The following is a 57527-nucleotide window of genomic DNA, read 5'->3' as shown; positions in this document are numbered from 1 at the left end:
AGCGCAGGTGCAGTGTCTGTCGGAGATCTTCGAGCGCGCGGTCAAACGCGAAATTCTCGAAGGCGAGATGGCTTTGCCCGACGTGCCGCAGGAAGTGCTGGAGAAGTACCCAAGCATTCTCGCCGGGATCAAAGGGCTGGAAGAGCAGGGCTTCCCGGTGCTGGTCAAGGATGCGTCGCTGGGCGGTGAATTCCCGGTGATGTGCGTGACCCTGATGAACCCGCGCACCGGTGGTGTGTTCGCCTCGTTCGGCGCGCATCCAAGCCTGGAAGTGGCGCTGGAGCGCAGCCTGACCGAATTGCTGCAGGGCCGCAGCTTCGAAGGCTTGAACGATCTGCCGCAGCCGACTTTCTCGGGCCAGGCAGTGACCGAACCGAACAACTTCGTCGAACACTTCATCGACTCCAGCGGTGTGGTGTCGTGGCGCTTCTTCAGCGCCAAGTCTGACTTCGAATTCGTAGAATGGGACTTCTCAGGTCAAGGCGAAAACTCCAACGCCGAAGAAGCCGCAACCCTGTTCGGCATCCTTGAAGACATGGGCAAAGAAGCCTACATGGCGGTCTACGACGACCTCGGCGCCAATGCCTGCCGGATCCTGGTGCCGGACTACTCGGAAATCTATCCGGTGGACGACCTGATCTGGGACAACACCAACAAGGCCCTGCAATTTCGCGCCGACATCCTCAACCTGCACAGTCTGAGCAAGGTCGGCCTGCGCAACCTCGCTCAAGGCCTGGAAAACAGCGAGCTGGATGATTACACCGACATCACCACGCTGATCGGCATCGAGTTCGACGACAACACGCCGTGGGGCAAGCTGACCATTCTGGAACTGCGCCTGCTGATCTACCTCGCCCTGCAGAAATTCGAGCAGGCCAAGGATCTGGTCGAAGCCTTCCTGCAGTACAACGACAACACCGTCGAGCGCGGCCTGTTCTATCAGGCGGTGAACGTGTGTCTGGAAATGGAGCTGGACGAAGACCTGGAACTGGCCGACTACGAGGCCAACTTCCGCCGCATGTTCGGCGACGAGCGCATGGACGCGGCGATTGGTTCGGTCAACGGCAGTGTGCGTTTCTACGGCCTGACGCCGACCAGCATGAAGCTCGAAGGGCTGGACCGTCACCTGCGTCTGATCGACAGCTATAAGAAGCTGCACGCGGCACGGGCTAATGCGATGGCGTTGAATCGCTGATAGCGGATGGTCACTTTTGCTGAGTAAACCTGTAGTGAGGGGATTTATCCCCGATGGCGCGCGAAGCGGGCCCGGCTTTCAACCGATCAAGAAGCGGCCTGCTGCGCAGTCCATCGGGGATAAATCCCCTCGCCACGGGTGAGTGTTCTGGGGACATGGAGATACAAGGATGGAAGAGAAGGTCGTGAAGTCGAAGCTGGTCAACTTTCTGGTGGCTGACGTCGAGGTGGATTACGAAGGTGTCGGCGATTTCTACGATGTTGCCGGCAGTGGCAATGTCAGCGCGTTGGCCGGTGTGCTGGAGGGGTTCAAAGAGGTGTACGGCGGGCTGTGGGTCGGCGGCAAAATGACCCTGACCAATACCGCTGTGTACCTGAATGCCAACGCCATGAACCGCATGGTTCAGGACGGCACACTGGACATCAGAGTGCCGCTGGGGATGATCCGCAAGGTCACGCTTGAAGGTGGCTTCATCACCAAAATCGTCTGCCTGGATACGGATGCTGGCAGCATTCTGTTCCGTTGTTATGGGGCGAAGGACATCGTTGCACTGATCGAAAAGTCGATCCAGCCACGGGTTTCGACGTCGGTGCTCAAGCGAGGAGCCTGATTCGATCGTCAGGCCGTTCGCCAATCTCACCCGCAGCGAAAAAACTGTGCGAGCCAGCCGCTAATTCTGAGTCCACTGCACAACCCCATGTGGGAGCGAGCCTGCTCGCGAAGAGGGCGTGTCAGTCGCTATCGCCTTGGCTGACAGATCGCATTCGCGAGCAGGCTCGCTCCCACGTTGGATCTCTGGCAGCCGCCAATCCTGAATCCACCCAATAACCCTGTAGGAGCTGGCTTGCCAGCGATGGGGCCGTGTCAGCCAACATCATTATCGGCGCCCTCAGCGTTTGCACTGCGCCTGCACAACCTGGCAGGTGTTCGGCGTACCTCCGGAGCGGCTCGCATAACGCATGCAGTTATTCAGTGATTTCTTGCGCGCCATGCTCAAGGTATCGCCCCAGGCCAGACCCCCTTCGCCGGAAGTGGGTACGGCTTTGGCGTAGCAGTTCGAACCGTTGGTGGCGTAGCGCTTGCTTGAACATCCCGCGGTCAGCGCCAGGGTGGTGGCGAGCAGGGTGAGCAGCAGCCATGAGGTGCATCGGCGTACGTTTGTTGCAGTCATCACGGTTCCCCGCTGGGTCAGGCGCATTGATTGCCTGTCTGTCAGGCGTTGGGCATTATCCAGCAATCGACATAAGGAAGCGTCCCCAATGCGTGCACCCACACTACACCTGATGTGCGGCAAGATCGCCTCGGGCAAATCCACACTGGCCCAATCACTGGCTGAGCAGCACGGCGCGCTTGTGCTCAGTGAAGATCAGTGGTTGTCGCGGCTGTATCCGGAGCAGATCAAATCCGTGGCGGATTACGTTCGATGTGCGCGGCAGATTCGTGGGGTGCTGGGGCCGTTGGTGATCGATGTGCTGACGGCCGGGGTGAGTGTGGTGCTGGATTTTCCGGCCAATACCGTGGCGGATCGGCAGTGGCTGCGAGGGCTGGCGGATACTGCAAAAGTGCCGCACTGCCTGCACTATCTCGCGGTGGATGACGATACTTGCCGCACCCGGCTGCATGCACGCAACGCGCTGGCCGAACATGAGTTTGCGGCGTCGGATGCAGAGTTTGATTTGATCTCCAGCTACTTTCAGGTGCCGGAATCGGGCGAGGAGCTGGAGATTGTCATGCACCGAAATCGCTAGCAGGCTAGCTCCCACTTTGAATCTCTGGCAGCCGCCAATCCTGAGCTCACCGCAAAAAACTATGGGAGCTGGCTTGCCAGCGATAGGGCCGTGTCAGTCGCCATCACTTTGGCAGGCTCGCCCCAATCGCCAGCAGGCCAGTTCCCACAATGATCTCTACCGCCTGATCCACGGAGAGACTCGTGGTGTCGAGCTGAAGGATCGGCTGCGTCCAGGCTTCACATTCGTGATTCACAACAGAAGACCAGCTCGGGGGAGTCAGTCCCGTTATGTCTGATTGCCGATGCTCAACCCGGCGACGATGCTCAAGTCGGTCTGAGCAAATCACTTCGATGTTGAGCAACGGCTCCCGAGCGAGCCGCGATGTCGGCCCACGTCGCGTGCAGAAGTGGATGAAGAACTCGACTTACAAAGCCCACATCCGGACCAGTGCAAATTTCAGATCCACACTGACGCATGTCTGGCCATCCACCCATTCATCTTCGCGAAGGCGCCGTCCGGTATTGGTTTCGCGCTCGCCTTTGGCGATGACCAGGACGAACAGGCGGGTCGGACATTCGAAAGAGCGCAACCGGTCAACATCGGCCCGCACCGACCAATCGCCTTCCAGGCACTTGGCCTGCGAGACATCGCCCAGACATTTGATTTCGGCGACCATCCTTGCCGCGCCGTTGTCGTCCAATGAGTACAGGTCTGCCTTGCGTCGGTCGCCTATCGGCAGATCCGTCCAGATCTCGACCTCATCTTCGAACCAGGCTTGCAGACTGATCTGTGCCTGAATCCAATGCTCGCGGCAACTGTTGAGTTGCAGCACTTGCTCAAGATTCTTTTCCATCCCGCGAAAGGCGCGCTCGAATAAACCGAGCCATTGAGTGGTGTCCATTTCACATTTCCTGTGTCAGTCCATTTGGGGGGAGGGATTATGGACGGAATCTCCTTCAACCGAAAACTCCACATTCATCACCGAACCCTGTAGGAGTGAGCCTGCTCGCGATAGCGGTATATCTCTGACATTTACGTTGTCTGACACACCGCTATCGCGAGCAGGCTCACTCCTACAGTGGCTCTCCGGCAGATACGGACAAAAAACGCAGCCCACGGCCCAATCGCGCAGGCATTTGCGTGCGCAGTCGTTCTGTCATATTCAGTATCAGTTGATTGCAGATAGTAGCCAGCCCAACGCTAATTCCAATGAGGCTGCACTGTGTTCCAACGTCTTGTGTGTTCGCTGTCCGTTCTGAGCCTGTCCATCGCCGCTGCCCACGCTGCCGAGCCCGTCGCGCTCGACACGCCGCGCCTGAAAAGCATCGACAACTTCCGTGACGTCGCCGGCCTCACCACCGCCTATACCACGGCCCATGACGGCACGATGCGTGGCGGCGTGTTCTACCGTTCCAACGCGATCACGCCGTCGGCGGCGGATCTGGCGACGCTCAACAGCCTGGGCATCAAAGCCGTCTACGACCTGCGCACCCCGAGCGAAATCGCCGCCACGCCGGACACGATGCTGACCGGCGCGACCTACCAGAACATCGACATCATCGGCAGCACCACCTCGGGTGCGAACATCACCACCGTGTCGTTCAAAAGCGCGGCCGACGCCATTGCCATGATGGAACAGACCAACCGTGCCTTCGTCAGCGACGCCGGGATGCGCGGTCAGTTCGGCAAGCTGTTCAACGAACTGGCCACCACCGACGGTGCGCAGCTGTTCCACTGCACCGCCGGCAAGGACCGCACCGGCTGGACCGCCGCTGTGTTGCAGAGCATCGCCGGGGTCGATAACGCGACCATCATGGCCAACTATCTGGCGACCAATGACTACACTGCCGCCCGCGTCGCCGCGACTCTTAAAGCAATGCCGCCAAGCATGGCCTCGGTCTACGCGCCGTTGCTCGGCGTGCAGGCAAGCTATCTGCAGGCCGGGCTCGATGAAGTCACCGCCGAATACGGCAGCATGGACAACTACCTCAAACAAGGCCTCGGTCTGTCGCAGGCAACTATCTACGTGCTGCGCGGCAAACTGGTTGAGTACAACAGTCTGCCGGGTCAGGCCGGGTTGATTGGCAACGCCGCTGCCGGTGCCGAATTGTTGCGCGAGTTGCAGAACACCAGCCTGTCCGGCACCTACAGCGCCTACAACTACTACCTGCAATCGGCGATCGACGCCGGCACTCTCGGCGGTGTTGAATCCCAGGTCGGCGGTCAGGTTCACGCTGACGCCGCCAGCTACCTGCTGCGGCAGAATGCGCTGATCGAGCAAGCCGCCGCGCCTTACGCCAGCGGCACCGATCTGAAAGTCGGCCAATACCGGTTGTGGACCACAGCGCTCGCCGGATACCTCGGCACCGACGGCTCGTCCCACGCCGAGAGCAGCAACGAACACAGCCAGGGCCTGATGGTCGGCATCACCCAGCGCTTCTCCGAACAACTCAGCGCGCGCGGCGGTTTCGGCTACAGCAAAGGCACCGTCGGCGGCGCGGGTGGCGAGGCCGATACCGACTTCACCTTCTTCAACCTCGGCGCGCGCTACGGCTTCACCAGCCTGGAACGCGGCTTGTTCGTCGACGCCAACGCCAGCGCCGGCTACGTCGATTACGACAGCAAGCGCGAACTGGGCGGCGGCCTCGGCACCGCCAAGGGCGACACCCACGGCAACCTCACCGGCGCGACGCTGGCGCTGGGTTACCGCGCACCGGTCAACGGCATGATCCTCGAACCAAGCCTCGGCCTGCGCCTCAGCCACCTAGACCTCGAAGGCTTCAAAGAGAAGGGCAGCGAACTGTCCCTCGACGTCGACGACAACACCGCCACCCGCCGCAGCGCCGTCGCCAACCTCAACGTGGCGTTCGCCCCGGTCACGATGGGCGCCTGGCAACTGGTGCCGGGCGTACAAGTCGGCTACGAACGCACCCTGGGCAACAACGACGTCAACAGCCAGAGCCATCTGCTGGGCCTCGACATCGAACAGCGCGCCGCCTTCGACAACCGCGACCAGTTCAGCGGCGGCGTCAACCTGATGGCCAGCCTCGGCGCCGTCAGCGTCGGCGCGGAAGTCGGTGCCAGCGGCGGTGGTGACAGCCACGGTTTCACTGGCAGCCTGAAGGCCAGTTACGCGTTCTAAAGAAGGGGAGGACTAACAAGTCAGGGATGACCTCAATCCTCAAGGCACCCCAAAAACAGAAGGTGCCCCCCGAACCTGTGGCGAGGGAGCTTGCTCCCGCTGGGCCGCGAAGCGGCCCTGAAAACAAGCCTTGTCAAACACACCCAACCAGCTCGCCGACCTGACCATTCAGTTCCGCAATCCCCCCATACCGCTCCCCAACAAACCCCACAAACTCCCCTGCAGGCATCGGCTTCGCAAACAACCACCCCTGCCCGAAATCCACGCCACGACTGCGCAAATAATCCAGCTGCGCCTCCGTCTCAATCCCTTCAGCCACCAGCTTCAAGCGCAAACTCTTGGCCATGTCGATGATGTGCGCGGTCACCGAACTCGCCTCCGGATCACGCCCGATAGTGTCGACAAACGACTTATCGATCTTCAACACATCCAGCGGCAGCTGCTGCAAATGCTGCAGGCTGGAAAACCCGGTGCCGAAATCATCGATGGCCGCCAGATGCCCCAATTCGCGTGCCTGATTCACTGTCTGCCGCGCCGATTCGATCTGCACAAAACCGCGCTCCGTGGCCTCCAGCCAGATCTGGCTCGGCCACACATCAGCCTTGCTCATGGCCGACTTGAGCCGTGGCAGGAAACGCCCGCTGCTGATATCCGCCGCCGCCAGATTGATCGCCACATGCAGGCTGCGTTCTTTCACCAGCAGCGGCCCGAGATCCTGCATGACGTGATCGATCACCTGATCAGTGATCGGCAGAATCAGCCCACTCTGCTCAGCCAGCGGAATGAACAGATCGGGCCGCACCAGGCTGCCGTCCGGATGCCGCCAGCGCACCAGCGCTTCGGCCCCGACACAGGCGCCATCGCTCAAATCAATGATCGGCTGATAGTGCACGATGAACTCACGATTACGCACCGCCAGTTCCAGCTCGGCCAGTGGCGACAACCGCTTGCGCGTACGCCGCACAATCACCAGCGCAAGCATCCCGGCAATCAACCCGCCGATCGGCAGCAACAGCATCTCCCGGCGCACCAGACCTTGCAGCAACTCATGACGCGACACCGCCGCAATCGCCACCCAGTCACCGCTGTGCACCAACGTATACAGATAACCGTCCTCCAGCGCCGAAGCGGGGCCCAGGTGCACCCGACTCATGAAGCGCTCCGCCCCCGGCCGCGACACGCCGACCAGTTGCCCGGCAGCGGTGCCGACCATCAAATGCACATCGTCCTCAACCAACACCTGCAAAAACTGCTCAGGGTCGACCAGCACATTGAACGCCGCATACTGCAGCGCCATCATCGGCTTGGCCGGCACGATCCGCGCCTGCACGCCGAGCGACACGCGCACCCCGTCAGCGGTGACAAAATCTTCCTTCCACGGCGTCACCCGATGGCCCACCGGCCCCCAAGAGCCACAGGCATACACCTCTTCCTCGACATAGCCGATCGACTTCACCGCAAACGTGTTGATCGTCAGTAGACGCATCTCGTCGATGCTCTCCGGCGTGCACGGCGCAAGGCTCGACGCGGCGACGCTCTTCAGCACTCCGGCGGCTTCTTGGAAAGTATTGTTGGCGCGGCTGGACGCCACGCTGGCCAGCGATTCGAGACGTTGCTGCGCCGCTGCCAGGTTCAACACCCAGGCGACGTAACCCATCAAAAGTACTGGAAGCAAGACACACGGAAGGCCCAGGAGAATGCTCCCCCAGACAATGCGTTTTTTGTTCATTTGACGCCACCTTGGCCCACGGCCCGTGACGTGCGGCTGCACGGCTGTTAATCAGCGACCACAGATTAGCGCTGGCGCCATCGACCGATCTTGCCGCAGATCAATACTCCTGACGCCTACGCCTGTCAGCGTCGCGGGCGCGCGCCCGAGCGCAAATCCGCCGGACTCACCCCATACGCCTGCTGAAAATACTGACAAAACCGCCCGACATTACTGAAGCCAAAGCGCAGCGCCACCTCCGTCACCGACGCCGAATGCCGCTGCCCCAGCGCCTCGAAAGCCCGCTCCAATCGCACCTGCCGCTGATACGCCACAATCGACATCCCGACAAACCGCCGAAACCCATCCTGCAATGCGCGCTGACTGACATTGCTCAACCGCGCCAACTCCACGCCGCTCACCAACTGCTCCGGATGCGCCTGAATAAACTCCACCGCCAACTTCACATGCCGCGGCGCCACCCTCGGCGCGGGCTGGCGCAACGCCTCGGTAAAATTGTGCGGCCACGCCTCCAGCACCGCATCAATCAACATTTCACGCAACCGCGAGGGCATCAGCGTGCCGCTGTTGAGCAACAGATCAAACTCCGTCCCCGTCGCCAGATCAATCAACGCCTTGATCCCCTGAAACGCCGCCGTGTGCAGATCCACCACCGGCTCAAACACAATCTTCTGCACAATCGGTCGCCCCAACAACGCCGCCAACCGCTCCGTCAGCTGCCCACGATTCACAGAAATCCCGTGCTGCGCATGATTGTCGAGAAACCGCATCGAACGGATATCCGCCTTATCAATCGCCAACCCCACTTGGGCCACGCCGACGGACTCGGTGCGGTGGTTGAACACAATCTTGCCGGCCGTGGGGATCACAAACGTGATCTCAGCCTGCGGGTCGGGGAAGGTGACGGTGAAATCGCCGTGGTAATGCATGCGCCGGAAACTGACGCCGTCGTGTCTGCCGTAGACGCCGCCGATGATGATGTTGGAGGGGAGTGGCGGAGAGTCGGCGTAGCGATTGCCGAAGAGCCGGGAGAAGAGGGCGCCGAAGTCTTCGGAGTGGAGGTTTTCGGAGCGGAGGATGATTTTTTGGCGGGGGCTTGGGGACACCTTGGGGGGGCACCTTGGGTTGGGGGGCTCTTGGGTAAGGGAATCAGGAAGGCGGAGGGGAGGTTAGCAGGTTGGGGGTGACAGGTTTGTGACGGAGGGGAATCACTGGAGATAGGTCCCCTTTAGTCCAATAGCTGCCTCTCATTTCGGCAGCAATGGGCAGGTGAAGACTGCATCTTATGACTGAGTATTGGTGCAATTCAGGGGGGGCATTTCTTCATTGAGAGCCTTAGTCGCTGCCATTCATTCCAGCAGTCCTCGGCAACTAAATCCCGGAAATCACGTTCGCTCTCCATATCCAGGGCGACATCGAATGAACTGCAACACACTTCGCGTGATCACGGATTTAGAGTGCCTCGGACTCTGTAAGTGGGGAGCCTTTGTTCGTTTCGGCGCTTTGCAAAACCACCGAAAGCGCCGGAATGAATACAACGCAAAGCTGTTCCGTCATCTGTTGCTTGCCTCAATTGTGCGAGAAGGCCGAAAGATTACGCTGGTTGCTTAATCACGACTATTGGCCAAGAGCATCCATCGCCTGATGCCAGTTTTGGGTCGATTGCGGCCTCGAGCTGCAGGTAGATAGATTGTATTTACGTTAAATTGCCGACACAAAAAAAGCCCACTTTGCGGGCTTTTTTCGTACGCGGGGTAAAGTGCTAGTTACTTGTTCCGCATTAGCACATACGCTTCACCGCCGTTGCGGTCATGCTGAAGAATAAAGTTGTTGTCCTGGATACGCACCTTCGATGGCACACGATCTGATACCGGCGTTTGCGAGTAAGTCTGCGCAGCACTTAGCAGTTGGCGGGTCAGGCTGTCGTCGGGTTGCTTCGGAGTGGTAACGACGCATTCCTTTTCGGAAAGTTGCACGGCGAGGTTTTTGTCTGCGGTGAAACCGATGCGCGTGAAGCCCATGTCCTGGAGGTCGTTGATGCCGAACCGCTTGGCCGCTTCAGCAGAGCCGGCGAATGAGGGGGCGGTCTTCAGACAGATGTCGACGAAGGCTTCGATGGCCTTGGAGGTGACAGGCGTCGATACGGTTGGCGTTGCAGTGGTGCAGCTGGCGAGGATTAACAGGCTGGACAAGGCGAGTGTGCGGAATAAAGTATTGGACATGAGGCGGGGATCCTTCCATTTAAAATTCGGAGTGCAGGCGTGGGCTGAGCGGCGCCGGAACGGACCGCCTGCGAATGGTAAATTAAAATGGAATACGGGGTTTACGACTTTGTGAACCCCTACGTTTGCTGGCAGTGCGCTCGCGACGTGAACCGGTGTGCACCTGGGCCAGCCTGACGACGGTCGGAAAATTCGCTTACCAACAGATTGCATAACAGCGACAGGCAATAGCCTCTCGATTTCGGTACTAGCATCGGCCACTCCATCCAAGTGCATACGATGAAAGAGATTCCCGACAACATCAACTTTTCAGGCTTGACGGCCCGTCGGCTAGAGCCAAATGACCGTGAGATCATTTGTGTGCGCCGCGAAACGATGTTCCTTGAGGCGGGAGGAGACCCGTCGGAGTTGCGGGTGATGACTGAGCACTTCCGGCCCTGGTTGCACCAACGCCTATCCGATGGCTGCTACTACGGTTTTGCGCTGCTGGACACAGGGCAGCCTGTGGCGGCGATAGGTCTGATGAATATTGACTGGCCACCTCATCCGTCCCATCCGACCTTAGACCAGCGCGGCTATGTGCTAAACGTTTTCGTCGAACCCGCTTACTGGCGCCGAGGCCTGGCTTCAGCCCTGATGAAGTTGGCTGAAGCCGAGTTTGCCCAGCGCGGAATGAGTTTTGCCGTGCTACACGCGACCAAGGCCGGCAAGCCGGTGTATGAAGGACTGGGCTGGGCGGCCACCTCTGAGATGGCGAAAACCGTTTCGTGATTTGACGGTCTCTCTCAGGAACCCGGTCGCCGTTTCCAGCCGTTGATGAAAGGCTGCTGCGGGTCGATTTTGGTCAGTCGTGACAGGCAGATAATGGCCGGTTGCTGCCTGTCGCGACCGGCCGAAAACGACCCTTCATAGACGTTGTCAGTGCACTGAGCATCTAGTAAAAAGGTCATCTCCAGTTCCAGGGACTGAAACGAATTTATGATTACTGGCTATGGTCAACGCGTTTGTAATCGATGCGGCGAGTCAATTACTGCTTACTGTCCATCAATTGAAACGCTAGCGATCATCGGGGTATTCCACGAAAAGGGTCATCAGGCAGTAGTAGATGAAATAGTCCGCCGAGAAAATATTGATCCGGATGTTGTCTGGGAGTATTTCCACCATCGGATGAAACCCCTGTGCGAGCAAAAGCTTGCCCACTGCTCATTCTGCGGAGGGCAGTTGAGGACTTGGCGTGCGCGTCAATGCATGCACTGTTTTAGAGACTGGCACTGACGCACAGCGATTATCGAGCTGAGTCTTCATGTTCTTAACCGCATTCTGACGATTTCTGACTGACCGCTTCTGGCCAACAGCGGTCGCTTGCCGATGTCCGCTTCTGGCCGATTTTTGTCTGTCGCCACCGTCAGCTTTGGGTCGAAAGTCTTCGTTCGGTAACCACATCGGAACCTCGCTACTCCCCGCAGGATCGGGTGATAGCGTGGAGATGTGAATCGACTGAGTCGTTGCGTGTTTAACAGATCGCCATCCTGGAAGCGGCTACTTTAGTGGAGATGGAAGTGGACATTGACTGTCTATTAAAAAAAAGGCAACTGAACGTGCAAGAGCAAAATGCTCTTGTGGCCCATACACTCATGGTAACCGCCAAAGCTTGGCTGGCCAGAGGGGTCCCTCTCGCCTTAAAAAACTATGGCGAGTCGAAAGGCGTTAGATGGTCAGAAACCGTCGTACTCGACCTTGAAGTTGACTTTCCCGGAATGCCACGCCTTTATGGTCTTTTGCTCACTCACGCAGAGCGGTTCATAGAGTTTGAAATTGATACCGATAGCACTCATAGGTACGTGGAATCGGTGAGTCAATGGGAGGATGTTTCTGCTAATCAGGACTACGCGTCCCGAAAGCGCGGCACTGGAAAGGGCTTCGCAGCAATTGCTCTCCAGGTGAGGCGCGAACTTCTATGCGGCGTTTAGGTGTGAATCACTGAAGCTGAGACTCCATTGTTGATCGTAAGCCGCATTCAATGAGTGGCAGCTTTCGGCCAAAAGCTGTCGCTGAGAACGCTTCTTTAGTGCCAGGAAATAGTAGAAGGCTAGTGGTTAGGCTATTCGCTTTTAGAGAGCACTCTCGCTACCCTGCGAAGCTGCCAAGACATATGAGAAGGGATTTACCTCGATGGATGCTCATTCTGTAATCGCTAGAAATTCTTCTGACTGCGAGGAATACGACGACTATTCGTTTATAGGGCGATTACACGAAGAATCAATCTGGGCTCACGATGACTACTGGATGCTGGAGTGGGCGCTATATCAACTCGCAATGGGCAAAAGCCCCTCCCAAGAGCTCTCTAGGCGGATTTTCCGCATATTCAGTTACACCTTTCTGTTATTGGGCTGCCACTTAGATCGTCGAGACAGCTTCAGGATTGAAAACCTCAAAAGTAAGGAGGTTTACGATCTTCGTGAAAGAATGCAGCTGGTTTTTGAAGGTTTTTTCGCTGGTAGAATGCCGGCAACCAGCATTTTTTCCGACCCCAATCCTCTGCTCGTCTCCAACCATCAAAGTTGACTGTTTCGGGGCGGTTTCAGCCGGTCGAGACAGGCTGAAATCGGCCAGAAGCTGCCTCCCAGAAAGCTAACGCTAAGTGGTCACTCGTCAAACAAGGTCCAGCCATGGCAAATGCCGGCAAAGTCTTTTGCCGTAAAAAATAATGTCAGTTCCTTTGGGTCAAATTCTTTGTAAAGCCAATGCCCAGAAATCGGTCCTCTCGTTATCACGTATTCCAAGCGGTATTTTTGAACAGGTCCAAAACTGAAGGAGCGTGAATTCAACTCAAACCTGTCACCTCTGTTGAGCGCCCATAGCTTTTCAACAAGGCAGTCATCAAGCACCACCTCTCCCGCTACCTCAACGAGATACTTTGAATGAAGTTTCTGTTGAAGCCTAACGCTTCTGGCCATACATCAACCTACCTATGAGCAGTCCGAGCATCGGCACAATAATACTGGAACATGATGATGTCCGCTTTGGGTTGAAAAAAGTTAGCCTTGGGCGTCCGCTATCGGAAAGAGCGGACGTTTTGAGTCGAGAAATCAAATTCATCCCCTTTTTCGTCCGCATTGGTACGATCTGTTTACCGTGCCGTTACCCTTCAGCGAGCGTCGAACTTGTCGATAACGTGTTCGGCGACTCACGCGGACTTCAGCGCTTTCCCGCCCGGCGTTCCCTTGATCCTCTATCGTTAAATGGAATTCCTATGCATCACCGCATCCATGCCGCTTACCATCAAGCGAAATTTAGCCGTAGCCCTTGTGCCTGGTTGTTTATCGACGGCGTACCTATCGAGGAGTGGCTGAACTGTCACCTCGAATACCCGAGTCTGGAACTCCACGGTCTTTCATTGATGTGGCTGCTGGACGAGGAAGAAGACGCGCTCGCCAAACGGCGTTTCGAGCCTGCAGAGGACGGCACATCGACGCCGGTTCCGCTGCTGGTCTGTGGCGATGACATGGACTTCGATTGCTTTGTGCTGATGACCGAACAGGTGATTGACGGAGAGATTCTGCATTGGCGACGTTTTGGGGTGAGCGTGTCCGACGGCCTGGAAGTCGGTATTACCACTCGATGGGACGCCGAGAGTCGCCCTGTCAGTTTTTCCCTTGGGGAGTTTCGCGAAGCGCTGGAGGAGTTTTACAGGCTGATGAAAGCCTGAACAAAAAAGGGGACAGGTTGCTGCCAGGCATCAGGAGGCGTTCGCAACGGCCGCTTCTTGGCGACAGTCTGGAGTTCGACTTAATCCGCTTTCGGTCCTTGGCTACCGCTCATGAAGTAGTGTCCCAATAGAAATGGATGTACTCATCTTCATATTCCGCGAACAGTGAAACGATGAACTCCGTTTTCATTGAATACATCAACAACGCGCCGATGAAACCGTTCGGCTCATGCAGCGGTTGTTTGATCGGAGCGATCAAGTCCCGTGCCTGATCCGCGACCATCTGATTAAAAACCGCTTCCGAAATTGCCTCAAACCTGGCGTCGGAAACGTAGCCCGAGAAGTAGCTTTCTCTTTCTGGGTGCCAATCTACGCATTCGGCATGAAGCCAGAATTTCAATCCGTTTTCCCTTTGCTGTTTGGGCGCGCGGGTTATGCGAATGGTCTCTTCAGAGTCGGGGTATTGAAAGGCGACTGCTGGATAGGTGACGTAATAGAGACCGCGACAACCACTGCGCGCGCTCCAATAAGTCATTTCTTCCTTAGAGAGTTGATCAAAATCGCTTCTGTTGAACATGGAAAACCTGATGCGTAAATGGGAACGAGTTTATTTTTAAGAAAACGGGTCCGTTTTTGTAGGGATCTGCCTTAGGGGGAAGGCGACAGATTGAAGGTCGATAAACGCCAACGTTTAATATACATCTGCAGACACTCTCCCAGGCTACACATCCTTGCGCCATTGCCTACAGCTACGCCAGAATCCGCCGGCTTGTGCGCCTTGGGGGTGGGTTCTATTGTAGTTCGGTCGCTGAATGTTCAGTGATCGGGTTTAGCAGCTCGCCAATTTTCAAGGCACGCAGGTTTCGCCATGACGTTATGGTGGCTTTGCGTGGGGCACTTCGGTGCGCCGGGATCCTTGAGCCTGGTCTGCTAACCCGCGTAAAGCCGCCACCTCTTCGTTTAGCAGCGATGACTGACGGCTCCATTTCTCAAGGAGCTTCACCATGAAAAAACCAACACCGAACCCGCCCGAAACCGACTCAATCTCCCCCTACGAATCCATCGATTCCAGAAAACTCCACGAAGCCGCCGACCGCGCGCTCGACCATTATCTCTGTCCGCCCGGTTCCACGCCGCTGCCACGTAAAAAACGCGGGATGTATGCCGTGACGGCGGACAACAAAACCGAAGAGCTGCTGGTCGATGCCAGTGAAACACTCGCTTCGGCCAAAACCCTCGCGCAGAACGTCGCCAGCCTGTTGCCGGTGTCACAGCGTCACGCGCTGGCGGGGATTGCTCAATTGATCATGCTCGGGGAGTTGGCGGTGAACCGGGCGTTGGATGATCTGGAATTGCCGGGTTGATGCGGAGCAGGGCTGACAGCTGTAACCATGGCACATGCGCGGTTTCTGTTGCCTGATGTTCCGCTATCGCCAGCAGGCTGGCTCCCACAGGGTTTTGTGTTGGTCATTGACTGCTCGCCAACGCAGCAAGCTCCTTTCTTCGAGTAGTACTGGATGCAACGCGAGCTATCAAAAGAGCATGTGTCCAGCTCGAAGTAGTTGAGAGCAGCCAGCTCTTTCTCGACCCATTCGCGCCTTGAGGGTTTCTATTCCGGTGATACGATCGTGGCGTGCCACTCACGCCACAGAGCAGAATCGGTCACCATGAAACCCAGTTTCGAGAAAATCCCCACCGAAGCCACTGTCTCCTGGACGCTGCTTAACCGGCGCCTGCCAGAGGCGATTCCGTTTGAATGGCATCACCATCCCGAGTACGAGCTGACGCTGACATTGAACAGCCTTGGCCATCGGTACATCGGCAATGACGTCGCGCCTTACGATGACGGCGATCTGATTCTGGTTGGGCCGAATGTGCCGCATAGCTGGTCGTCGGCGGAGCGGGTCGACCCTGGTCAACCGCATGTGGCGTTGGTGATCTGGTTTTCGGCGGCGTGGGCGGAGTCGCTGGTGACGTTGTTTCCGGAGCTGGGTTCGCTACGGCAATTGCTCGCGGCGGCGCAGCAGGCGTTGAGTTTCGGTGCGGCAGCGTCGCGGGAGATTCGCCCGCTGATCGAGGCGATGGTCGAGCAGGAGCCGTCCGAGCGTTTGATCGCGTTGCTAATGGTGTTGAACAAACTGACGCGGGACGTTGATGCTAGGCGAATCCTGTCGGCGCCGGTCTCGCCGGTTGGCAGCCAGATTGCCGAAGACCCGCGTATCCATCGGGTTCTCGATTACGTTCACGGTCACTACACCCAGGCCATCAGCGTTCCGGCGTTGGCTGAGATGGCGTGCGTCAGTGTGTCGGCATTCCATCGGATGTTCCGCCGTCATACGCACTGCACGGCGCTGGACTACATCGTGCGCCTGAGAGTCGGACACGCCTGTGCGTTGTTGATGCAAGGGCATACGACAGTTTCGCTGATCGCCGAGGAAGTGGGTTATTCGTCGCTGGCGCTGTTCAATCGCCAGTTCAAGGCTCTGAAGGGGCTGACCCCTTCGGAGTTTCGTCGTCAGCACGGTCATCACTTTCAGTAAGCAGCGCGCCGCTACAACGCCACAATCGTATTACTCGACGCGGCAAATCAGGCTGCCGCCGCCGAAGTCGAAAATGCTTCCATACCTGCACCCACAACAAGGTCTGCAGGTCCCACGATGAGCAAATACCAGGCATTCGAGAGCGCAACGCTTCCGGAGAATTACCGCGACAGTATCGTCAAAATGAAACGCACCTTGCGCGCGCAGATTGGCGATGTGCAGGGGCTGTTTGCCGAGGTCAGTGAGTTTATTGCCGGCGAGATTGCGTCGATCAAACAGCAGGAAGCGCAGACGGGTTCCGGTTGGCCGGTGCTGGAGTTCGCTGAGATCGCCGCCGGTAAAGTGACTGCCGAGCGTTTGGCCTTGATCAAGCGTCGGGGTTGCGTGGTGATCCGCAATCACTTCCCCCGCGAGCAGGTGCTGCAGTGGGACCAGGGCTTGCTGGATTACCTCGACAGGAACCGGTTCGATGCGGTTTACCGTGGGCCGCTCGACCAGTTTTTCGGCAATCTGGAGGCGTCGCGGCCGGAGATTTTTCCGATCTACTGGTCGGCGTCGCAGATGCAGCTGCGCCAGGATCAGCGGATGGGCACGGCGCAGGCGTTTCTCAATCGATTGTGGAAGACGCATTCGCACGGTCAGGACTGGTTCAATCCTGACATCAACGCGCTGTATCCGGATCGGGTGCGCCGGCGTCCGCCGGGCACACACTCAAAAGGCCTTGGGCCGCACACCGATTCCGGGGCGCTGGAGCGCTGGCTGCATCCGGCGTATCTGAAAGTCTTCGACAAAATCTACAGCAACGACTTTGCGGCCTACGACCCGTGGGATGCGGCGTTTCGTACCGAGGTGGATGAATACGCCTACAGGGACACGGTCAAGTGCTCGGCGTTTCGCACGTTTCAGGGCTGGACTGCGCTGTCGGATATGCAGGCTGATCAAGGCGTGCTGCACACCTTGCCGATCCCCAAGGCGATGGCCTACCTGCTGCTGCGGCCGCTGCTCGATGATGTGCCAGATGACGAATTGTGTGGAGTGGCGCCGGGCAAGGTGCTGCCTGTGTCGGCGCACTGGCATCCGCTATTGGTGGAGGGGCTAAGTCCGATTCCGGATGTGCAGGCCGGCGATTCGGTGTGGTGGCATTGCGATGTGATCCATAGCGTCGCGCCAGTGCAGAACCAGCAGGGCTGGGGCAACGTGATGTACGTGCCGGCAACGCCGATGTGTCCGAAGAATCTGCGCTATGCGCGGGATGTGTTCAGAGCGTTTGAGCAGGGGGCTTCGCCGGATGATTTTCCGCGTGAGGATTATGAGCGGTCGTGGGTGGAGCGTTTTGGTGTGGAGAGTCTGAATTCGCTGGGGCGTGCGGGGCTTGGGCTGGAGTAGGTATTTGGAAATTGAGGCCGATTCGCGGACCCTCGGGACGGTGCGATGTTTCGCTAAACCTTTCGCCATGGGTGTTGTGTTGTCTGGTTGCTGGCGGTGGTCTCGGGTAGTTTGTTGGCTGAGCTGGCGCTTTCGCGAGCAGTTACTTCAGGTTATTCCTTGCTTCGGTGCTATCTAAAAACACTAAGGTTTTTTAAACATCAGCTCTGTCATTTTCGTGGTTGGAATGATCAATGACTTTGTGTAATAGACTTTGTATCCGTACGCCGTAATGCGTACCTTGCAGGGTATGAAAGCTTTATTGGCTAGAAGCGGTCGGACGGCTTCGTAATCATTCAGATCGAGTTGCGTCCCATCGGGTCTTGTATTGTAAAAAACAAGTTCTGAAGTGAAAGTGTAATTTGGTCTGGTTTGGCTGCTCGCATTCACCAGACCTTCAGTCTTTACATTGATTGAATGCTCGGACGAAAAATCCATATCGCCGTCTAACGAGCAGATCAATGTCGGTGTAAGCTGATTGGCGCTTTCGTAGTCGTTGAAGGCATTGGGCAAGTCCACTGTTGAAGTGAATTTCACAGCAAAAAGATTATTCGGGCCTAATTCAAAGGAAGACAAGGTAAGGTCTGCGGGCGGGATGTTGGCTGTTTTTACACAGCCAGCGCAGAGAAGTAATGTCAGGTAGATGAAGCCGCGATATTGATTCATTGACCGAAAACCATTGATGTAATCAAAAATCAGATCGAGCGCTGATTTTGCAAAAGAGGAGGTCGGAGTTATCTGATTTGAAACAGGCGGGAGATCGCGGTCATGGCCTTGTCTCCGTCAGCTTCATAGAGATCGAACAGGCGCGTTTGGTCGCTCAGATGATGAAGTCGAAAATGGTTATAGAACGCTTGGCCCAAGCGCTGATTATCGAATGTTCCACGTTCCCAAAGAGATAAAAACTCTTGGTACGCAACGCGCTCAATTTCCAATCTCGGCATGCTTTCCATATACACATCCATTTATTTCAGCGATGACCAAATCCTACTGATGCCGGACAGATGCGGCAATGCGCGTTTTGGGGCGATTTTTAATCATCCGATCTGGCTTTGGAGTTTTTACACACTCTGGACCGAAAGGCGCCCGTTCCGAATGACTGCTGCCGGCCAAAAGCGGACGGAATGGTGTTTATGTAGTATTTGCCTCTCCCTCTCCCTTCTAGATCAGGTACCTGCTGTCTAGCCACCACTCCACGTCTTCAGCAAGATCTGTAACACGCCCGTTTGCTATTGGGAAAACGACTGAGCGTACTGCCGCACGACCAGTATACCGATATAGGAAGGCTTAACTCACTCGATCTTTATGGAACCTACTGAAGTCAAATACTTCAATGACTTTTCACTAAAAAATTCAGTTGAGTCAAGAACATAAATTGAACTCCACAGTGGCGGCAACCCAATTTCTTCCATGTAAATAGAAAAATCAACGAAAGCGTCCCTGCCAATGGCTTCAATATTGAACCAAGTGGCTTCGCACTCATCGCACACGTGCAAAATTTCTCCCGTTGTACGCACTTCGGCTTTAAGTACCACGCCTTGCTCATCGCATCTCGGACAAATCATTTTTCATCCCATTAAATTTTTCGGTTTACCAGCATTGGGCGAGCGTTTACGAAGTCGGTCGTTTGTGAGTGGCAGTTATCGGCCAAAAGCGGCCAGTCATCAAAGTCCCAAAAATGTCCCAAGGCGAATATCTAGTCACATCAATCGGGCCCGTCATTGTGAGCAAGGCTAGAGGTTTCAACCATTTGCTAGCCGGAGGTAATCGCAAATAGATTTTTGCACAAATAGGCATCCTCTCTTGGGATGAAATCTTCGGGGCTTTCATTGCAGGAAAAAGCTTCGAAAACGTGGTTAATAATTTTTTTTGCTTGGTCCGTAGTAAGGACACGAATGTCTATCAGGTCAAGAAGAGCATCGGCTATCTCGTTTAAACTAATGCAGTATTCTTCAGCGGCAACCCTAAGCAGCGCTCGCATCTCCCTATATTTACTACCTGAATCTACATTGTTTTTCAGAAACTCAAGTGGCTCTTCCAGAATTTCAAAAGGATAAATCTTTTGATACCTGTCGCAGTATTCTATAAGGATCCGCCTAACCTTCACGCCATCAAATTTTTGAGAGCTAGCCCCTAACAGTGCATTAATTTTCGTATTAGCTATCCAGCTTTTCATCGCGAAATTTACCTTGCTTAGCGCTTCTTTAAGAGACGTCGACTGGCGGATCTTGGCCGATTGCTGTCTGTCGTGAAGGGCTGCACCGGCACAAAGCTGACGGTAGGCTTTGCTCAGTTTCAGATTGAGCAATCCGGTCTCTCCCCCAACCGCTCTACCAACCTTACGAGATAACCGTCGGGATCCTGGACGATGAATTCGCGCTGGCCTACTTCTACATTATCAGCCCGATACCAGGTGTCTTTGCATTCTCGATAGAGTGCAAATCCAGCCAGATCAAGTTTTTGGATGATGGGTGCGACAGCCTCAACATCAATCTGTAGGTTGATGCCCCTTCCAAACGGCTTAATCAACGGCGCAGCAAGCCATTGTCCCGCGTCCGAATCAATCTGCTCAAGCATCACTTGAGCACCATTCAAATCAAGGTATGCAAATCCGTCTTCCGGGCGTTGATAAGCTATTTTAAACCCTAAGCAAGAAACCCAAAAAGCTAGGCTGCTATCCAGGTTGGTGACCATTAACTCCGGAACCAGTTTGTTACGCTCGAACATGAGATGACTTCCATTTCAAAATGCTAATTCGTGCAGGCGGCAGGTTCTGCACTTATGGCTTCGATGCCGCGACGTGATCGTGGCGAGCCCGATGATGCATGTTCGGGTTGGAATTATCGAGTCGCGTTGAGTGGCAGCTTTTGGCCGAAAGCAGACTTAGGTAAGCGTCCGCTATCGGATAGAGCGGACGTTTTGAGTCTAGAAATCAAATTCATCCCCTTTTTCGTCCGCATTGGTACGATCTGTTTACCGTACCGTTACCCTTCAGCGAGCGTCGAAGGCGACTCACGCGGACTTCAGCGCTTTCCCGCCCGGTGCTCCCTTGATCCTCTATCGTTAAATGGAATTCCTATGGATCACCGCATCCATGCCGCTTACCATCATGCGAAATTTAGCCGTAGCCCTTGTGCCTGGTTGTTTATCGACGGCGTACCTATCGAGGAGTGGCTGAACTGTCACCTCGAATACCCGAATCTGGAACTCCACGGTCTTTCATTGATGTGGCTGCTGGACGAGGAAGAAGACGCGCTCGCCAAACGGCGTTTCGAGCCTGCAGAGGACGGCACATCGACGCCGGTTCCGCTGCTGGTCTGTGGCGATGACATGGACTTCGATTGCTTTGTGCTGATGACCGAACAGGTGATTGACGGAGAGACTCTGCATTGGCGACGTTTTGGGGTGAGCGTGTCCGACGGCCTGGAAGTCGGTATTACCACTCGATGGGACGCCGAGAGTCGCCCTGTCAGTTTTTCCCTTGGGGAGTTTCGCGAAGCGCTGGAGGAGTTTTACAGGCTGATGAAAAGCCGCGATGTTCGCCTTGGATGAAGCGCTTCATTGACGATTCCTGAGTTAAATACCTCGGAAAATCATAGCAAAGGTGTATAGCAGCATAGGCTCCCTGACAGAGGCCGACTTCAGTTACCCCTATTACTGGCGAACAATTTTTTTGGTGCTGACGATGGCCCGTTTACAGGTTGTAAAGATTGACTTGAGTGAGGTGACGAGTTCTGACGAACTCCATTCCATCTTGATGGATGCACTCGGATTCCCAGGCTGGTACGGCTGTAATTGGGATGCTTTCTGGGACGCAATTACGGGACTTGTTGAAATGCCCATACACTTGAAGTTCTCAGGGTGGAATACTTTATCCAGACGTTTACCGGGGGATGCGAAACTGATGCGAAAAATCCTTGAAGACATGAAGATCGAGTATCCAGAACTCGCACCAGATGTGAAGTTCGACTAAACGATTTTTAGGCCGGCATTTGGCCGGACCCACGTATACCGCCAGCCTCCCTTACGAATTTTTTCAGTAGATCCCGCAGCGAGATTCTTGGCTCACTGCCGTTGGCTGGCTGCACCCTCTGTTTTTTACACACTCTTGGCCGAAAGCAGACGAATCGATGCATGGCGGTTTCTGACAGATCCCTCCTTGATCCTCACAATAGAGCGCCAAGGAGGGAGCGTTCGTTATGCCGTCGGCACAACATTATCCAACGCCTGATTCACCGCCAGTTCCCCCAGCATCACCACCTGCGCAATGCCCAGCAGCGTCTTACGAATCGGCCCCTCCAACTGCGCGGCCACATCCCCCAACATCACCGTTGCCGAACCCAGCGATTCACTGGCGTTTGCCAGCAATTCCTCGGTCGCGATCTCGGGATTGGCGAGGAACATGGCGTTGGGTGTGTAGGGCGTGGCCATGATTTGGCTGGCGGGGTTCAGGTAGTGGTCGAGGGCGCGTTCGGCGGCTTCGCTGAGTTTTCTGGAATCGGGGGATTCGTAGGGTGAGACCGTTTCGGTTTCGGGCGGATTGGGCGTTACTTTGAACATAGATGAAGCTCCAGGATGAATAAAGTGGAGCCATCACCTTCGCTACCAAACGAAGGGTGGTGGCCAAACGCAGGTTGGTAGACCGGTCACCTGGATACCCGGCGCATCCGAAGATGCCCTACGCATGGCCACCATAAAAACAGCGGACGAAACCGTCCCTGCAAATAGGATTGCTATGCGACAGGTAAGCCGGGCTACCAAACCCGATCGCTGCTTTTCAGCGACCGACCCACGATAGAACCCGCACCCTAGACGCACAAGCCGGCGGATTCTGGCGTAGTCGTAGGCAATGGCGCAAGGCGTTGTAGCCTGGGATGACGTAACGGCGAGTGTTTTTAAACGAATGCGGGGGAAAGGGTTAAACGCGAAGATTTTTGGAGCTGTGCTTTTTGTGAATGGATGGTTTGGCAAGGGGGGCAAGCGGAGCCGCTTTGCAGTTCATCGGGGCGGTGCGACGTTTCGCTAAATCCTTTACCACTGGAGTGGTTTTTGTCTGGGGATCTGTCGAAGCGGGCGGTGGGGTTGGTGGCTGCGGTAGGCGCGGGTTTCTTCCTGGCTGGTCTTACGCTATCGCGAGCAGGCTCACTCCTACAGTGGATTTTGCAGTGCTCACGAATGTTGTGGCGCGCACCAAACCTGTAGGAGTGAGCCTGCTCGCGAAAAGGGCATCCACGGTGTGTGGGTTTATTCATCACCATTCTGGACACAGTGTTTGTCCAGCCGACCGATTTTTGCCGTGCGCTTCACCCCCTAACATCGTCTCCACTCCGTGAACAAACACGGTTCCCCACGAGACGGTGAACATCATGAAACTTGCAAAACTCGCTCTTCTTCTGGTCCTCGGTGGTATCGGCGCGCAAGCCTTTGCGGCGGATGAAACCGCGCAAGTCGAGGCGTACAACGCCGCCGCTCAAGCAGACATCGCCCATGTGGTGTCGATCTCCGAAGCGGCCAATCAATGCGGCGCGGTGCCGGTGCAGATGACTTATGAAGACTCGACCGGTGCGCGGCATGTCGTGCAATACCAGGTGATGGGTAGCGGTTGTTCCAACGGTTGATGGTCGATGCCGGCGCTGGAGGGTCGACACTCCAGGTCTGCGGCACTAAGCGTTGGCAAGCTCCTTGGCGCCGGCCATGTCTTCATCCGATGCCAGCAGTTGCGGGATGGCGGTTTTCAGGAACTCCACCCAGGTCTTGATTTTGGCGTCGACGAATTTGCGCGACGGGTAGATCGCGAACAGGTTGTATTCCTCCAGGCGGTACTGCGGCAGTACCCGCACCAGTGTGCCTCCGACCAATCCTTCGACGGCGGATGCCAGCGGCTGAATGCCGATGCCCATGCCATTTCTGATTGCCGTGGCCATGCCGTCGGCGGTGTTGATGTGGAAGGGCGAGTCGGGGATATTCTGGGTTTCCATGCCGTGAGGCCCTTCGAACACCCAGTTTTCTGCAGGCATCACCGTGTTGACGATGCGCAGGCAGTCGTGCGCGGCGAGGTCGACGGGTGTGGCAGGGTGGCCGCGTTTGGCCAGGTACGCCGGTGAGGCGCAGAGGATGCTGTAAGTAGTGCCCAGGCGTTGCGCGACGAAGCCGGAATCGGGTAGGTCGCGGGCGAGGACGATCGACATGTCGTAGCTTTCTTCGAGCAGATCGGGCAGACGATTGCTCAGGGTCAGGTCGAACATCACCGTCGGGTGAATCTCGCGGTAGCGGGCGATTGCATTGATCACGTAGTGGTTGCCGATGGCGGCCATGGCGTGGATCTTCAGACGCCCGACTGGCAAGGTCTGGGCGGTGCCGGCTTCTTCATCGGCTTCGCGCAGGTCATCGAGGATTTTTTCGGCGCGCTGCAAATAACGCACACCGGCTTCGGTCAGGGCGAGGCGGCGGGTGGTGCGGTTGATCAGGCGCGTGTGCAACCGGGCTTCGAGGCTGGAGACGGCTTTGGACACGTTGGTCGTGGTGGTGTCGAGTACATCGGCCGCGGCGGTGAAGCTGCCGCTCTGGGCCACGGCGACGAAGCAGCGCAGGGTCTGAATGACGTCCATCGTTGTTTTTGGCTCTGTGGCTGGGATGGCCATTCTAGGGTTTGCCGTGGGTGGTGGTGCAAATGTTTGCGAATGAGGGCGGGCGCATGGCGGGTGAAGGGCTTGAAGACATTCTGGCGCCGGGGCTTTCGGTGGTGTTTTGCGGGATCAATCCGGGGTTGCTCGCGGCGGCGCAGGGGCATCATTTTGCCGGGCGCGGGAATCGCTTCTGGCGCACCTTGCACTTGGCCGGGTTCACCCCGCATGAAGTGCGGGCGGAGGATGATCGAAGCATCCTGCAATTTGGCTGCGGGTTGACGGCGATGGTCGAGCGGCCGACGGCGCGGGCGGATCAGCTAGCGGCGCAGGAGTTCACGGCGGCGGCCTTGGGCTTTGAACAGAAGATCGCCCGCTGTGCGCCGGGTTATGTGGCGTTTCTGGGCAAGGCTGCGTATGCGGCGTTGTCGGGGCAGAAGGTGGTGGCGTGGGGGTTGCAGGCAAAGACCTTCGGTGGCGCGTACGTGTGGGTGTTGCCGAACCCGAGCGGGAGGAACCTCGCGTTCAATCTTCAGCAGTTGGTCGACGCTTATCGTCAACTGCAAGTGGCGTCGTCAGCGTCGAAAATCTAAATATCACCACTGCGCAAAAAGTTGCGCAGTTGCTTCACGGATTTCACCCGAGAATCTACTTCAAACCCTTATAAAACGTGCCCTCCAGCCAAGTGCGCAAGAAGTTGCACAGCACTGCGCAACTTCTTGCGCACTTTTTTCTGTTTATCGAAATTTTAAACGGCTAAACGCAAAGGCATTGCCGCCAACCCCTTGATCCATAATGGCTAGGTGATAGCTGGCACGGAACTTGATCTCTGAGCAGACACCCGGACAGGCAATGGTGCCTGTCGGTTGTGTATTTTTCGAGCAAGGAGAGCATCCCCATGGCAACACCAGCGTACATGTCCGTCACTGGCGAAAAACAAGGTCTGATCACTGCCGGCGCGTTCACCGCCGACTCCGTGGGTAACACCTTCCAGGAAGGTCACGAAGACCAGGTCATGGTTCAGGCCTTCACCCACGACGTGATCATCCCGCGTGATCCGCAATCCGGTCAGCCAACCGGTCAGCGCGTGCACAAGCCAGTGGTCATCACCAAGGTCTACGACAAGGCTTCGCCTCTGCTGCAAGCGGCGCTGACTTCCGGCGAGCGCATGAGCGAAATCGTTATCCAGTGGTACCGCACTTCTGCTCAAGGTACTCAAGAGCACTACTACACCACCAAACTGGAAGACGCGATCATCGTCGCCATCAACAACAAGATGCACAACTGCCAGGACCCGTCGAACGCCCACTTCACCCACCTGGAAGAAGTGCAGTTCACCTACCGCAAAATCACCTGGACCCACGAAGTCTCCGGTACTTCGGGTTCCGATGACTGGCGTGCTCCAGTCGTTTAATCGCGACTGATTGTTGTACCACCCCGGCCAGTGCGGCTGGCCGGGGCGGCTTTGACCTACAGAATTTTTTGCGTGCGCCACGCTTCATGGAATGGCGCCCGTCGCAGCATTGCGCGAGGAACAAGGGATGTTCTCACCGGCCAATCAGCCTCATTTCAATCTGACCATCGATGGCGCGGACAGCGATTTCCAGGTGCTGTCGTTCACCGGGAAAGAGGCGCTCAACACCCCCTTCGAGTTTGAGCTGGAACTGGTCAGTGAGAAAGCCTCGATCAACCTCGAAAGCCTGCTGCACAAACTCGCGTTCCTGCAGCTGTCGCCCAGCGGCACGGGGATTCACGGGCTGATCTACAGCATCGCCCAGGGCGAGGCCGGCAAACGCCTGACCCGCTATAAAATCTCCTTGCGCCCGCAGCTGTCGTACCTCGCGCATCGGGTCAACCAGCGCATCTTCCAGCAGATGACCGTGCAGCAGATCATCAGCAAGGTGCTGGAAGAACACGGCATTCTCGCCAGTGACTATCACTTCCAGCTGAGCGCGATTTACCCGGAGCGCATTTACTGCGTGCAGTACGACGAAAGCGATCTGCATTTCGTCCAGCGCCTGTGTGAGGAGGAGGGGATTCACTACCACTTCCAGCACACTGCCAGCGGCCACAAACTGATGTTCGGCGATGACCAGACGGTGTTCCCGAAACTGGCGCCAGTGGCTTATCAGCAGGACTCCGGACTGGTCGCCGATCAACCGGTGGTGAAGCGTTTCGGCCTGCGTCTGGCGACCCGCACCAGCCGCACCACACGCCGTGATTACGACTTCGTCAAACCGAAGATCGAGCTCGAAAGCGATGCCAAGAGCAGCGCCCAGCCGGATCTGGAGGATTACGATTATCCGGGGCGTTTCGTTGATCGCGAGCGCGGCAAGCACCTGGCCAATCGCGCACTGGAGCGCCATCGCACTGACTATCGTCTGGCCGAAGGCAACAGCGATCAGCCGATTCTGGTCAGCGGGCATTTCCTCGCCCTCACCGAACACGCCAACCCGACCTGGAACGATCTGTGGCTGCTGACCGAGATCTTCCACGAAGGCAAGCAGCCGCAAGTGCTGGAAGAGTCGGTGACCAGCGACACCACCGACAACAAGGACGATTTCCACCAAGGCTACCGCAACCGCTTTAACGCGATCCCGTGGGACGTGCCGTACCGCCCGCCGCTCGATCATCCGAAACCGAAAGTCCTCGGCACCCAGAGCGCCGTGGTCTGCGGCCCCGAGGGTGAAGAGATCTACTGCGACCAGTACGGTCGGGTGAAGGTGCAGTTCTTCTGGGACCGGGAAGGCGAGCACGACGACAAGACCAGTTGCTGGATGCGCGTGGCCTCGAACTGGGCTGCCGAAACCTTTGGCGCGATCAACATTCCGCGGGTCGGCATGGAGGTGTTGATCACCTTCCTGGAAGGCGATCCCGACCAGCCGCTGATCACCGGTTGCCTGTACCACGGCGCCAACCTGCCGCCGTACAAACTACCGGACTTCAAGACTCTGGCCACGGTCAAGAGCAAGGAATACAAGGGTAGCCGCGCCAACGAACTGCGCATCGACGACACCACCAGCGAGATTAGTATTGCGCTGCGCAGTGATCACGGCGCCAGTGCGATCAACCTCGGCTACTTGACACACCCGCGCCCGAGCGGCGGGCAGCCGCGTGGCGAAGGTTTCGAGTTGCGCACCGACCGCCATGGCGCGGTGCGTGCTGGCGCCGGTCTGTTGATCACCACCGAGCCGCGCCCGAACGAATCGAAGCACCATAAGGACCTGCCGGAAACCGCCGAGCGCCTCGCCACTGCGAGCGATCAGCAGGACGGTTTCGCCACGCAGGCCAAAGAGCTTCAAGCGCAAGAGGCCGGCGATCAGGACGATGTGGCCAAGGCGTTGCACGCGCAGCATCAAGGCGTGCTCGGCAGTGGCCCGGCGAACATGACCGCCAATGAATTCCCTGAATTCACCGAGCCGCATCTGGTGCTCGCCAGCCCCGCGGGCATCGCCCTGACCACGCCGCGCTCCAGCCATATCGCCACCGGTGAACACCTGGCGCTGAGTAGCACCGGGCACACCAGTTTTTCCATCGGCAAACGCCTGCTGGCCAGTGCCAGCCGTGGCATGCGTCTGTTCGTGCAGAGCATGGGCTGGCGGCTCGTGGCGGCATCCGGCGACATCGACGTCAAGGCACTGAAGGACAGCATCAACCTGCTGGCCAAACTCAACATCACTGCCAATGCCGACCGCATCACGATCACCGCCAAGACCGAACTGGTGATTCAGGGCGGCGGCAGCGCCACCACTTACAACGCCGGCGGCATCACCCACGCCACCACCGGCCCGTACACCGCGCACGCGGCGAACTTCGCCTACACCGGGGCGAAAAGTTTGGCCGGCGTATTCCCGGAACCGCCGAAACCGGGCAAGGGCAATCTGGAACTGTTCAACCAGTATGCCGGGCGTCAGGGCATCAAGGAAGGCGACTACGAAGTCATCGACGCCCTGGGCAAAAGCATCAAGGGCAAGCTCGACGCCAAGGGTTTCGCCAGCGTTTCTGGCGCTGCACCAGGCCCCGCGCGCGTGTTGTTCGGCAAGGATCCGGCGGACACCTGGAGTGAGAGCAGCTACATCGGCAAAGCGGAATGGCCGCTGAAACCGCCAGCCACTGAAGACGTACCGAGTCAGGTGCAGGCGATGGTTGCGCAGGTTCTGCCGAACAAGAACTGGGACATGTTGGAGAAGGGCAAGGAACTGGCGCAGAGCGGCATGGGCGCCACGCAGACCGCACAGGGCGCGATGCAGACGGCGCAGCAGGTGAAAGGGGCGGTGCAGGGCGGGGCGGCCGGGTTGCCGAAACTTGCCAATGCGGCGCTGCCGAGTGCATCGAGCATCCTCGGCGCAGCGAGCAGGGCAGGGAAACTGCCAAGCCTCCCGGCCCCGTCCTTGCCCAAACCATCGCTTAAGACGCCTGGCCTGCTGAATGGGGAGGTGCTCTCATGACTGAGGCAGCCGTTCCCAAGAAGCGCGAGCCGCAGGTCGCTATCGTTCCGCTCAACACGCTGGACGTGCAGGACGTAGGTCGTGGGGCTGCCCGGTTTGATGCCTGGCTGCGATCCATCAGTGGTGGTGTCGTCACGCTCGACCGAATCAAAGGGGTCGCGGGGTCGCTGCCGGTTGTCGGCAACATCATGGCGCTGGTCGATGCGCTTGGCGATATCGTCACGCTTACCAGAAGCAAGCAGCGGGAGTTGCTTGATTGGGTCAGTCTGGGGATCAACCTGATCGGTGTTTTACCTGCGCCTCCGACCATGGCGGCTGCTCGTATGAGTTTGCGCCCGACCTTGTTTCTGGTACGTCAGGAATTGCGTAATAGCGTCAAGATGCTGTTGGGCGATTCGATGATCGAAGTGCTGGTCGGGCATTTGAACGCAACCATCGTCGGCACGATCGATGACTTCGTGAAACAGGCTCAAGGCAAACTCTCGGGCATTCTCGCCGATGCAGGAAAACTCGGCGAAAGCGCAGTCACCGAAATTGCCAAGGGTCTTGAGGCCGTTGTAAATGGCAAGCTTGATTCAAAAGGCGATGCGCGCGCGGCTGGACAAAAGATCACGGCGGCGGGCAATCAACTGCTCAGCGATCCCAAAGCGGCAATCAGTAATATCTTCGGGGCTGCATTCAGTGCCTACAAAGCCGTAGGTAAAGGGGTTGCCAACAGCGCGGCGAAGAATCTTTTGCCGGATCAGGCTAAAAAACTGGTGATGACGCACACCGGTTCATTGAGAGCGATGGGGCCTGAGATCAAAACCCAATTGAGCAAGTTGGGTGACCCAGGAACGCGTCATTCGATTGGTTGGTTGTTGCAAATGCTCAGCGGTGCTGTGGTGACGTGGCGCAAGCGTCGTGGGCATGGACAGAGTGCTAGCGTTAAACCCAACGCCACCAGTAAGGCTCAACACAAGGCCGGTGAAGGTCGACTCGAGGCCAGCAGCCATCAGGCTCCTGCGAACGCCAACGCTAATGGCAAAAAAAATGGTGCTTGCGCGGGTACTTGCAACAGCATCAGCTTTGCGTTGGGATCCGAGTCACTGAGCCATACCGATTTCAGCCTGCCGGGTCCATTTCCTATCGAGTGGGTGCGCACCTACAGCTCCCGGTTTGATGCTTTTGACAATGGCGAATTAGGGGCACGGTGGGTAACGGAGTTTACGACCCGATTCGACTGCAAGGACGATGGACTGGTTTTTTTTGGAGCCGATGGTCGTAGCATCGATTTCCCCCTGCCCAAGCCAGGCCTCTTTCACTATGACGCCGTTGAAAATCTCACGTTGGTTCGTTCCCGTGAGGATCAGCTGCTCGTTTGCTTCGGTTTCGAGCGCAAGGAAACCTATGTCCGTCGTGGTCGTTCCTTTTGGCTGACGGATGTCAAAATGCGCAGTGGATCCGGGCTGATGCTGCATTACGAGCATCGCCATGGGGATGCCCTCATATTATCCGATCTGATCACCTATCAAGGTGACGTCACGCAAGTCCACTTGCACATCGGTACGCTGATAGATGATCAAGGACGCTTGACCGGTCTCTGGGAGATTCGTGACGGCGCGCCTGTGCGGCAATTGTGTCATTACCAATATGACCTCCATGGCGACTTGATCCAGGCGCAGGATGAAAACGGTGCGGCCTGGAGTTATCAGTATCAGCATCACCTCCTGACTCGGTATACCGATCGCACCGGCCGCGGTTTGAATCTGCAGTGGGATGGCCACACATCGCACGCCAGGGCTGTGCGCGAGTGGGCGGATGACGGCAGTTTCGATACTCGCCTGGAATGGGACGAAAACATCCGTCTGACTTACGTCACTGATGCCCATGGCAACGAGACTTGGCATTACTACGACATCAAGGGCTATACCTACCGGATTCGCTATGCCGATGAACGTTCAGAGTGGTTCTTTCGCGATGATGCGAAGAACGTGATTCGTCACGTTCATACAGATGGCACCACTGATCGCTACAGCTATGACGAGCGCGGTAATTTGCTCGAGCACATCAGCCCCGACGGCAGTGTCGCTCACTACGCCTACGATGATCTCAACCAACTGATCAAGGTAAGTGATGCAGAAGGCGGTCAGTGGCAACGAGCTTACGATGATGCCGGCAATCTGGTGGAGTCAGTCGATCCGCTTGGGAACAAGACTGAGTACGCCTATGACAAAGCAGGTCAGTTGATCGCTATCAAGGATGCAATTGGCAACGAGAAAACGCTTGAGTACAACGTTGCTGGTCAGCTTCTCAAATATACCGATTGCTCTGGCAAGACCAGCGAGTGGGAATACAACGATCGCGGTCAGATGATCTGCTTTACCGATGCAGCGGGGCAAAGCACCGAGTATCAGTACAAGACCGGGCATATCGCCTTGATAACGCATCCAGATAAAACCGAGGAACGATTCGAGCGTGATGCCGAAGGGCGTCTGCTCGCTCATGTTGACGGTCTGGATCGCTGCACGACGTGGAGCTATAACGCGGCCGGTATGGTTGCCGAGCGAATAGACGCTTGCGAGCAAACGCTTCGTTATCGTTGGGATCGGCTAGGTCGGCTGATAGCACTCGAAAACGAAAACGAGCAGCGCACCCAGTTTCACTATGATCCTGTCGGAAGATTGCTTGAGGAAAAAGGCTTCGACGGCCTTGCCACACGCTATCAATACGACGCTGAGAGCGGGCGGTTGGCGAGCGCCATCAGCGGTGAGCGCATCATTTCGATGGTGTTTGACCCAATGGGGCGGCTTGTTGAACGCCATGCGAGCCTGGGCAATGCGACTCAAAGCGAATCCTTTGCGTATGACGGTAATGGCAACATGGTCTTGGCCACGAACGACCAGAGCCGGTTGCTGTGGTTCTATGATTCGGCCGGTAATCTGATCAGAGAGCACCAGCATTATCAGGATCTGGATACACCGCTCGTTGCCATCTGGAGGCATGAGTACGATGCCCTCAATCAGTGTGTCGCCACGACTCGTCCGGATGGCCATCGGGTGAGTTGGTTGACGTACGGCAGTGGGCATTTGCTCGCGTTAAAACTGGATGATCACGAACTGGTCGGTTATGAGCGAGATGATTTACATCGCGAAGTCGCTCGTTATCAAGGGAATCGCCTGCACCAGACGCAAAAGTGGGATCCGACAGGGCGGCTACAAGAGCAATTGCTCGGTCGAAGCGATGACAATTCGACGTTGCTCAAACGCCAGTACAAATATGATGCGGTCGGCCAGTTGACTGAGCTGAACGATACTCGTCGCGGACCGCTTACCTACCGTTATGATCCGGTCGGGCGACTGATCAGCGCAGCAAGTCGCCTCGGCGTTGAAAACTTCGCGTTCGATCCTGCCAGCAACCTGCTGGACGAGAAGGTGACAGAAGTGCGCCGGCCTCTTGATCAGGCCCCGACACGTAGTCGGTTGGTAGACAATCTTTTACGTGAATACGTCGGTACTCATTACGAGTACGACGATCGTGGCAACCAGACATTGCGTTGGCACAACGGTCAGCGCAGTCGATTGCAATGGGACCTGTTCGATAGGTTGGTGCATTTTGAGGATGATCGTCTTTCGGTCAGATACGCCTACGATGCCTTGGGTCGCCGGTTGTATAAGCACTCGACAGCCCATTATGTGAACCGTCCTGAAGCAGGTTCGCACTGGAATAAAAATGAGCAGGGGCGCATTCAGCGCTTGCTTGGCTGTGGCTTGACCTTGTACGGGTGGGACGGGGACAACCTCTCCTGGGAGAGCAGCCCGGCCCCTATTGATGGGGGGACAGGTCGCACAGTCCATTACGTTTATGAACCCGGCACATTCGTACCGGTGGCTCAAGCCCTCACACACGCCTCGATTGATCTGTTGAGTCAGCCGGAATATGTCGGCGGCGACAATCTTGAAGATGATCCGCTGTGGAGTCACGCTCCTGAAGCACAACCGTTCGATGCCCTGGCCTGGTATCAGTGTGACCATTTAGGCACACCATTAGAACTTACCGATCAAGACGGTGAGATCGCCTGGAGCGCTCAATACAAAGCGTGGGGGCAGGTGAAAGAACAGATATCAGCCTCGGCAGTGCGGCGCGGGCTGACTAGTCCCATTCGTTTCCAGGGCCAGTACCACGATCACGAAACAGGCTTGCACTACAACCGCTACAGGTACTACGACCCCCATGTAGGTCGCTTCATCTCGAAAGATCCGATAGGTCTGATGGGGGGCATCAACCTTCATCAATACGCGCCTAACCCAACCCAATGGGTGGACCCTTTAGGGCTGGTCAAGAAACCGCCATCCAAGCGCGCGCTGAAGGACGGTGATGGAGCATCAGCACAAGATATTGCTGCGAGTAAGGTCGGCGGAGGTAGTCGAAAAGGGCAGGCGGCATGTCGTAAAAAACTCATCGATAAAAGTAAACCGGTGGGCGTTTACAAGTGCTGGCGGTGCGGACATACCTCTACCAATCCTGATGACATGCACTTGGGGCATAAGAATGTGGCTACCTCAAATGGGGGCAACCTTGCCGATGTCAACGTAGATCTTGAGGGCGCTTCGTGTAACCTGAGTGCGGGAAATAGCGGTTACGTGAAAGAAGGGATGTCGTGTGTCGAACGTGGAAGTTGTGGAGCGCCATATGGACGATAAAGAATTGCCTGTACTGATTCAGGTGTTTGTATCAGATGACGGTGGCCCTGTATTCGAGGAACTCCCTGCAATTCAGAGGGGGCAGGATACTTATGAGCTGTTGTCTTCCCCTGGTCTTGCGCTGAATTTGGCTCGAGGTGATGTCATCTCGATAAAAAACAAAAACACCCACGCTGAAGTCCTGAAGCGCGGAGGGAATTTTTGTATTCATATCTACGCCGATTTCATCCCCGAGGACGTCATAGCGCAGCTCGAAACTGATGTCGGCAATGAACTGGGTGGAACGCTGGATGGTGTTTTCGAAGGCAACCTGTCACTGGCTGTGCCGTCAAGCAATGGCATGGACAGCATCAATGAGTTTTTTGATCGGTTCCGCGAGAAAACCGGACTCGAATGGTATTACGCCAATATCTATAAAAACATTGATGATGAAGATGATGAAACGCTGCTCAATTGGTGGTTGCAGAGCTGACTGATAGACCAGCAGACGGCAGGTTCACGAGACCAGGATCAAGTCAAAGGAGTGACAACATGAAAGACGCCATTCGCTTGGGCGACTCCACCACCCACGGTGGCAAGGTGCTCGAAGCCTTCTCCCAAACCGATCTCAACGGCAAGCCTATTGCCGGAGTCGGTCACAAGGTCAGCTGTCCACTGTGCAAAGGGGTTTTCCCGATTGCAGAGGGCAGCAGCACCTACACCGTTGATGGCACGCCCATCGCTCTGGACGGTATGAAAACCGCTTGCGGCGCTGCGCTGATTGCAAGCGGCCCGAAAGGCGCAGTGATCAGCTGATCGTTCTAACTACATCTTGGCTCTATTGCTGATGAGAAGCGACGTCCAGTCGTAGCCCTCAACCGGCGATGCGCCTCATGTTATCCCTGAATTCGCGAGCCTGTTGGCTGGTAAGACGCTCCCATGACGACCAATACCGCTGTTGCAACCAAACGTGAGCCACAAGTCGCCGTCGTTCCCCTGAATCTGATCATGGTGGAAGACGTAGGCCGCAGTGCGGCTCAATTCGATGCATGGTTGCGGGATATCAGTGGTGATCTGGTCACCCTGGAGCGGATCAAGACGGTGGCGGGGGCATTGCCTGTTGTCGGTAACATCATGGCATTGGTCGACGCGCTGAATGATGTTGTGACGCTCTCCAATAGTCCGAAACAAGATCCCCTCAACTGGGTCAGCCTGGGAATCAACCTGATCGGCGTTTTGCCCATGCCGCCGAATATGGCAGCAGCGCGCATGAGCTTGCGACCGACACTATTTCTGGTGCGTCAGGAAGTCGCCAAGGTCGGAAAGTTGGTACTTGGTGATGCGTTGATCAACGTGGTGGTCGGCCATCTGAACGCTGACATCGTGGGTGTGATTGATGATTTCGTTAAGCAGGCCCAAGCCAAACTCAAAGAGTTGCTCAGTGACGCAGGGGAGCTCGGTGAGAAAATCCTCAACGAAATTGCCAACGGCCTGGAAAGGGTCGTAAACGGTAAGCTCGATGCCAAAGGCAATCTGAAAGCAGCCGAACAGATGGCAAGCGCCGCCAGCGATCAGTTGCTCCATGACCCCCTGAGTGCGATCAGCAATATTTTTGGCGCCGCCGCGAATGTTTACAAGGCCGCTGGGAAAGGTGTGGCCAACAGCGCCGCCGAGCATCTTTTGCCAGAACAGGCCAAGAAGAAGGTGCTGGTCCATACGAAATCTTTGCGAGCCATGGGGCCTGAACTGCGCACGCAGTTGAACAAGTTGAGCGATCCGGCCGTTCAAAGCTCCATTGGTGCATTGCTGGTGGTGCTGGCCAGTGCAGTTGCAGCCTGGCGGATGCGCAATGTTCACGGACAAGGCGGTAACGTCAAACCAGGAACAACCAGCCAGTCGAGACGTGTTGCTGGCGACGGCAAAGTTGAGGTCAGTCGGGGCGAGTCGAAACCAAAGTCGCGGCCTAATGATGAGAAAAACGAAGTATGCCCTGCGACCTGCAAGCGCATTAACTTTGCCATGGGTACAGAGACGTTCAATCACACAGACTTCAGCTTGCCCGGTGCATTTCCCATCGAATGGACGCGTACGTATTGCTCCGATCTGAACGCCTATGACGCGGACGTGATTGGGGCCCGCTGGATTACAGCGTTTACCACCAGGATTGATGCGGTGGATGACGGCCTCGTGTTCCACGATGCGGACGGACGTAGCCATGCCTATCCGTTACCGAAGGTCGGTCAATTCCACTACGACGCGATTGAGAACATCACCTTGGTGCATGCCGCTGAGGGCCAACTGTTGTTGTGCCGCGGCTTCGAGCGCAAGGAAACCTACATACGTCGTGCTCAACATTATGTCCTCGTGGGCATTGTGCTGCGCAACGGTGCCGGGGTCATGCTGCACCACGAGCATCGCCACGGCGAGAGCGCGGTTCTATCCGATTTGATCACCTACCAGGAAAACGATATCACCAAGGTGCATCGCCATCTCGGCACGTTGGTTGATCAGCAGGGGCGTCTGACAGGACTATGGGAAATCTGCGACGGTGAGCCGGTTCGTCAGCTTTGCGCTTATGCCTATGACGATTACGGCGACCTGATTCAGGCACAAGATGAGAACGGCGCTGCCTGGGCTTACCAGTATCAGTTCCATCTGGTGACTCGATACACCGACCGCACCGGACGCGGCATGAACCTGCAATGGCAGGGCACAGGTGCAGATGCGAAGGCTGTGCGCGAATGGGCGGACGATGGCAGTTTCGACACGCGTCTGGAGTGGGACGAAAACATTCGCCTGACCTACGTCACTGACGCCCACGGCAACGAGACCTGGCATTACTACGACAGCCTTGGCTACACCTACCGCATTCGTCACGCCGATGGCTTGTCCGAATGGCTGTTCCGTGACGAAGCGAAAAACGTCGTGCGACATGTGCACCCGGATGGAACGACGGATCGCTACAGCTACGACCCGCGTGGCAATCGGGTTGAACACATTCGCGCTGACAACAGCGTGGTGCACTTTGCCTATGACGATCAGGACCAACTGATCAAGATCATGGATGCGGAGGGCGGCCTCTGGTTACGCGCTTATGACGAGGCTGGGAATCTGGTTGAAACGGTCGACCCACTCGACAACAAGACTGAATACGCCTACGACAAGGCCGGGCTGCCGATTGCGATCAAGGATGCCAACGGCAACGAGAAAACACTTGAGTACAACGACGCTGGGCAATTGCTCAAATACGTCGACTGCTCAGGCAAGACCAGTGCCTGGAAATACGATGATCGTGGGCAGGTCATCTGTGCAACCGATGCAGCTGGGCAGAGCACTGAGTACGAATACAAGTCTGGGCAAGTGGTGCTGATCAGGCGCCCGGACAAAACAGAGGAGCGCTTCGAGCGGGACGCAGAAGGTCGGTTGTTGACGCATGTCGATGGTTTAAACCGCTGTACAACCTGGAGCTATACCGTCGCTGGTTTCGTCGCTGAACGGGTGGATGCGGCAGAACATACCTTGCGTTACCGATGGGATCGCATGGGGCGCTTGCAAGCCTTGGAGAACCAGAATGAGCGCTCGGCACAATTCCTTTATGACCCGATTGGACGGTTGTTGACCGAAACAGGCTTTGACGGTCGTCTGACTCGGTATCAATACGACATGGCTTCCGGACGCCTGTCGAAGATAGCTACCGGTGACCGGATAGTGACGGTTGGGTACGACGAAATGGGACGTGTGACTGAGCGTCTTGCGACGCTTGGCGATCGGTCACAGGCAGAAAGTTATGCTTATGACGGCAGGGGTCAGATGATCTTTGCGAGCAACGCCGATAGCCGTGTGCAGTGGTTCCATGATGCGGCAGGCAACATGGTGCGTGAGCATCAGCATTATCTTGGTGTGGAAAAGCCACTCGCTGCTGTTTGGCAACATGAATACGACGTGCTCAATCAGCGTGTCGCTACGATTCGTCCAGACGGGCATCGGGTCAGTTGGTTGACCTACGGCAGCGGCCATCTCTTGGCGTTGCGTCTGAACGAGCACGAACTGCTTGGGTACGAGCGCGATGATATGCACCGCGAAGTCGCTCGGCATCAAGGCAATCGACTGATACAGACTCAAAAATGGGACCCTGCCGGGCGCTTGCAGGAGCAACTGCTGGGGCGCAGTGATGACCAGTCGGTTGTTCTCAAGCGTGAGTACACCTACGACGCAGCAGGACAACTGAACGAAATCAACGATACGCGTCGTGGTCAGTTGTCCTACCGTTATGATCCGGTCGGCAGATTGTTGAGCGCAGTCAGTCGTTTAGGTGATGAGACGTTCGACTTTGACCCGGCGGGTAACCTGCTGGATGAAAAGACCGCTGAGAGTCGGCGACCATTGGAGCTGACCCCGCCTCGCAGCAAGCGGGTGGATAACCTGCTGCGAGACTACGCCGGCACTCACTACGAATACGACGAACGCGGAAATCAGATAAAGCGCTGGCGGGATGGTGCTTTCAGCCAAATGCGTTGGGATCTGTTTGATCGGTTGGTGCATTTCGAAGACGCCAGGCTATCGGTGGAATATGCCTACGATGCACTTGGGCGGCGATTGCTGAAGAACTCAAGGGTACATTACAAGCAGCGATCCACAGCGGGCTCAATGTGGAATAACACTGAACACGCGCGGTTGCAGCGAGAGCATGGTTGTGGGTTCACGTTGTACGGTTGGGATGGCGATAACCTGGCTTGGGAGAGTCGTGCTGCACAGCAGGATGGCGAGGCGGGTCGCACGATTCACTATGTGTTTGAGCCGGGTACGTTCATTCCGGTGGCGCAGGCTATCTCGAATCAATCCATCAATCTGACTGGATCGTCGTCCAGCTATGCCGAGTACTACAGCCTGGAGGAGGATCCGCTTTGGAATCATTCCGCGACGTCGCCCCGCATTGATGTATTGACCTGGTACCAGTGCGATCATCTGGGCACACCTCAAGAGCTGACTGACCAGAAGGGTGACGTCGTATGGAGCGCGCAGTACAAGGCTTGGGGCGAAATACGAGAGGAGCGGTCGACCTGTGCGAAACAGCAGGGCATTGCAAATCCGATTCGATTCCAAGGTCAATACCATGATCATGAGACGGGGCTGCACTACAATAGACATCGTTACTACGACCCTTCAGTGGGACGTTTCATAAGTCAGGACCCTATTGGGTATCAGGGTGGACTGAACCTCTATCAGTATGTCTCAAACCCGATCGGATGGATTGACCCGCTAGGACTGGCCCGTCAAAAAGGCATTACGCCAAACAACAAAGGGACGCGCACTACAATCGAGTCGGGTAACCTGCAAGCACCCGAGGTCGGATTTAGCACTAAAGCGGGTGGCGAAGGCATTCAGCATCCTGTAGTCCAGGAACTCTATGAGTCGATACCAGACGATCAACGTTCTCCGTTTATTCATGGACACTGCGGAGAAGCAGATGCGTTAAGCAAAATCGCTAAAGCGAATGATGTTAAATCTGTAGAAGCATTGAGAGACATTACGCAAGGTTCAACATCTACGACCGTAAGGAATGATGGTAAACCACTGAAATTTTGTCGTTCTTGCGCACAGGTGATGGGTAAGCTCGGCGTATGTGATGGAGTAAAAGAGTGAGCGATCCAAAAGAAATTGAAGAAATTGAAGGCCTTGAGGCGCGTCTCTTAGCTGCAAACATATCCATTAATCAATTGGTGCGCCGCTACGCTGGATTTTTACTGCAGCTTATTCACGATGGTTCGTTAAGTAGTATTTCGACTGAAAAACTTAATCTGATGTCGTCCTACCTGAATAAAGCGGTGACGCCGGGTACGCTTGAGTCCAGCCATGAGCAAAGGTCGGCTTTTTTTGTCGAGCTTTGGCCAATAGAGAGGCAGTACCGGGAATCGGATCCGGCTTTCGCGAATTTTGTTCGCTGTGTCATCTGTTGTTTCGGAAATGAGGAAGATTGGCTGCGCGACGATACGGGTGACGATACACCTTTGTGGTTTTTCCTTTTTTATATCAAAAAAGTTTGCCCCGACATCAAAGATAAGTTTGTAAAGTTTTTCGAAGAAACTTGTTGATGATCACGGACTACCTGATTGAGGCTTATGCCAAGGAGAGCCCCTGTCATGAACCCTGGGAAGCCCGACACCGACGCCTCTGCACTCATCGACGCTCGAATCGCCGAACTGGCCGATTGGCGTGGTGCCATCCTCGGCGAGATTCGCAAGGTCATTCGCCAGGCCGATCCCGAGGTGGTGGAGGAGTGGAAGTGGCGGGGTGTTCCGGTGTGGTCGCGGGGCGGGATCATTTGCACCGGGGAAACCTATAAGACGGCGGTGAAGATGACCTTCGCCAAGGGCGCGGCGCTGGCCGATCCGGCGGGGTTGTTCAACGCCAGCCTTGAGGGCAACACCCGCCGGGCGATTGATTTTCACGAGGGCGACCCGGTCGATGAGCAGGCCCTGAAAGCGCTGATTCGCGAGGCGATTGCGTTGAATTTGTCCAAGTGAATCGCGGCGTTTGCCCCGGCTCAGAAATAACTGGCTGTTTTAAAACAAATTTTTTTGCACTCGGGGCTTCCCAGATCCAAAAAAGGTTGGTAAATTGCGGCCCATTCTCGCAGAGCTTGTTACAGAGCTTGAGATACAGGGGCGTCGCCAAGCGGTAAGGCAGCAGGTTTTGATCCTGCCATGCGTTGGTTCGAATCCAGCCGCCCCTGCCATATTCAGAAAAAACGCCAGTCCGAAAGGGCTGGCGTTTTTTTATGCGCGCGATTTGGATCTGGCATCGACAGTGGCCTGAGCCGGAGCGGGGACTGATGTAAACTGCCCGCGCAAAAGTCCCGGTGCGTCGTTGGCCGGCGACCCTCAATCTCTCCAGACAAGAGACTTTCATGGCTAATCAAGACCTCAGCTTCACCCCTGATCCGGATGCAGATTCGATTTCCTCCGACGTTGTCGGTTTCAACGGCGTTCTGGTTTCGACCCAGATCCCGACCCGCGCCGACGGCAGCCTGGAGCTGGGCGACATCACCCTGCAAAGCGAATGCACCCTGCAGGCGCTGAAAGTGGCGCTGGAGCGGGCCGGCAGTTCGATGGATCGCGTGATGCACCTGACCATCTACCTCACCGACATGGCTGACCGTGCGGCATTCAACGAAGTCTACAAGCGCTTCTTCGCCAAGCCATGGCCCGTACGCGCGGCTGTGGGCGTGGCGTCGCTGGCAGTGGAAGGCATGCGCGTGGAAGTCACCGCGATGGCGGCCAAGGCCTGACCGCCCCCTGTAGGAGTGAGCCTGCTCGCGATAGCGGTAAATCAGCCACCATCAACGTTGACTGTGCCACCATCATCGCGAGCAGGCTCACTCCTACAGGAGACTCTCGTGTCGGATTGGAGCGAGGTCATCTGCCACTTGGCAGCACAGGCGTGCCGCCCGGGCGTTTCGCGGCTACAATGCGCGCCTTAACCGTGACAGCCTGACTAAAAAAACTATGTCCTTGCCCAAGCATCATCTGGAACTGCTCAGCCCCGCCCGTGACGTGGCGATTGCCCGCGAGGCGATCCTGCACGGCGCCGATGCCGTGTACATCGGTGGCCCGAGCTTCGGCGCGCGCCACAACGCCTGCAACGAGGTGAGTGAAATCGCCGAGCTGGTGGAGTTTGCCCGCCGTTACCACGCGCGCATTTTCACCACCATCAACACCATCCTGCACGACAACGAACTGGAGCCGGCGCGCAAGCTGATCCACCAGTTGTACGATGCCGGTGTCGACGCGCTGATCGTCCAGGATCTGGGCGTGATGGAACTGGACATCCCGCCGATCGAGCTGCATGCCAGTACCCAGACCGACATCCGCACCCTTGAGCGGGCGAAGTTCCTTGATCAGGCCGGTTTCTCGCAGCTGGTACTGGCCCGCGAGCTGAACCTGAAAGAAATCCGCGCCATCGCCGACGAAACCGATGCCGCCATCGAATTCTTCATCCACGGCGCGCTGTGCGTGGCGTTCTCCGGGCAGTGCAACATCTCCCACGCGCAGACCGGTCGCAGCGCCAACCGTGGCGATTGCTCCCAGGCCTGCCGTTTGCCGTACACCCTGAAAGACGAAAAGGGTGGGGTGATCGCCTACGAAAAACACCTGCTGTCGATGAAGGACAACAACCAGAGCGCCAACATCCGCGCGCTGGTCGAGGCCGGTGTGCGCTCGTTCAAGATCGAAGGTCGCTACAAGGACATTGGCTATGTGAAGAACATCACTGCCTACTACCGCCAGCGCCTCGACGACGTGCTCGAAGATCGCCCGGACCTGGCCCGCGCTTCCAGCGGCCGTACCGCGCACTTCTTCCTGCCGGACCCGGAAAAGACCTTCCACCGTGGCAGCACCGACTACTTCGTCACCGATCGCAAGATCGACATCGGCGCGTTCGACTCGCCGACCTTCACCGGCTTGCCAGTGGGCACCGTCGAGAAAGTCGGCAAGCGTGACATGCAGGTGGTGACGCAGGAACCGCTGTCCAACGGTGATGGCCTCAACGTGCTGGTCAAGCGTGAAGTCGTGGGTTTCCGCGCCAACATCGCCGAGCCGAAAGGCGAGTTCGAAGAAGACGGCGAGAAGCGTTACCGCTACCGCGTCGAGCCAAACGAGATGCCCGAAGGCCTGTACAAGCTGCGGCCGAACCATCCGCTGAACCGCAACCTCGACCACAACTGGCAACAGGCGCTGCAGAAGACGTCTGCCGAGCGTCGTGTGGCCCTGAGCTGGGTTGCTCGCCTGCGTGAAGAACAGCTGGAAGTGACTGCGACCAGTGAAGAAGGGATCAGCGCCAGTGTGACCCTGAACGGCCCGTTCGGTGTGGCCAACAAGCCGGAACAGGCGCTGGAGCAATTGCAGGATCTGCTCGGCCAGCTCGGTACCACCCAGTACCACGCCACCGACATCAAGCTCGATGCGCCGCAGGCGTTCTTCATCCCTAATTCGCAGCTCAAGGCCCTGCGCCGCGAAGTGATCGAAGCACTGACCGCCGCCCGTGTCGCGGCGCATCCGCGTGGCAGCCGCAAGGCCGAAACCACGCCGCCGCCGGTGTACCCGGAATCGCACCTGTCGTTCCTGGCCAACGTCTACAACCAGAAGGCCCGCGACTTCTATCACCGCCACGGCGTGAAGCTGATCGATGCGGCGTACGAGGCGCACGAAGAGGCTGGTGAAGTGCCGGTGATGATCACCAAGCACTGCCTGCGTTTCTCGTTCAACCTGTGCCCGAAACAGGCCAAAGGCGTGACCGGCGTGCGCACCAAGGTCGCGCCGATGCAGCTGATTCACGGCGACGAAGTGCTGACCCTGAAGTTCGACTGCAAGCCGTGCGAGATGCACATCATCGGCAAGATGAAAGGCCACATCCTCAACATGCCGCAACCGGGCAGCGTGGTCGGCCACATCAGCCCGGAAGACCTGCTGAAAACCATCCCGCGCGCGCCACACTGAGTGACGGGCGGGCGTGGCGCTACGGTGTCACGCCTGCTCCGGCTCTCGCTCCGCCAGCTCCTCAAGCAGGTCGGCTGACGGTACAAAGAACAACCCCCCGGTGACTGCGGTGCTGAAGTCGAGCAAACGGTCGTAGTTGCCGACGGGTTTGCCGACAAACATGTTCTCCAGCATCTGCTCGATCGGTTCCGGCGAACACGCGTAACCGATGAAATAGGTGCCGAACTCGCCAGCCCCCGGACGACCGAACGGCATGTTGTCGCGCAGGATCTTCTGCTCCTGGCCGTCCTTGGTGATGGTGGTCAGGGCGCTATGGGAATTGCTCGGCTTCACTTCTTCACCGAGTTCGATGTCGGCCAGTTTGGTTCGGCCGATCACCTTCTCCTGAGCCTCCACGCTCAGCGCATTCCAAGCGTCCATCTTGTGCAGGTACTTCTGCACCAGCACATAACTGCCGGATTCGAACGCCGGGTCTTCGTTGCCGATCAGGGTGAAATGGTCTGCCTTGCGGCCCACCGGGTTCTCGGTGCCATCGACAAAACCGATGATGCTGCGCATGTCGAAGTAGCGGAAACCCTGCACCTCATCCACCACGGTGATCGCGCCATTGAGTGCGCTGCACAGCTGCGTTGCCAGTTCGAAACACAGGTCCATCTGATCGGCACGGATGTGCAGCAGGATGTCGCCTGGGGTCGCCACAGCACGGCGGCCCTCAACGCCGAATTCGCGGAATGGATGCAGCGAAGCCGGACGCGGGCTGCCGAACAGGGCGTCCCAGGCGTTGGCGCTGAACCCGCAGACACACGACAGGTTACCGCTGGGCACGCGTTTGCCAACCGAACGGGTGAGGGCGGCGATGTCGCCGCACCAGCCGCGCACCTGACTGGCGGCGTCGCTCCCGGGCAGCAGCGTGGCGACGATGAAGATCGCGCTGCTGGTGATCGGGTTGCAGATTGCTTGTGGCTCGGGTGTCTGGGTATCCATTGATGAGGTCATAGTCGGTTCCATATGCGCGGGGCCAAGGTCGGCGCTCAGTATGAAACCAAAAACGTTTCATCGATATCTCAGAAGCGACCGAGTCGATAGGCACCCAGTGCCGGCAAGCCGGAGTTCGCTGAGGGTGATACCAGATGCGCGACCATCTCTGCGGTAATCGCCGCTTGAGTCAGCCCCAGATGCTGATGACCGAACGCGAGCAGTACCTTGCCGTCGCAGACCTTGTCGATGATCGGCAGCGAGTCCGGCAGCGACGGACGAAAGCCCATCCACGGCGTCGCGTCTTCAGCGTTCAAATCACGGCGGAACAAGCCCTTGCTCAAGCGATGCAACTGCCAGGCGCGTTCCATGAACGGCGGGCGCTCCAGACCGGCGAACTCAACGGTGCCGGCCAGGCGCAAGCCGCCGGCCATCGGCGTCATGATGAACTTGCGCTCCAGCGAGGTAACGGCGAACGGCAGTCGCTCGTGCTCGTGGGGCAGCATCAGGTGATAGCCGCGCTCGGTGTCCAGCGGCACGCGTTTACCGGTGAGTGCGGTGGTGAGTTTCGCTGAGTGCGCGCCGCAGGTAATCAGCACCTGTCGCGTGGTAAAACGGCCCTGATCGGTGCGCAGCGACACGCCATGCTCCTGCAACTGGCCGTCCTGCACCTCTTGTTGGAGGAACTGCACGCCGGCTGTTTTCGCCGCGCTCACCAGTTCACACACCACTCGGTAAGGGTCGAGAAAGTGCCCGGTGCGCGGGTAGAACAACCCGCCCTGAATCTGTTCGCTGAGCTGCGGCGCGCTTTCTCGCACGGTGCTGGCCGACCACAAATCCACCGGCACCTGTTGCTGAAGCATGCGCGCCTGCAAGGCTTCGACGGCTTGTCGCGATTCGGCGCGCTCGAACACCAGCAGCGAGCCGTCCTCCTTGAGCAGGTCGCGGCGGGCGATGCTCTGCAGCAGGCGCTTCCAGGCATCGAGGCTGCTTTCGTTGAGCGCGCGCAAACCGGCCACGGTGCGCTGAAACGGCGCCGGACGCAGGTTCAGCAACAATCGGCTGAACCACGGCACAGCGCGCGGCATGTACTTCCAGTCCAGGCGCAGCGGCCCCATCGGGTCCATCAGCATCGCTGGCAGACGCTTGAGGATCGACGCATCGGCAATCGGGAACACCTGCTCGGTGGCCAAGTGTCCGGCGTTGCCATACGAGGCGCCATGACCGGGCGGCTGCTTATCGATGACCACCACCCGCTGACCCTGACGCGCCAGCTGCAGGGCACAGGCGACGCCGATGATTCCGGCGCCGATCACCGCGATATCGGCGTTGTCCGCTGTGAGGTTGTCGGGCATGGTCAGGCTTCCCTCTGACCGTCGAGCAGGCGCCGCAACTGCAGCGGATTCGCTTGTTTCAGCGGCGGCGGCAACAGGCTCTCGGGGAAGTCCTGATAACACACCGGCCGCAGGAAACGCAGAATCGCCGCCGTACCGACCGAGGTGCTGCGCGAGTCCGAGGTAGCCGGAAACGGCCCGCCATGCACCATCGCATCACACACCTCGACCCCGGTCGGCCAGCCGTTGACCAGCAGACGTCCGGCCTTGCGTTCCAGGGTCGGCAACAAGGCCCGGGCGCGATCCAGATCGGCGTCATCCAGGTGCAGGGTGGCGGTCAGTTGGCCTTCGAGGTGCTCGCAGACCTGACGGATTTCATCGTCGTTGGCGCACTGGACGATCAGTGATGCTGCACCAAAGATTTCACCTTGCAGGCATGCGTCGGCGAGGAAGTCCTGCGCCTGGGTCACGAACAGCTGCGCCTGACACTGGTTTGGCCCTTCAGCCGCTAGACCGATGGCCACGCGTTGCGCTTGCGGATGTTCGGCCAGCGCGCCGACGCCAGTTTCATAGGCGCAGAAGATTCCCGGCGTGAGCATGGTCTGCGCGGAGCTGCGCTGGATCAGCTCGGCGGCCGCTGCGATGAAAGCGTCCAGTGCCGTCCCTTGGCGAGCGATGACCAGCCCGGGATTGGTGCAGAACTGCCCGGCGCCCTGAGTCAGCGAGGCGACAAAACCCTGCGCCAACGCCTCACCGCGTGCGGCAAGCGCTGCGGGAAACAGCAGCACCGGATTGATCGAACTCATTTCCGCATACACCGGGATCGGCTCCGGCCGTGCCTGCGCCGCTTGGCTCAGGGCGAGACCGCCACTGCGCGAACCGGTGAAGCCCACAGCCTTGATGCGCGGATCGCTGACCAGGGCGATGCCGACCTCGTTGCCGGAACCGAACAGCAGCGAGAACACGCCGTCGGGCAAACCCGATTTTTTCACTGCACGCGTCAGCGCCTGACCCACCAGTTCACTGGTGCCGGGATGCGCGCTATGCGCCTTGACGATCACCGGGCAACCGGCGGCGAGTGCCGAAGCGGTGTCGCCGCCCGCCACCGAGAACGCCAGCGGAAAGTTGCTGGCGCCGAACACCGCCACTGGCCCCAGCGCGATCTGCCGCTGGCGCAAATCAGAACGTGGCAGCGGCTGGCGCTGGGGTTGTGAGTGATCGACGCGAACGTCCAGCCACTCGCCAGCACGCACTGTGCGGGCAAAGGTGCGCAGTTGCCCGCAGGTGCGTCCGCGTTCGCCCTGGATACGGGCGCGTGGCAGGCCGGTTTCGGCCACGGCACGGTCAATCAGCGCATCGCCAAGGGCTTCGATCTCATTGGCGATGGTTTCGAGAAATTCGGCGCGCGCCTCCAGGGACGTCTCGCGATAACGATCAAAGGCTTGCCACGCCAGTGCGCAGGCCTGTTCGACATGCTCGCTGCTGCCCCCGGCATAGGCCGGTTCCAGCACCGCGTCAGTGGCGGGATTGATCGCGCGGATCGCTTCACGGCTGCCGGCAATGGCTTGGCCGGCGATCAGCATGTGGCCTGTCAGAGTCATGGCGCTTCCTTGATAAAAGAGGTGAAGCCCCGGCATCACACCGGGGCAGGGATTGCGGTCAGGCGAGGTTCTGTTCGGCGGACCAGTTTTTGTACCACTGGCGGAACAGCGCGTACTGGGTCTCGGCGTAACGGCGCTGGGCATCGCTCAAGGCGTCGGTTTCGTTGAAGTGCAGGGCGTATTCGCGGTCGCCGTTGAGCACCATCAGATGCTTGTAATACAGCACCAGATCGCAGCCTTCATCGAACGACGACAACACCGCCAGCGCCGCTTCCAGTTCGCGCGCCAGACGTCGGGCCTTGGCATCGCCCTTGGCCGCTTGCTTGCTCAGCGCCACCAGTTGCAGCACTTCGCGGGGCAGGGCGTTGCCGATGCCGGTGATCGCGCCGGTGGCGTTGCAGTTGACGAAACCGTGCACCACTTGGGTATCGACACCGACCATCAGGGTCACGGCATCGTCCTGCGAGGTGATGTTTTCGGCGGCGTAGCGCAAGTCGGCGCCACCACCGAATTCCTTGAAGCCGATCAGGTTCGGGTGTTCGCGGCGCAGTTCGAAGAACAGCTCGGCGCGGGTGGCGAAGCCGTAGTAAGGGCTGTTGTAGATCACTGCCGGCAGGTTCGGGGCGGCGTTGAGGATCGCGGCGAAGTGGGCTTTTTGCGCGGTGGCCGAGGCACCACGGGACAAGACGCGTGGAATCACCATCAGGCCATGGGCGCCGACTTTCGCCGCATGTGCAGCGTGGGATACCGCTTCACGGCTGTTGACCGCGCCAGTGCCGACGATGGTCGGAACCCCGGCGGCCACCAGACGCGCTACGCCTTCCTGACGCTCGGCCTCGGTCAGCAGCGGCCAGTCGCCCATCGAGCCGCAGTAAACCACCGCGCTCATGCCGATATCGATCAGCTCGCGACCCTTGGCCACCAGTGCGTCGAAGTCAGGTTTGCGCGCGGCGGTGCACGGAGTCATCAGCGCGGGAATGCAGCCAGTGAAGATGTTATCGCTCATTGTTGTAGCTCCTCGGGACATTCATTCAAGTCGAAAAAAAACGGGGCAGGTCAGATGCCCCAGGCGAAAGGGTCCTGCTCGTCGATCAGCAGAGTGGCGTCGGCGGTCATGTAGGCGCGGCCGGTAATGAACGGGCGCACGCGCTCGCCATGCCATTCGAAGCGGCCTTCGAACTGGCTGCCGGTGATGCTGGCCTGGGTCCAGACCTCGCCTTCAGCGAGTTTGCCGTCAGCGGCCAGACAGGCGAGTTTGGCGCTGGTGCCGGTGCCGCAGGGCGAGCGGTCGTAGGCCTTGCCCGGGCACATGACGAAGTTGCGGCTGTCAGCCTTGGGGTCGTCGGCAAACAGCTCGACGTGGTCGATCAGCGCGCCGTCCTCACCGTGAATGCCTTGGGCTTCCAGAGCCTTGAGCATCGCCCAGGTGTAATCGGTGAGGGCTTCGACGTTGCTCATCTGCAGGTCCTGGCCGTGCTCGGAGACGAGGAAAAACCAGTTGCCGCCCCAGGCGATATCGCCGAACACGCGACCGTAACCGGGCACGTCCACCGGCACCTGTTTGCGGTAGCGCCAGGCCGGGACGTTGCCCAGGGTTACCGCGCCGTCCTCGTGCAGAGTGGCGCTGACCGGGCCGACCGGGGTGTCGATCTTGTGCACGCCCGGTTCGATGCGGCCCAGGTAATGCAGCGAGTTGACCAGGCCGATGGTGCCGTGGCCGCACATGCCGAGGTAGCCGGCGTTGTTGAAGAAGATCACCCCGCAAGTGGCATCCGGCGAGACCGGCGCGCAGTACAGCGCGCCGACCAGCACGTCGTTGCCACGCGGTTCGAGCAGGCAGGCGCGGCGCCATTGATCGTGGCTTTCGCGCAAGGCATCGCGCTGCTCGGCGATGCTGTTGCCGGGCAGCTCGGGAAAGCCTTTCATCACCAGACGCGTGGGTTCACCGCCGGTATGGGAATCGATGATGTGCAGTCGTTTCATGAACGCGTCCCTTCAATCAAAGTCAGGCGTGAGCAGGGCGCTGGCCCTGTGCCGAATGGGTGGAGGATTCAGCGGCTTCGCTTTCGTCGTCTTCGGTTTCCAGACGAATCAGGTGTGCCGGTACGCCGGTGGCGGCGCCCCAGTAGTAAATGCCCAGCGCGCAGACCGCGACGATCACGGTGTCGAACGGATGGCTGAGTACGCCGATACCGCCGAAGCTGCCGAGTTTGGAGAGGACGATGGTCACCGCGTAGAAGCCGATCAGCCACGCCGAAGAGCGAACTTGCTGGCCGAGGTTCAAGTGCGCGGTCGGCACCATGCGCCCACACAACAGGTAGATGACGAACATCAGAATCTGCAAGCCGAGCAACCACGACACGGTGCCCCAGCCCGACCAGTAGACGATCAGCGCGGCAATGATGAACGACAGCGGCCCGAGCACACTCATGCCCTTGACCCGGAACGGACGCGGCATGTCCGGCGCGTTGCGGCGCAGTGCGGCCACCGTCACCGGAGCCACCGCATAGCTCAACACCAGCGCGGCGGAGACCACATTGATCAGCGCTTCCCACGACGGGAACGGCAGGGTCCAGAACACCGACAGGCCAAAGGTCAGCCACAGCGCCGGACGCGGGATGCCGGACTTCTCATCGATGCGGGTAAAGATCTTGAAGAAGGTCCCGGTCTGCGCCCAGCCGTAGATCACCCGTGGTGTGGCGTTCATGTAGATGTTGCCGCAGCCGCTGGGCGAGATCACCGCGTCGGCCACCACCAGATACGCCAGCCAGCCGACGCCCAGGGCCAGGGCGATATCGCGATACGGCAGGGCCAGTTCCTTGGCGACGCCGGCCCAGCCATTGGCGAGCATTTCAGTCGGGATGCCGCCGAGGAAAGCGGTTTGCAGCAACACGTAAATCGCGGTGGACAGCAGTACCGAAAGGATCAGCGCAATCGGGATCGTGCGTTGCGGATTCTTCACTTCACTGGCCACGGAAATGATCGGCGTCAGGCCCAGATAAGCGAAGATCACCCCGCCGGCCGACACGGCCATTTCGATGCCGGACAGACCGAACGGCGCAAAGCCGTGCACCTGGAAGTTGGCCGGTTTGAAGAAGGTGAACAGCACGCCGATCACCAGCAGCGGCACGATGAACTTGAACACGCTGACCAGATTGTTGGCCATGGCGAAGGTCTTCACGCTGCGGTAATTGAGCAGGAAAAACAGGCACAACAGACCGAATTGTACGAACCAGCCGAGCACAGTCGGGTCGCTGGAGCCGACCTTGGTCAACTCGGGAAACCACGCCGCCGCATATTGCCGCGAGGCAACCACTTCGATCGCCACCAGACTGGAAAACGCGATCAGGGTGATGAAGCCCATCAGGTAGCCGAGCAGCGGGCCGTGGGAGTAAACCGGATAGCGCACCACACCGCCGGCACGGGGCAGCGCAGCGCCCAGTTCGCAGTAGACGATGCCCAGCAGCAACACGGCGAAACCGCCGAGCAGCCAGGAAAAGATCCCTGCCGGGCCGGCGATGGCCGACACGTGACTGGCCGCGAACAACCAGCCCGAACCGAAGATCGCCCCCAGTCCGATGAACGTAAGGTCTATCAGTGAAAGTTGTTTCTTGAACTTGCCTTGGCCTGTCATAGCGTCGCCTTCTTGTTGGTTGTTGGAGGGGCGTGCAGTGGCGCTACAGTGAACTCATCAGGCGGTGCGCGATTGATGTTTTTTGCCGGTGACGATGACGAAATCAGCACAATGGCCAACGGCAAAGGCCCGGCTCGACAGGCTGTCGGCCATCGGGCAATCTGCGCGCAAGCCAATGCGCACCGTGGGGAGTGACAGTCATGACGCAGAACGCGTTTGCGATCCTGAGCCAGCAGAACGAGGCGAGCCGACCGCAGAGCCTCGACGATCTGCTCGCTAGCATGGCGCTGCTGTTGCCCATGCTCGACGTGATTCCCAACGCGGCGATCTTCATCAAGGATCTGCAGGCGCGCTACGTCATGGCCAACCAGACGCTGGTGCAGCGCTGCGGTTTGAAAGACTTGCGACCGTTACTGGGCAAGACCAGTGCCGAGGTGTTTCCGGCGCAATTGGGGCCGGGCTATACCGAGCAGGATCGGCGCGTGCTGGAAGAGGGGTTTGTGTTGGAGGATCAGCTGGAGCTGCATCTGTACGGCAGCCGCGAACCGGGTTGGTGCCTGACGCATAAGCGTCCGCTGTACAACCGGGATAATCGGATCATTGGCCTGGCGGGAATTTCCGTCGACCTGCAAACCGCCAGCGAAACCCATCCGGCGTATCAGCGACTGGCGGCGGTGGATGAATACATTCGGGCGAATTTCGCCAGCCGCGTCAGCCTCGGCGAACTGACGCGCATCGCCGGGATTTCAGTGGCGCAACTGGAGCGCTACTGCAAGCGCGTGTTCCACCTGACTCCGCGGCAGATGATCCAGAAAGTGCGTCTTGAGCATGCGCATCGGCTGTTGCACGGCGAGTTGCCGATCACCGAAGTGGCGCTGCAGTGCGGCTATACCGACCACAGCGCGTTCACCCGGCAGTTCAAGGCATCGACCGGATTTACCCCGCGCCAGTATCGGTTGGCGACGGCGCAGTGAGGTTTGCCCGTCAGGCCTTGACCCAGCGCTGTCGGCTCCAGGCGCTCAGCGAATCCACGCCCAGCACCAGAATCAGCATCGCCAGAATCACCGTACTCGCCTGCGCTTCCTGAAACAGGCTCAGGCTGACATACAGCATCTGCCCCAAACCACCGGCACCGACAAACCCCAGCACACTGGCCATGCGAATGTTGTTTTCCCAGCGATACAGGCAATACGCGAGCAATTGCGGGGCGAGGTTGGGCAGGGTGCCGTAGCAGAACGCGAGCACCGGGTTGCCGCCCTGCAAACGGATCGCTTCGGCCGGTTCCGGCGGGGTGTTTTCCAGCGCTTCGGCGAACAGCCGGCCGAGTACGCCGGTGGTGTGCAGGGCCAGCGCGAGGGTGCCGGCGTTCGGGCCGAGGCCGGCGGCGAGCACCATCAGCGCCGCCCACACCAGTTCCGGAATCGCCCGCAGGCCGTTGAGCAGCAGGCGCGAAGCGCTTTGCAACGGCCAGCCGAAACGCCCGGCCGCGGGCAGCGCGAGGAGAATGCCGAACACCGCGGCGAGCAGGGTGCCGAGGGCCGACATGGCGAGGGTTTCCAGCGAGCCCTTGAGGATCGCCTGCAAATGCGTGGCGCTCAGGTCCGGGCTGAGAAAACGCTGCGCGTAGGCACCCATCTGCTTGAGGCTGGTGGCGCTGCCGAGTTCACCGAGATCGAGTTCGAGGTAACCGAACGAGGCGATAACCGCGACGCCAATGCCGACGATCAGCAACAGATTGATCAGGCGATTCATGTCAGCCTCCAGCGCAACAGGCGGCTGAGTTGGTCGGCACCGAGCACCAGAATCAGGAACGTCAGCAACATGCTCGCCACTTCACCGCTGGCGAACATGCGCAGTGACAGGTCGATCTGTTGGCCGAGGCCTCCGGCGCCGACGAATCCCATCACCACCGACGCACGAATCGCGCACTCCCAGCGATACACCGTGTACGACAGCAGCTCGGCCGCGACATTCGGCAGAATCCCGTAGGCGAACGCCGCGAGTCGTCCGCTGCCGGCCTGCATCAAGGCGTGCGCCGGGCGTTGGTCGGTGGATTCGAAAATTTCCGCGTAGACCTTGCCGAGCATGCCGCTGTAGGTGATGGCGATCGCCAGCACACCGGCTGCCGGGCCGAGGCCCACGGCACGCACAAACAGTAGCGCCCAGACGATCTCCGGCACGCTGCGCAAGAAGATCAGCAACCCGCGCACCGGCCAGCGCAACAAGCGCCCGACCCGACTGGGAATGCCGCTCCGGGACGCCGCAGACAATGACAGCGCGCGGCTGGCAATCAGGCTCGCCGGCACCGCCAGCAGCAGCGCCAGAGCCATACCGGCGGTGGCGATGGCCAGTGTTTGCAGGGTGGCTTTGAACAGTAACTGGAGAAAGTCGTGGTCATGCGCCGGTGGCCAGAATCCGGAGATGAAGCGGCCCATTTCGGTCTGGCTGTCGCTGTGCAGCAACACCCCCAGATCCAGTTCGCTGAGCTGGATGCCCGGCCACAGCAAGGCCAGCGCCAGCAGCGTCAGCAACAATCGCGGCGCGGCGGCCGGGTCGCGTGAGTCAGCCCTCAGCATCGCGGGATCTGCACAATCAGCGGCGCACTGGGCGTCGTCGGGCTTTGCAATTGCTCGTTGGCGTACAGCGTGTCGAGCATCTCGCGACTGACCTGTTCGGCAGGGCTGTCAAACAGGATCTGGCCGTCGCGCAGGCCGATGATCCGCGGGAAATGCGCCAGCGCCAGTTCCACCGCGTGCAGGCTCGCCACCAGTGTGACGTTGTACGCCCGCGCGTGCTGCGCGAGGATCGACAGGGTGTGCCCGGCGAGCACCGGGTCCATCGCCGACACCGGTTCGTCCGCCAGCAGAACCTCCGGCGCCTGATACAGCACCCGGGCAATGCCTACGCGCTGCAATTGGCCGCCGGACAATTGCTGGCAGTAAGCGAAGAGTTTGTCGCCCAGATCCAGGCGGGCGAGGGCCGCACGGGCGCCGGGAATGTCCGTGGGATGCAGCAGATTCAGCAGGCTTTTGCCCAGGCTCCACTGCCCGAGTTTGCCGGCCAGCACCGCCGTCACTACACGTTGGCGCGGCGGCAGCGGCGGTGCTTGGTGAACCAGGCCGATGCGCGCACGCAGACGTTGCCGTTGATGGGCGGATAGGTGCCAGGGACGCTCGCCCAGCACCTCGATTTCACCGCTGCTGGGGCGCAACGCGGTGGCCAGCAGATTCAACAGACTCGACTTGCCGGCCCCGGAAGGGCCGATGATCGCCACCTGTTCGCCCACGCCAATCTGCAGGTCAACGCCGCGTAACGCGTCGACCCCGTTGGCGTGGTGCAGGCTGGCGTGTTTGAGGCTCAGGGTCATTTCAGCAGGTCGGCAGCGCGAGCGGCTTCCTCGATGCCCTTGTAGTTCTCGGGTTTGGTGTCGATGAAGCGGCTGGCCGCCTGCAGATCAAGAATCTTCTTCTGCTCAGGGTTGGCCGGATCGAGGTCGAGGAAGGCTTTCTTGATCTTCGCCGCCAGCGCCGGGTCGAGGGTGCCGCGCACGGTCCAGTTGTAATCGAAGTAGGCCGGGGTGGTGGCGAACACGTGGACTTTGCTGGTGTCGACCTTGCCGGCATCCACCAGTTTCTGCCAGACGCTGGCATTCAGCACGCCTGCGTCGACCTTACCGGCCTGGACCCAGGCCACGGTGGCGTCATGCGCGCCGGAGTAGGCGACGCGGCTGAAATAGGCTTCAGGCTTGATGTTGTCGTTCTTCAGCATGAAATAACGCGGCATCAGGCTGCCCGACGTCGACGACACCGAGCCGAAAGCGAAGGTCTTGCCCTTGAGGTCGGCCAGACTCTTCACGTTCGGGTCGGCGGTGATGAACTTGCTGGTGAACTGCGCATCCTGCTCACGCTGCACCAGCGGGATAACCGGGGTGGTGGCGTCGGTCTTCAGGCGCGCCTGAACAAAAGTGAAACCGCCCAGCCAGGCCATGTCGAGGCGATCGGTCGCCAGCGCTTCAACCACCGCCGGATAGTCGGCCACGGGAACGAACTGCACTTTCATGCCCAACTGCTGCTCCAGATACGCGCCCAGCGGCTCGAACTTGCGCAGCAATTCGGTCGGGGCTTCATCGGGAATCGCGCTGACCCGCAACACATCGGCGGCATGCGCCACCAGAGCAGAAAAAGACAGGGCCAGACCAGCAGTCAGTGCCAGGGTTCGTTTGAGCATGGAAATCTCCGTTTCATGAGCGTCGCATTCTAAGTGCCAGGGCGCGAGGTGTCGCGCTCGGGCGCTCAATCAGGTTAGACGAAACGGCGAGGTTATACGCAGCCGGGCAGTCAAAGGCCAGCGCGGGTGCCCGGGGATGTTTTGCTCCACGTTTCATGCCGGCGGTTGGGGCTGAGATGCAACAACTGATTCAGGATCGCTCGGTGCCGCTTTGGCGGTCGCTGATGCGCTGTCGGGTGTCTTGGTCGATCAGCTCGCGCAGGGTGGCGAAAACCGGGTCGGCGCTGGTGTATTTCTTGCCGTAGCCCAGATTGAAACCGTAGTCGAAATCCGCCGGGTTCAAACCTTGATTGTGCTGCAACAAGGTCTCCAGCTTATCCAATGCCTTGACCGCTTTGGCTTCGGCGGACTGCGCATTTTCGTAGTCGTCCCACAGCGCCAGAATCTCGTTGCGCAGTGCTTCATCGAGCGAACGGGTCAGCAGCAGAAGGTCGTTGCGCTCCTGTTCGCCCTTGTCGGGGAACGCGGCTTGATTGACCGCAGGAATATCGCCATTGATGGCTTCGCCCAAATCGTGAATCACGCACATCTTCAGGACTTTGAGCAGGTCGAGGCCGGCCAGTTGATCGGCGAAGACAATCGCCATCAGGCACAGGCGCCAGCTGTGTTCGGCGGTGCTTTCGGTGCGGCCGCTGGAGGTGTGCGCGCTGCGCAGGATGTCCTTGAGTTTTTCTGCTTCGCGCAGAAAATCGAGGCGGCCGTTGATGATTTCGAGGTTCATGTGTCTGCCTGGCTGAATACGCCGAAAAGCTCAGCCTAGAACTGAAGACACTTGGCGTCCACGCATAAAATATGCGCTCAGAGGGTTTCCACCAGACGCGCGGCGCTGCCGTCAGACAGCGCAATGCGCGTCCAGCGGCACAGGCTGGGACGAATCGGCACGAGGTCGGAGGCATTGCTGCCGGTGCTGAATTCCACGGCCGGCGGCGCCTGAATCTCGTGCCAGCCACGGCTCGTCAGGGCCGACTCACTAAGCACAATTTCCGGCGTTGCGAAGCGCCACAGCGACTGTCCCAACAACGTACTCAAGGGCTGGGTGAACTCGGCAGCACGCGCAGGAGAGCAGGCCAGCAAACGGTGGGTGAGGTCGCAGATCAGGTGCATCGGCCGCTGACTTTCCCCGACCAGACGCGCCAATACCTGATCGGCCGCGCTGTCCAGGTGCGCAGCCAGCAAGCGCTCCAGCTGTTGCTGCGCGACAGGCTCCATCGCCTGCACACCGCTTTCCCAGCGAGAAATGGTCGACTGGGTGACGTTGAACAACTGCGCCGCATGCGTCTGTTTGACGCGATGCAGCAGGCGCCAGCGTCGTAAGGCGATACCGGGCAGGGCGGGCTTCAATAACAGGTCTGACATGGCGGTTGTGGAAAAGGGGTAGGCGGGCCGGACAGTCTGAAGACTGCCGACCCCCGGTGCAAATCCGCCAGACGATCAGGCCGTTTCGCGCAGTCTGGCGATCACCTTGATCTCGAACTGAAACCCGGCCAGCCAGGTCACGCCGACCGCAGTGATCGTCGGATACGGCGCGCTGCCCCAGAACTCCGGCACCACTTCCCAGATGGTTTCGAAGGTCGATTGTGGATCGACCATGAACACCGTGACGTCGACCGCGTCGGCAAAGCTGCAACCGGCGGCGTCGAGAATCGCATTGAGGTTGTTGAAGGCCAGGCGCACCTGCTCCTGCAGATCCGGCTCGGGCGAACCATCTTCACGGCTGCCGACTTGTCCCGAGACGAACAGGAAACCGTTGGAACGAATCGCCGGCGAATAGCGATGACGCTCGTAAAGCGCATGGCGGGCTGGCGGGAAAACGACGTCGCGCTGGGTCATGGGTGTCTCCATCATTGTTTGGTCATTGACGATGGAGTGACTTTAGGGGCTTGCGCAGCCGCGATAAACGCGCAACCTTGGCGTTCACTGTTTGCAAAATCCAAACAATCCGAGGGCGAAAAGTGGACCGTTTTGATGCAATGCAGGCGTTCGCCCGGGTGGTCGAGGCGGGGAGTTTCACCAAGGCTGCCGAGACCTTGCACATGAGCAAGACCACCGTGACGCAACTGGTGCAGCAACTGGAGGCACGGCTGCGGGTCAAGTTGCTCAACCGCACCACACGCAAGGTCAACGTCACTGCTGATGGCGCGATTTACTACGAGCGAGTGATCAAGCTGTTGGCCGATATGGACGACGCTGAAACCGGTCTGTCCGGCGCCTCGGCGTTACCCCGAGGTCGCCTTCGCGTCGATGTGCCAAGTCCGCTGGCGAGGCTGATCCTGATGCCGGCGTTGCCTGAGTTTCACGCGCGTTATCCGGATATTCAGATCGACATGGGCGTCAGCGACCGCATTGTCGACATCATCGATGAGAACGTCGATTGCGTGGTGCGCGGCGGCGAATTGCTCGATCAGTCACTGATGGCGCGGCGGGTTGCCGATCTTCAGCTTGGGGTCTTCGCCGCGCCGAGTTATCTGGCCCGCGCCGGCACGCCGCTGCATCCACGGGAGCTGGAAGACTCGCATCATCGGGTGGTCGGCTTTCTCTGGGCGCGCACCGGCAAACCGGTGCCATACGCCTTGCACAACGGCAGCGAACATCTGCAAATCAAGGGGCGTCACGTGCTGGCGGTCGATGACGGCAATGCCTACCTTGCGGCAGGTCTGGCCGGCATGGGCGTGCTGTGGTTACCGAGGTACATGTCGCACGCACATCAGGCCCGGGGTGAGTTGGTGCCGCTGTTCGAGGACTGGCAACTCGAACCGATGCCGCTTTATGTGGCGTACC

At 58.4% G+C, this 57527-nt stretch carries 53 protein-coding genes and 1 tRNA gene (2 of these 54 only partly in view); 27 read left to right on the top strand and 27 right to left on the bottom strand.

The window, feature by feature from the left end; all coding sequences use genetic code 11:
• Together LCH64_RS24200 and LCH64_RS24195 are read left to right on the top strand one after the other, a co-directional pair.
• Window positions 1-1195, top strand: partial view of an OsmC domain/YcaO domain-containing protein gene (locus tag LCH64_RS24200; protein ID WP_226501516.1) — the 3' portion only. 1010 nt of this gene lie to the left of the window's left edge; 1195 of the gene's 2205 nt are visible here — the last part of the coding sequence; its start codon lies off the left edge, out of view; the stop codon is at window positions 1193-1195.
• Window positions 1196-1364: 169 nt separating this feature from the next.
• Window positions 1365-1805, top strand: coding sequence for a hypothetical protein (locus LCH64_RS24195; RefSeq protein WP_226501515.1), 441 nt, complete (start codon window positions 1365-1367; stop codon window positions 1803-1805).
• A gap of 279 nt (window positions 1806-2084) precedes the next feature.
• Here LCH64_RS24195 and LCH64_RS24190 read toward each other — a convergent pair whose 3' ends face one another.
• A complete protein-coding gene (locus LCH64_RS24190; protein WP_045122746.1) occupies window positions 2085-2366 on the bottom strand; it encodes a hypothetical protein in 282 nt (93 codons plus the stop codon).
• Between the two features lie 88 nt (window positions 2367-2454).
• Between LCH64_RS24190 and LCH64_RS24185 the strand changes: the two genes are divergently transcribed.
• Window positions 2455-2943 (top strand): ATP-binding protein, encoded by a 489-nt coding sequence (locus tag LCH64_RS24185; RefSeq protein WP_226501514.1) that lies wholly within the window; start codon window positions 2455-2457, stop codon window positions 2941-2943.
• Window positions 2944-3349: 406 nt separating this feature from the next.
• On the opposite strand, the gene LCH64_RS24180 is transcribed toward LCH64_RS24185, so the two are convergent.
• Complete coding sequence (locus LCH64_RS24180; RefSeq protein ID WP_003224343.1) at window positions 3350-3826, bottom strand: hypothetical protein; 477 nt, start codon at window positions 3824-3826, stop codon at window positions 3350-3352.
• A 321-nt stretch (window positions 3827-4147) separates the two neighbouring features.
• Here LCH64_RS24180 and LCH64_RS24175 point away from each other — a divergent pair, with 321 nt between their 5' ends.
• Window positions 4148-6067 carry a tyrosine-protein phosphatase gene (locus LCH64_RS24175; protein WP_226501513.1) on the top strand — a complete coding sequence of 640 codons (1920 nt, stop codon included), beginning with the start codon at window positions 4148-4150 and terminating at the stop codon, window positions 6065-6067.
• A 133-nt stretch (window positions 6068-6200) separates the two neighbouring features.
• Here LCH64_RS24175 and LCH64_RS24170 read toward each other — a convergent pair whose 3' ends face one another.
• The 3 genes from LCH64_RS24170 to LCH64_RS24155 form a co-directional block, all read right to left on the bottom strand.
• The gene (locus LCH64_RS24170; protein ID WP_226501512.1) at window positions 6201-7724 is read right to left on the bottom strand and encodes an EAL domain-containing protein; all 1524 of its coding nucleotides are present in this window, start codon (window positions 7722-7724) and stop codon (window positions 6201-6203) included.
• Between the two features lie 197 nt (window positions 7725-7921).
• Window positions 7922-8902: an AraC family transcriptional regulator gene (locus LCH64_RS24165; RefSeq protein WP_226501511.1), complete on the bottom strand. Its 981-nt coding sequence runs from the start codon at window positions 8900-8902 to the stop codon at window positions 7922-7924.
• 660 nt (window positions 8903-9562) lie between these two features.
• Complete coding sequence (locus LCH64_RS24155) at window positions 9563-10018, bottom strand: hypothetical protein (RefSeq protein ID WP_226501510.1); 456 nt, start codon at window positions 10016-10018, stop codon at window positions 9563-9565.
• Window positions 10019-10297: 279 nt separating this feature from the next.
• On the opposite strand from LCH64_RS24155, the gene LCH64_RS24150 reads away from it, so the two are divergent.
• Window positions 10298-10789, top strand: a complete 492-nt coding sequence (locus LCH64_RS24150) for a GNAT family N-acetyltransferase (RefSeq protein ID WP_226501509.1) — start codon at window positions 10298-10300, stop codon at window positions 10787-10789.
• Between the two features lie 1401 nt (window positions 10790-12190).
• Window positions 12191-12583 (top strand): Imm41 family immunity protein, encoded by a 393-nt coding sequence (locus LCH64_RS24145; RefSeq protein WP_226501508.1) that lies wholly within the window; start codon window positions 12191-12193, stop codon window positions 12581-12583.
• An 80-nt stretch (window positions 12584-12663) separates the two neighbouring features.
• On the opposite strand, the gene LCH64_RS24140 is transcribed toward LCH64_RS24145, so the two are convergent.
• Window positions 12664-12975 (bottom strand): hypothetical protein, encoded by a 312-nt coding sequence (locus LCH64_RS24140; RefSeq protein ID WP_045122409.1) that lies wholly within the window; start codon window positions 12973-12975, stop codon window positions 12664-12666.
• 119 nt (window positions 12976-13094) lie between these two features.
• Between LCH64_RS24140 and LCH64_RS24135 the strand changes: the two genes are divergently transcribed.
• Window positions 13095-13727 carry a hypothetical protein gene (locus LCH64_RS24135; protein WP_226501507.1) on the top strand — a complete coding sequence of 211 codons (633 nt, stop codon included), beginning with the start codon at window positions 13095-13097 and terminating at the stop codon, window positions 13725-13727.
• A gap of 109 nt (window positions 13728-13836) precedes the next feature.
• Here LCH64_RS24135 and LCH64_RS24130 read toward each other — a convergent pair whose 3' ends face one another.
• Window positions 13837-14304 (bottom strand): hypothetical protein, encoded by a 468-nt coding sequence (locus LCH64_RS24130; protein ID WP_226501506.1) that lies wholly within the window; start codon window positions 14302-14304, stop codon window positions 13837-13839.
• 427 nt (window positions 14305-14731) lie between these two features.
• On the opposite strand from LCH64_RS24130, the gene LCH64_RS24125 reads away from it, so the two are divergent.
• The 3 genes from LCH64_RS24125 (at window position 14732) to LCH64_RS24115 (ending at window position 17653) form a co-directional block, all read left to right on the top strand.
• Window positions 14732-15091: a hypothetical protein gene (locus LCH64_RS24125; RefSeq protein WP_226501505.1), complete on the top strand. Its 360-nt coding sequence runs from the start codon at window positions 14732-14734 to the stop codon at window positions 15089-15091.
• A 303-nt stretch (window positions 15092-15394) separates the two neighbouring features.
• Window positions 15395-16267 (top strand): AraC family transcriptional regulator, encoded by an 873-nt coding sequence (locus LCH64_RS24120; RefSeq protein ID WP_226501504.1) that lies wholly within the window; start codon window positions 15395-15397, stop codon window positions 16265-16267.
• A gap of 117 nt (window positions 16268-16384) precedes the next feature.
• Window positions 16385-17653 (top strand): YbiU family protein, encoded by a 1269-nt coding sequence (locus LCH64_RS24115; RefSeq protein ID WP_226501503.1) that lies wholly within the window; start codon window positions 16385-16387, stop codon window positions 17651-17653.
• Between the two features lie 183 nt (window positions 17654-17836).
• On the opposite strand, the gene LCH64_RS24110 is transcribed toward LCH64_RS24115, so the two are convergent.
• From LCH64_RS24110 to LCH64_RS24090, 5 genes are all read right to left on the bottom strand, one after another.
• Window positions 17837-18358: a hypothetical protein gene (locus LCH64_RS24110; protein WP_226501502.1), complete on the bottom strand. Its 522-nt coding sequence runs from the start codon at window positions 18356-18358 to the stop codon at window positions 17837-17839.
• Window positions 18359-18426: 68 nt separating this feature from the next.
• Window positions 18427-18645 carry a hypothetical protein gene (locus LCH64_RS24105; protein WP_226501501.1) on the bottom strand — a complete coding sequence of 73 codons (219 nt, stop codon included), beginning with the start codon at window positions 18643-18645 and terminating at the stop codon, window positions 18427-18429.
• Window positions 18646-18984: 339 nt separating this feature from the next.
• Complete coding sequence (locus LCH64_RS24100; RefSeq protein ID WP_226501500.1) at window positions 18985-19227, bottom strand: hypothetical protein; 243 nt, start codon at window positions 19225-19227, stop codon at window positions 18985-18987.
• A gap of 218 nt (window positions 19228-19445) precedes the next feature.
• Window positions 19446-20000: a hypothetical protein gene (locus LCH64_RS24095; protein ID WP_226501499.1), complete on the bottom strand. Its 555-nt coding sequence runs from the start codon at window positions 19998-20000 to the stop codon at window positions 19446-19448.
• Entirely contained in the window at window positions 19988-20419 is a 432-nt protein-coding gene (locus LCH64_RS24090) for a VOC family protein (protein WP_226501498.1), read from the bottom strand. The genes LCH64_RS24095 and LCH64_RS24090 overlap by 13 nt, the downstream gene beginning before the upstream one ends.
• A 351-nt stretch (window positions 20420-20770) precedes the next feature.
• On the opposite strand from LCH64_RS24090, the gene LCH64_RS24085 reads away from it, so the two are divergent.
• Window positions 20771-21244, top strand: coding sequence for a hypothetical protein (locus LCH64_RS24085; RefSeq protein WP_226501497.1), 474 nt, complete (start codon window positions 20771-20773; stop codon window positions 21242-21244).
• Between the two features lie 133 nt (window positions 21245-21377).
• Window positions 21378-21665: a barstar family protein gene (locus LCH64_RS24080; RefSeq protein ID WP_226501496.1), complete on the top strand. Its 288-nt coding sequence runs from the start codon at window positions 21378-21380 to the stop codon at window positions 21663-21665.
• 224 nt (window positions 21666-21889) lie between these two features.
• Here the strand turns inward: LCH64_RS24080 and LCH64_RS24075 are convergent, their stop codons facing one another.
• A complete protein-coding gene (locus LCH64_RS24075; protein WP_226501495.1) occupies window positions 21890-22252 on the bottom strand; it encodes a DUF6124 family protein in 363 nt (120 codons plus the stop codon).
• An 806-nt stretch (window positions 22253-23058) separates the two neighbouring features.
• Between LCH64_RS24075 and LCH64_RS24070 the strand changes: the two genes are divergently transcribed.
• Entirely contained in the window at window positions 23059-23310 is a 252-nt protein-coding gene (locus tag LCH64_RS24070) for a DUF2790 domain-containing protein (RefSeq protein WP_226501494.1), read from the top strand.
• A gap of 45 nt (window positions 23311-23355) precedes the next feature.
• On the opposite strand, the gene LCH64_RS24065 is transcribed toward LCH64_RS24070, so the two are convergent.
• Window positions 23356-24300 carry a LysR family transcriptional regulator gene (locus tag LCH64_RS24065; protein ID WP_226501493.1) on the bottom strand — a complete coding sequence of 315 codons (945 nt, stop codon included), beginning with the start codon at window positions 24298-24300 and terminating at the stop codon, window positions 23356-23358.
• An 86-nt stretch (window positions 24301-24386) separates the two neighbouring features.
• Here LCH64_RS24065 and mug point away from each other — a divergent pair, with 86 nt between their 5' ends.
• From mug to LCH64_RS24005, 12 genes are all read left to right on the top strand, one after another.
• Window positions 24387-24908, top strand: coding sequence for a G/U mismatch-specific DNA glycosylase (gene mug / locus LCH64_RS24060; protein ID WP_226501524.1), 522 nt, complete (start codon window positions 24387-24389; stop codon window positions 24906-24908).
• 305 nt (window positions 24909-25213) lie between these two features.
• A complete protein-coding gene (locus LCH64_RS24055) occupies window positions 25214-25729 on the top strand; it encodes an Hcp family type VI secretion system effector (protein WP_027613808.1) in 516 nt (171 codons plus the stop codon).
• 127 nt (window positions 25730-25856) lie between these two features.
• Window positions 25857-28763: a type VI secretion system tip protein TssI/VgrG gene (gene tssI / locus LCH64_RS24050; RefSeq protein WP_226501492.1), complete on the top strand. Its 2907-nt coding sequence runs from the start codon at window positions 25857-25859 to the stop codon at window positions 28761-28763.
• Window positions 28760-33445: an RHS repeat-associated core domain-containing protein gene (locus LCH64_RS24045; protein ID WP_226501491.1), complete on the top strand. Its 4686-nt coding sequence runs from the start codon at window positions 28760-28762 to the stop codon at window positions 33443-33445. Before tssI ends, LCH64_RS24045 begins: the two co-directional genes overlap by 4 nt.
• The gene (locus LCH64_RS24040) at window positions 33435-33917 is read left to right on the top strand and encodes a DUF4265 domain-containing protein (protein ID WP_226501490.1); all 483 of its coding nucleotides are present in this window, start codon (window positions 33435-33437) and stop codon (window positions 33915-33917) included. Before LCH64_RS24045 ends, LCH64_RS24040 begins: the two co-directional genes overlap by 11 nt.
• A 59-nt stretch (window positions 33918-33976) precedes the next feature.
• Complete coding sequence (locus LCH64_RS24035; RefSeq protein WP_085582987.1) at window positions 33977-34240, top strand: PAAR domain-containing protein; 264 nt, start codon at window positions 33977-33979, stop codon at window positions 34238-34240.
• Window positions 34241-34363: 123 nt separating this feature from the next.
• Window positions 34364-39067, top strand: coding sequence for an RHS repeat-associated core domain-containing protein (locus tag LCH64_RS24030; protein ID WP_226501489.1), 4704 nt, complete (start codon window positions 34364-34366; stop codon window positions 39065-39067).
• On the top strand, window positions 39064-39516 hold the full coding sequence (locus tag LCH64_RS24025) for a hypothetical protein (RefSeq protein ID WP_226501488.1): 453 nt from the start codon (window positions 39064-39066) through the stop codon (window positions 39514-39516). Before LCH64_RS24030 ends, LCH64_RS24025 begins: the two co-directional genes overlap by 4 nt.
• Before the next feature lie 48 nt (window positions 39517-39564).
• The gene (locus LCH64_RS24020) at window positions 39565-39948 is read left to right on the top strand and encodes a DUF1801 domain-containing protein (RefSeq protein WP_226501487.1); all 384 of its coding nucleotides are present in this window, start codon (window positions 39565-39567) and stop codon (window positions 39946-39948) included.
• Between the two features lie 137 nt (window positions 39949-40085).
• Window positions 40086-40160 (top strand) — tRNA-Gln (locus LCH64_RS24015).
• A 171-nt stretch (window positions 40161-40331) separates the two neighbouring features.
• On the top strand, window positions 40332-40712 hold the full coding sequence (locus tag LCH64_RS24010; RefSeq protein WP_226501486.1) for a RidA family protein: 381 nt from the start codon (window positions 40332-40334) through the stop codon (window positions 40710-40712).
• A 217-nt stretch (window positions 40713-40929) separates the two neighbouring features.
• Complete coding sequence (locus tag LCH64_RS24005) at window positions 40930-42918, top strand: U32 family peptidase (RefSeq protein ID WP_226501485.1); 1989 nt, start codon at window positions 40930-40932, stop codon at window positions 42916-42918.
• A gap of 27 nt (window positions 42919-42945) precedes the next feature.
• Here the strand turns inward: LCH64_RS24005 and LCH64_RS24000 are convergent, their stop codons facing one another.
• The 6 genes from LCH64_RS24000 to LCH64_RS23975 form a co-directional block, all read right to left on the bottom strand.
• Window positions 42946-43914 (bottom strand): Dyp-type peroxidase, encoded by a 969-nt coding sequence (locus LCH64_RS24000; protein ID WP_226501484.1) that lies wholly within the window; start codon window positions 43912-43914, stop codon window positions 42946-42948.
• Window positions 43915-43982: 68 nt separating this feature from the next.
• The gene (locus LCH64_RS23995; protein ID WP_226501483.1) at window positions 43983-45248 is read right to left on the bottom strand and encodes an FAD-dependent oxidoreductase; all 1266 of its coding nucleotides are present in this window, start codon (window positions 45246-45248) and stop codon (window positions 43983-43985) included.
• Between the two features lie 2 nt (window positions 45249-45250).
• A complete protein-coding gene (locus tag LCH64_RS23990; protein WP_226501482.1) occupies window positions 45251-46828 on the bottom strand; it encodes an aldehyde dehydrogenase (NADP(+)) in 1578 nt (525 codons plus the stop codon).
• 58 nt (window positions 46829-46886) lie between these two features.
• Window positions 46887-47834 (bottom strand): dihydrodipicolinate synthase family protein, encoded by a 948-nt coding sequence (locus LCH64_RS23985; RefSeq protein ID WP_041072540.1) that lies wholly within the window; start codon window positions 47832-47834, stop codon window positions 46887-46889.
• 50 nt (window positions 47835-47884) lie between these two features.
• Window positions 47885-48811: a 4-hydroxyproline epimerase gene (locus LCH64_RS23980; protein ID WP_226501481.1), complete on the bottom strand. Its 927-nt coding sequence runs from the start codon at window positions 48809-48811 to the stop codon at window positions 47885-47887.
• A 22-nt stretch (window positions 48812-48833) separates the two neighbouring features.
• On the bottom strand, window positions 48834-50462 hold the full coding sequence (locus tag LCH64_RS23975; RefSeq protein ID WP_103520761.1) for an APC family permease: 1629 nt from the start codon (window positions 50460-50462) through the stop codon (window positions 48834-48836).
• A gap of 200 nt (window positions 50463-50662) precedes the next feature.
• Between LCH64_RS23975 and LCH64_RS23970 the strand changes: the two genes are divergently transcribed.
• Window positions 50663-51436, top strand: coding sequence for an AraC family transcriptional regulator (locus LCH64_RS23970; RefSeq protein ID WP_226501480.1), 774 nt, complete (start codon window positions 50663-50665; stop codon window positions 51434-51436).
• 10 nt (window positions 51437-51446) lie between these two features.
• On the opposite strand, the gene phnE is transcribed toward LCH64_RS23970, so the two are convergent.
• From phnE to LCH64_RS23935, 7 genes are all read right to left on the bottom strand, one after another.
• Window positions 51447-52214: a phosphonate ABC transporter, permease protein PhnE gene (gene phnE, locus LCH64_RS23965; RefSeq protein WP_003224391.1), complete on the bottom strand. Its 768-nt coding sequence runs from the start codon at window positions 52212-52214 to the stop codon at window positions 51447-51449.
• On the bottom strand, window positions 52211-53038 hold the full coding sequence (locus LCH64_RS23960; protein ID WP_103520759.1) for an ABC transporter permease subunit: 828 nt from the start codon (window positions 53036-53038) through the stop codon (window positions 52211-52213). Before LCH64_RS23960 ends, phnE begins: the two co-directional genes overlap by 4 nt.
• The gene (locus tag LCH64_RS23955) at window positions 53032-53829 is read right to left on the bottom strand and encodes an ATP-binding cassette domain-containing protein (RefSeq protein WP_226501479.1); all 798 of its coding nucleotides are present in this window, start codon (window positions 53827-53829) and stop codon (window positions 53032-53034) included. Before LCH64_RS23955 ends, LCH64_RS23960 begins: the two co-directional genes overlap by 7 nt.
• Window positions 53826-54689: a putative selenate ABC transporter substrate-binding protein gene (locus tag LCH64_RS23950; RefSeq protein ID WP_041072554.1), complete on the bottom strand. Its 864-nt coding sequence runs from the start codon at window positions 54687-54689 to the stop codon at window positions 53826-53828. Before LCH64_RS23950 ends, LCH64_RS23955 begins: the two co-directional genes overlap by 4 nt.
• Window positions 54690-54879: 190 nt before the next feature.
• On the bottom strand, window positions 54880-55470 hold the full coding sequence (locus LCH64_RS23945) for an HD domain-containing protein (protein ID WP_226501478.1): 591 nt from the start codon (window positions 55468-55470) through the stop codon (window positions 54880-54882).
• Window positions 55471-55547: 77 nt separating this feature from the next.
• Complete coding sequence (locus tag LCH64_RS23940; RefSeq protein WP_226501477.1) at window positions 55548-56105, bottom strand: helix-turn-helix transcriptional regulator; 558 nt, start codon at window positions 56103-56105, stop codon at window positions 55548-55550.
• Window positions 56106-56180: 75 nt separating this feature from the next.
• Window positions 56181-56579: a RidA family protein gene (locus tag LCH64_RS23935; RefSeq protein ID WP_226501476.1), complete on the bottom strand. Its 399-nt coding sequence runs from the start codon at window positions 56577-56579 to the stop codon at window positions 56181-56183.
• A 122-nt stretch (window positions 56580-56701) separates the two neighbouring features.
• Here LCH64_RS23935 and LCH64_RS23930 point away from each other — a divergent pair, with 122 nt between their 5' ends.
• Window positions 56702-57527 carry the 5' portion of a LysR family transcriptional regulator gene (locus LCH64_RS23930; RefSeq protein WP_226501475.1) on the top strand. 119 nt of this gene lie beyond the right edge of the window, so only the first 826 of its 945 coding nucleotides appear in the window; its start codon is at window positions 56702-56704; its stop codon lies off the right edge, out of view.

The sequence above is a fragment of the Pseudomonas sp. MWU16-30322 genome (genome assembly GCF_020515535.1).
Lineage (GTDB): Bacteria > Pseudomonadota > Gammaproteobacteria > Pseudomonadales > Pseudomonadaceae > Aquipseudomonas > Aquipseudomonas fluorescens_H.
Note: the sequence above shows the minus strand (reverse complement) of the source record. Positions and strands in the feature narration are given on the sequence as shown.

Excerpts from the sequence above, each read along its gene's own strand:
- LCH64_RS24195 (WP_226501515.1), top strand. The coding sequence starts at position 1,365 with ATGGAAGAGAAGGTCGTGAAGTCGAAGCTGGTCAACTTTCTGGTGGCT.
- LCH64_RS24190 (WP_045122746.1), bottom strand. The coding sequence starts at position 2,366 with ATGACTGCAACAAACGTACGCCGATGCACCTCATGGCTGCTGCTCACC.
- LCH64_RS24185 (WP_226501514.1), top strand. The coding sequence starts at position 2,455 with ATGCGTGCACCCACACTACACCTGATGTGCGGCAAGATCGCCTCGGGC.
- LCH64_RS24180 (WP_003224343.1), bottom strand. The coding sequence starts at position 3,826 with ATGGACACCACTCAATGGCTCGGTTTATTCGAGCGCGCCTTTCGCGGG.
- LCH64_RS24170 (WP_226501512.1), bottom strand. The coding sequence starts at position 7,724 with ATGGGTTACGTCGCCTGGGTGTTGAACCTGGCAGCGGCGCAGCAACGT.
- LCH64_RS24155 (WP_226501510.1), bottom strand. The coding sequence starts at position 10,018 with ATGTCCAATACTTTATTCCGCACACTCGCCTTGTCCAGCCTGTTAATC.
- LCH64_RS24150 (WP_226501509.1), top strand. The coding sequence starts at position 10,298 with ATGAAAGAGATTCCCGACAACATCAACTTTTCAGGCTTGACGGCCCGT.
- LCH64_RS24145 (WP_226501508.1), top strand. The coding sequence starts at position 12,191 with ATGGATGCTCATTCTGTAATCGCTAGAAATTCTTCTGACTGCGAGGAA.
- LCH64_RS24140 (WP_045122409.1), bottom strand. The coding sequence starts at position 12,975 with ATGGCCAGAAGCGTTAGGCTTCAACAGAAACTTCATTCAAAGTATCTC.
- LCH64_RS24130 (WP_226501506.1), bottom strand. The coding sequence starts at position 14,304 with ATGTTCAACAGAAGCGATTTTGATCAACTCTCTAAGGAAGAAATGACT.
- LCH64_RS24125 (WP_226501505.1), top strand. The coding sequence starts at position 14,732 with ATGAAAAAACCAACACCGAACCCGCCCGAAACCGACTCAATCTCCCCC.
- LCH64_RS24120 (WP_226501504.1), top strand. The coding sequence starts at position 15,395 with ATGAAACCCAGTTTCGAGAAAATCCCCACCGAAGCCACTGTCTCCTGG.
- LCH64_RS24115 (WP_226501503.1), top strand. The coding sequence starts at position 16,385 with ATGAGCAAATACCAGGCATTCGAGAGCGCAACGCTTCCGGAGAATTAC.
- LCH64_RS24110 (WP_226501502.1), bottom strand. The coding sequence starts at position 18,358 with ATGAATCAATATCGCGGCTTCATCTACCTGACATTACTTCTCTGCGCT.
- LCH64_RS24105 (WP_226501501.1), bottom strand. The coding sequence starts at position 18,645 with ATGGAAAGCATGCCGAGATTGGAAATTGAGCGCGTTGCGTACCAAGAG.
- LCH64_RS24090 (WP_226501498.1), bottom strand. The coding sequence starts at position 20,419 with ATGTTCGAGCGTAACAAACTGGTTCCGGAGTTAATGGTCACCAACCTG.
- LCH64_RS24085 (WP_226501497.1), top strand. The coding sequence starts at position 20,771 with ATGGATCACCGCATCCATGCCGCTTACCATCATGCGAAATTTAGCCGT.
- LCH64_RS24080 (WP_226501496.1), top strand. The coding sequence starts at position 21,378 with ATGGCCCGTTTACAGGTTGTAAAGATTGACTTGAGTGAGGTGACGAGT.
- LCH64_RS24075 (WP_226501495.1), bottom strand. The coding sequence starts at position 22,252 with ATGTTCAAAGTAACGCCCAATCCGCCCGAAACCGAAACGGTCTCACCC.
- LCH64_RS24070 (WP_226501494.1), top strand. The coding sequence starts at position 23,059 with ATGAAACTTGCAAAACTCGCTCTTCTTCTGGTCCTCGGTGGTATCGGC.
- LCH64_RS24065 (WP_226501493.1), bottom strand. The coding sequence starts at position 24,300 with ATGGACGTCATTCAGACCCTGCGCTGCTTCGTCGCCGTGGCCCAGAGC.
- mug (WP_226501524.1), top strand. The coding sequence starts at position 24,387 with ATGGCGGGTGAAGGGCTTGAAGACATTCTGGCGCCGGGGCTTTCGGTG.
- LCH64_RS24055 (WP_027613808.1), top strand. The coding sequence starts at position 25,214 with ATGGCAACACCAGCGTACATGTCCGTCACTGGCGAAAAACAAGGTCTG.
- tssI (WP_226501492.1), top strand. The coding sequence starts at position 25,857 with ATGTTCTCACCGGCCAATCAGCCTCATTTCAATCTGACCATCGATGGC.
- LCH64_RS24045 (WP_226501491.1), top strand. The coding sequence starts at position 28,760 with ATGACTGAGGCAGCCGTTCCCAAGAAGCGCGAGCCGCAGGTCGCTATC.
- LCH64_RS24040 (WP_226501490.1), top strand. The coding sequence starts at position 33,435 with ATGGACGATAAAGAATTGCCTGTACTGATTCAGGTGTTTGTATCAGAT.
- LCH64_RS24035 (WP_085582987.1), top strand. The coding sequence starts at position 33,977 with ATGAAAGACGCCATTCGCTTGGGCGACTCCACCACCCACGGTGGCAAG.
- LCH64_RS24030 (WP_226501489.1), top strand. The coding sequence starts at position 34,364 with ATGACGACCAATACCGCTGTTGCAACCAAACGTGAGCCACAAGTCGCC.
- LCH64_RS24020 (WP_226501487.1), top strand. The coding sequence starts at position 39,565 with ATGAACCCTGGGAAGCCCGACACCGACGCCTCTGCACTCATCGACGCT.
- LCH64_RS24010 (WP_226501486.1), top strand. The coding sequence starts at position 40,332 with ATGGCTAATCAAGACCTCAGCTTCACCCCTGATCCGGATGCAGATTCG.
- LCH64_RS24005 (WP_226501485.1), top strand. The coding sequence starts at position 40,930 with ATGTCCTTGCCCAAGCATCATCTGGAACTGCTCAGCCCCGCCCGTGAC.
- LCH64_RS24000 (WP_226501484.1), bottom strand. The coding sequence starts at position 43,914 with ATGACCTCATCAATGGATACCCAGACACCCGAGCCACAAGCAATCTGC.
- LCH64_RS23995 (WP_226501483.1), bottom strand. The coding sequence starts at position 45,248 with ATGCCCGACAACCTCACAGCGGACAACGCCGATATCGCGGTGATCGGC.
- LCH64_RS23990 (WP_226501482.1), bottom strand. The coding sequence starts at position 46,828 with ATGACTCTGACAGGCCACATGCTGATCGCCGGCCAAGCCATTGCCGGC.
- LCH64_RS23985 (WP_041072540.1), bottom strand. The coding sequence starts at position 47,834 with ATGAGCGATAACATCTTCACTGGCTGCATTCCCGCGCTGATGACTCCG.
- LCH64_RS23980 (WP_226501481.1), bottom strand. The coding sequence starts at position 48,811 with ATGAAACGACTGCACATCATCGATTCCCATACCGGCGGTGAACCCACG.
- LCH64_RS23975 (WP_103520761.1), bottom strand. The coding sequence starts at position 50,462 with ATGACAGGCCAAGGCAAGTTCAAGAAACAACTTTCACTGATAGACCTT.
- LCH64_RS23970 (WP_226501480.1), top strand. The coding sequence starts at position 50,663 with ATGACGCAGAACGCGTTTGCGATCCTGAGCCAGCAGAACGAGGCGAGC.
- phnE (WP_003224391.1), bottom strand. The coding sequence starts at position 52,214 with ATGAATCGCCTGATCAATCTGTTGCTGATCGTCGGCATTGGCGTCGCG.
- LCH64_RS23960 (WP_103520759.1), bottom strand. The coding sequence starts at position 53,038 with ATGCTGAGGGCTGACTCACGCGACCCGGCCGCCGCGCCGCGATTGTTG.
- LCH64_RS23955 (WP_226501479.1), bottom strand. The coding sequence starts at position 53,829 with ATGACCCTGAGCCTCAAACACGCCAGCCTGCACCACGCCAACGGGGTC.
- LCH64_RS23950 (WP_041072554.1), bottom strand. The coding sequence starts at position 54,689 with ATGCTCAAACGAACCCTGGCACTGACTGCTGGTCTGGCCCTGTCTTTT.
- LCH64_RS23945 (WP_226501478.1), bottom strand. The coding sequence starts at position 55,470 with ATGAACCTCGAAATCATCAACGGCCGCCTCGATTTTCTGCGCGAAGCA.
- LCH64_RS23940 (WP_226501477.1), bottom strand. The coding sequence starts at position 56,105 with ATGTCAGACCTGTTATTGAAGCCCGCCCTGCCCGGTATCGCCTTACGA.
- LCH64_RS23935 (WP_226501476.1), bottom strand. The coding sequence starts at position 56,579 with ATGACCCAGCGCGACGTCGTTTTCCCGCCAGCCCGCCATGCGCTTTAC.